The following is a 48,530-nucleotide window of genomic DNA, read 5'->3' as shown; positions in this document are numbered from 1 at the left end:
CTGCGYTCAGCCTGCACCCAAGTCGCGATTTGTGTCGTCTGAACTGACGTGCGCTTAGAAGCAAGATCAAAAGCCAACGCCAACGCCAACGCYAACGCYAACGCAGATCTTCAATTCTGAYGCGGTACCTGTGGGAGACGCCGGAGGTCACGACGGCAGCGAAGCAGTGGGTCAGCTATGAAGTTGTCTGCTGACCCACTGCTACCGCGGCTGTCGCACAGATCCAGCAGCTCACACAGGGTTCGGTGTGCAGCTGGAAATCTGGATACGCCACCTGATTGCGGCGCGGCTGATACGGCTCTGGCTAACGCCAGACCTGTTTCGCCTCCGGCGAGTTACTTGGAAAAGCACCCCAAGTAACCAAGGGTGCTTGCTCCTGGTTGGGNGGCTAACGCCAGACCTGTTTCGCCTCCGGCGAGTTACTTGGAAAAGCACCCCAAGTAACCAAGGGTGCTTGCTCCTGGTTGGGCCCTCGTTCCTCGGGTTCCYTCACTCCGGCGACGCTCCGTGGGCCCGCCGCCATCCGCCATCCATGGCGGGGGGCGGCTCTCGCGGCATCCATGCCGCTCGGCCCACTCCACGTCGCCTGCGTTCAGCCTGCACCCAAGTCGCGATTTGTGTCGTCTGAACTGACGTGCGCTTAGAAGCAAGATCAAAAGCCAACGCCAACGCCAACGCTAACGCNCTGCGTTCAGCCTGCACCCAAGTCGCGATTTGTGTCGTCTGAACTGACGTGCGCTTAGAAGCAAGATCAAAAGCCAACGCCAACGCCAACGCYAACGCAGATCTTCAATTCTGACGCGGTACCTGTGGGCGACGCCGGAGGTCACGACGGTACGGGCCGCGATTCGGACGAGGCGGCGGATCAGTTGCAGATGAGCCGCCTGATCCACCCCTATCGTCCGACCGCGGCCTGGGCTGTCGCACAGCTCCCACAGGGTTCCGTGTGCAGCTGGTGTGCGACAGCCCGTGCCCCTCTGCTCTCCAACCAAAAAAAAGGGGAAGCAGACTATTAATCCGCTTCCCCCCTTGCAGCCGTGACTCATCGCCGCCGTTTTAGATGACCGCGAGAATCGCCTGGGTCACCGCTTCGATGTTGCGCTTGTTCAGCGCGGCAACGCAGATACGACCGGTGTCCAGCGCGTAAATACCGAACTCGTTGCGCAGGCGATGGACCTGCTCGGTGGTCAGGCCCGAGTAGGAAAACATCCCGCGCTGGCGAGCGACGAAGCTGAAGTCCTGACCGGCTGCATTGTCAGCCAGGCGCTTGGTCATTTCTTCACGCATCCCACGAATCCGAAGGCGCATTTGCGCCAGTTCGTCTTCCCACTTCTGACGCAGCTCAGGGCTGTTCAGCACAGCGGCGACGATGGTCGCGCCATGGGTCGGCGGGTTGGAGTAGTTGGTGCGGATCACGCGCTTGACCTGGGACAGCACACGAGCGGTTTCTTCTTTCGAGTCGGTCACGATCGACAGCGCACCCACACGTTCGCCGTACAGCGAGAACGATTTGGAGAACGAACTGGACGCGAAGAAAGTCAGACCGGAGTCGGCGAACAGGCGTACCGCTGCGGCGTCCTCGTCGATGCCGTCGCCAAAGCCCTGATAGGCCATGTCGAGGAACGGTACGTGACCTTTCGCTTTCAATACCTCGAGGACTTTTTTCCAGTCTTCCAGGGTCAGGTCGACGCCGGTCGGGTTGTGGCAGCAAGCGTGCAGCACGACGATCGAGCCAGACGGCAGGTTCTGCAGGTCTTCGAGCATGCCGGCGCGGTTCACGTCATGCGTCGCGGCGTCGTAGTAGCGGTAGTTGTGCACCGGGAAACCGGCAGTTTCGAACAGCGCGCGGTGGTTTTCCCAGCTTGGATCGCTGATCGCCACGACGGCATTCGGCGACAGCTGCTTGAGGAAGTCAGCACCGATTTTCAGGGCGCCGGTACCGCCGACGGCCTGTACGGTCATCACGCGGCCCAAAGCCAGCAGTGGCGACTCGGCACCGAACAGCAGGGTTTGTACGGCTTTGTCGTAGGCGGCGATGCCATCGATCGGCAGGTAGCCACGTGGGACGTGTTGAGCGACGCGAATTTCCTCTGCTTCGGCAACGGCACGCAGCAGCGGAATTTTCCCTTCTTCGTTGCTGTAAACGCCTACACCCAGGTTGACCTTGGTGGTACGGGTATCGGCGTTGAATGCTTCGTTGAGGCCCAGGATAGGATCGCGTGGTGCCATTTCGACAGCGGAAAACAGGCTCATTTTTGCGGCGGCTCTGAATGGGGAGTGAATGGGTCGCATCGCTCCGGCCGAATGCACTAGAGCGGTGCACAAACGGGGAGTCAGTATAGAGAGCATCGTGGGCGGGGGCGACAGGTCTGGGGCGGTTTTTTAGCGGTTTTTCCGATTATTTTCGACCATTAGTCATGTCGCGCTGACTAATGTCCTGATGACGGCTTGAAAGCTGGCGTTGTGGACTCCATTTGTAGTCCCATCACTCTTTTTCTGGTACGTCTTTTCTCCCGGCGAGATCAGTCGTCCGCGCTCATTACGTCTTGCGCTGCAAGCTTCCTTCAGCCGCAGGCGAACACAGAGGTCAGTTATGTCCGAGTTTCAGCTCGTAACCCGTTTTGAGCCGGCCGGTGATCAACCGACGGCGATTCGTCAGTTGGTCGAGGGTATCGACGCTGGCCTCTCGCATCAGACCCTGCTCGGTGTGACGGGCTCGGGCAAAACCTTCAGCATCGCCAACGTCATCCAGCAAGTGCAGCGTCCGACCCTCGTGCTTGCGCCGAACAAGACGCTGGCAGCGCAGTTATATGGCGAGTTCAAGGCGTTCTTCCCCAATAACGCCGTCGAGTACTTCGTTTCCTACTACGACTATTACCAGCCCGAAGCTTATGTGCCTTCGTCGGACACCTTCATCGAGAAGGATGCGTCGATCAACGACCACATTGAGCAGATGCGGCTGTCCGCCACCAAAGCCCTGCTGGAGCGCAAGGACGCGATCATCGTCACCACCGTGTCGTGCATCTATGGTCTGGGCAGCCCGGAAACCTATCTGCGCATGGTTCTTCACGTCGACCGTGGCGACAAGCTCGACCAGCGTGCCTTGCTGCGCCGCCTGGCCGATCTGCAATACACCCGCAATGACATGGATTTCGCCCGAGCCACCTTCCGCGTGCGCGGCGATGTCATCGACATTTTCCCCGCGGAATCGGATCTGGAAGCCATCCGCATCGAGCTGTTCGACGATGAAGTCGAGAGCCTGTCGGCCTTCGACCCGTTGACCGGTGAGGTCATTCGCAAGCTCCCGCGCTTCACCTTTTACCCAAAGAGCCACTACGTGACGCCCCGTGAAACGCTGCTCGATGCAATGGAAGGGATCAAGGTCGAGTTGCAGGAACGTCTGGAATACCTGCGCGGCGCCAATAAGCTCGTGGAGGCGCAGCGTCTTGAACAGCGCACTCGGTTCGATCTGGAAATGATCCTCGAACTGGGCTACTGCAACGGCATCGAAAACTACTCGCGCTATCTGTCGGGCCGCCCAGCCGGTGCGCCACCGCCGACGCTCTACGACTACCTGCCGCCTGATGCGTTGCTTGTGATCGACGAATCCCACGTCAGCGTGCCCCAAGTGGGCGCCATGTACAAAGGCGACCGTTCGCGCAAAGAGACACTGGTGGAATACGGTTTCCGTCTGCCCTCGGCGCTGGACAACCGGCCGATGCGTTTCGACGAGTGGGAAAGCGTCAGCCCGCAGACCATTTTCGTTTCGGCGACGCCTGGGCCTTATGAAGGCGAACATGCCGGGCGTGTGGTCGAGCAGGTGGTGCGACCTACCGGCCTGGTCGATCCGCAGATCGAGATTCGTCCGGCGCTGACTCAGGTCGATGATCTACTCTCCGAAATCCACAAACGCGTGGCGCTGGAAGAACGGGTACTGGTCACGACGCTGACCAAGCGCATGTCCGAAGACCTCACTGATTATCTCGCCGACCACGGCGTGCGCGTGCGTTACCTGCACTCGGACATCGACACCGTCGAGCGGGTCGAGATCATCCGCGACCTGCGTCTGGGCACCTTCGATGTGCTGGTCGGGATCAACCTGCTGCGCGAAGGTCTAGACATGCCCGAAGTGTCGCTGGTCGCGATCCTCGATGCCGACAAGGAAGGCTTTCTGCGTTCCGAACGGTCATTGATCCAGACCATCGGCCGCGCCGCTCGTAACCTCAACGGCCGGGCGATTCTCTACGCCGACAACATGACCGGCTCCATGGAGCGCGCAATCGGAGAAACCGAGCGCCGCCGCGACAAGCAGATCGCCTTCAACCTGGAAAACGGCATTACGCCGAAAGGCGTGGTCAAGGACATCACCGACATCATGGAAGGCGCCACCGTCCCCGGCTCGCGCAGCAAGAAACGCAAAGGCATGGCCAAGGCCGCCGAGGAAAACGCCAAGTACGAAGCCGAATTGCGCTCGCCGAGTGAGATCACCAAACGCATTCGCCAACTGGAAGAGAAGATGTACCAACTGGCCCGGGATCTGGAGTTTGAAGCTGCAGCGCAGATGCGGGATGAGATTACCAAGTTGCGGGAGCGGTTGTTGGCGGTTTGATCGGGGTTGTGATTTGGGATGTGCTATTACGGTCAAAGCTTCTTAGCGCATCCCTCTCAGGCCTAAAAGTATTTATCTAGTCTCCAGGGTTCTCCCAAAAAACAAGGTGTTCCATCGCCCGTTCTATAAAGGTGATCAATCCTTGAAGAAAATATGTCCAACATCTTTGGAACCATCTCGCCACTTGTAATGTGGCAAGTCATTTCTGACACTCACCTCGCGCTCCTCCCACTGCTCTGAGTTTGAGCCGTGTTGAGATATGGACTTCATATCCCTTGGGATACTTGTTCTCCTTATACGAGTACGTGCGTCGAGCATTTATGTTGCCTCTACTGATTTGTATGTCCTTCCCCCGAGACGCAATGAAAACAGCGTTAATCCCCAGCTTTGGAATCAGTAGATTTCTCAGCAAGCAACGAATCGTGCCCTGTGCCAATCCACCGACAGACGCTAGAGTGCATGCTTTGAGCCTGTCCATTTTCAGGAGCAGTCATGGCGACGCCACGAACCACAGCGCGTCTGGTCTTAAGGGCGCCCAGCTTCGACGATGTGCAACGCCTGTTCGCCATCTATGGCGATCCAGCGACCCATCAGTTCAATCCGTCAGGCCCGTTGACGGACATCGATCAGGCGCACTCGCTGCTTGAGGGGTGGCTGACTCACTGGCAGCACAAAGGTTACGGACAGTGGGCGATCGCCACCCGCGAGGCGCCCGAGGAGATCATCGGCTTTGGCGGGATCGATGCGCGCAAATACCTGCACGTGGAGCGGCTGAACCTGGGCTACCGCTTTGGCGTGCAGGCCTGGGGGCAGGGTTACGCCACCGAGCTCAGCCAGGCGGCGCTGGACTACGGTTTCGCCGAGCTGCAGGTGCCGGAAATCTACGCCGTGGTCCGGCCCCTGCATTACGCGTCGATCCGGGTGCTGGAGAAGGTCGGCATGCAGCGCATCGGTACCCTGGATGATGTGCCGGGGCAGGCGGCGAGTCTGGTGTACAGATCGACGCGTTGCATTGACGGATCCTCTGAAGCGCTTGCCTGATTCGCTCGTTCGTCGCACAAAAGGTTAAACCGCCCGAACGGGTTGGTCATACTTGTTGAATCCGAAGATCAGGGGCCATCATGATTTTTGAACTCAACGAGGCGGATCGTCTGCGTCGCGATGAAACCGCGTCGATTCGAGCTGAACTGGCGCAACACGTTCAAGCGTTTTTAGGCGACGAAATCGAGCGCATGTCGTCGTTGCCGGGGCTCAGTTTCGCTCAGGTCTGCCAGCCGACCAAGCCTACGTCCTACCTCTACGAGCCCAGCCTGGGGATGATCATTCGCGGGCGCAAGCGCGTACAGCTCAGGGGGACGACGTACATCTACGACGAGTCGCGCTTCTTGCTGACGGCGGTCAATCTGCCGACGGTGACCGAAGTCCTGGAAGCGAGTCCCGAGGCCTCTTATCTCTCCCTCCTGATGCGTCTGGACCTGCAGATGGCCCGGCAAGTGATGGCCGACGTCGATTCCCAAAGTCCGGCGACCCCGGCCAAAGGTGCCGCGATGGCGACGGGGCCGGCGACGGTGGAATTGTTCGATGCGGTCGCGAGGCTGATCAGGCTGCTCGACAAACCTCAGGATCTGATACACGTCGGCCCGCTGATACAACGGGAAATCCTCTATCGCATCCTCACCAGTTCGGCCGGGCGGCGTTTTCGCGAGACGATCATGACCGGCACCCAAAGCCAGCGCACGGCCAGAGCCATCGCCTGGCTGCGGGAAAACTACACGCAACCGTTGCGCATCGACGAACTGGCGGCACTGGCCAATATGGGGGTCTCGACCCTGCATCATCATTTCAGGGCGATGACCGCGATGAGCCCGCTGCAGTATCAGAAACACTTGCGTCTGCACGAGGCGCGGCGAATTCTGCTGGGTGAGGAGGTCGATGCGGCGACCGCGGCACTGCGCGTCGGCTATGAAAGCGCCACGCAATTCAACCGTGAATACAAGCGCATCTTCGGGGCGCCCCCGATGCGCGATATCAACCAGCACCGGGTGGCCGAGTCTCGGTAGCCGCCGGGCAGTGCTCTTGAATACAAGAGAAACGGGCAATCAACCGACAGGTTCAGGGTCACTTCCTTTCAGTGCTCATGTCGACAATCTTCGGACATCGAACAGCGTCATCGCTGCTCGTTTCCAACCATTGTCAAAGAGCCCCTCGGGCGTCGGGAGTGAGTTCTCATGAGTAAACATCTTGAACACAGCGTGGCGATCATCACCGGCGCCTCCAGTGGCATCGGTCAGGCGACGGCCAAGCGTCTCGCTGCCTCCGGGGCGCGGGTGGTGCTGGTCGCGCGGCGCGCCAATCGACTGGAAGTTCTCGCCGAAGAAATCCGTGATGGAGGAGGCGCCGCGAAGGTCATCGCGGCGGATATTACGCGTGCCGCCGAGGCCAGCGGGGTGATTGCCCAGACCATCGCCGAATTTGGCAGGCTCGACACCCGTGTGCATTGTCATACCCGCCTGACTATCCTCTCGCACGTTCACTTCGAGGGCGCCGATGAATGGTTGCGCCTCGCCGAAATCCGCTTGAGGAGAGTCATGTCATGAACATCAACATCATCGGTACCGGCCACATCGGCAAATTGCTGGCTCGTGGCTGGGCCCGGCACGGACACACGGTTTACATCAGTAACTCGCGGGGCGCCCAGACGCTGGCCGAATTCGCCAGTGAGGTCGGCGCCCACGCCTGCAGCGCGGGCGAGCATCTGGCGGATGCCGATGTGATCGTGGTCAGCGTGCCTCAATGCAGGGTGCCGACCTTGCCTGAGGGGCTGCTGGAGAGTGCACGAGCCGATGCCATCGTCATCGACACTGGCAATTATTACCCGCGTCATCGCGACGGCAAGATCGCCCAGATCGAAGAGGGCATGCTGGAAAGTGTCTGGGTCGCACGGCATCTCAAGCGCCCGATCATCAAAGTGTTCAATAACATCTATGCCGCTCATCTGGATCAGATGGCGCGCCCTCAGGGGGCTGGTGACCGGGTGGCCTTGCCTGTTTCAGGTGACGATGCGCGGGCCAAGGCTGTTGTGTTCGGCCTCGTCGACCAGATGGGCTTCGACGCCGTGGATGCAGGGCCATTGAGCGAGTCGTGGCGGCAACAGCCCGGATCGCCAGTGTATGTCGCCGATTTCAATGAGGCGGCTGTTCAGCTTGCTCTCAAAAGCGCCAGACGCGAACGCTCACCTGACTGGAAAGCTACACCGAACAGCCCCGGAACCTTCGATCAGCCGGCCTGAAAAAGCACGGGCGGTTATCTGCGATCAGCCAGCGGGATCCTTCGGCAATTTTGCAATCACCTTGATCTCGAAATCGAAACCATAAAGCCAGGTGACCCCGACCGCAGTGATCGTCGGGTGTGGGGCTTCACCCCAGAACTCGGGCACGACCTCCCAGATACGTTCGAACGTCGCTTGCGGGTCGACCATGAACACGGTGACGTCAACCACGTCATCGAAGGTGCAGCCGGCGGCGTTCAGGATCGCATTCAGATTGTTGAACGCCAGCCGCACCTGAGCTTGCAGCTCCGGCTCGGGGGAACCGTCCTCGCGGCTGCCGACTTGCCCCGAAACGAACAGGAAACCGTCGGATTTGATGGCCGGTGAATAGCGATTGCGCTCATACAGCGCATGGCGTCCAGGTGGGAAAACAACATCGCGAACCGTCATGTGAACCTCCATCAGTGGGGTATCGCAGCCCCGTCATTAACGATGAAGTGACTGTACGGGGCTTGCGCCGCTGCGATAAACCAGCAACCTTGTTCAGGACTGTTTGTAAAACCCAAACAATCCCATGACTTTCTGGAGTGGCGATGGACCGTTTCGACGCGATGCAGGCATTCGTTCGTGTGGTGGAAAGCGGCAGTTTCACCAAGGCCGCCGAAACCCTGCACATGAGCAAGACCAGCGTGACCCAGCTTATTCAGCAGCTGGAAGCGCGCTTGCGGGTGAAGTTGCTCAATCGCACCACACGCAAGGTCAACGTCACCGCCGACGGCGCCGTTTACTACGAACGTGCGGTCCGCGTGCTGGCTGATGTGGATGATGCCGAGACCAGTCTTTCCAGCGCTTCCACCCTGCCCAGAGGTCGGTTGCGGGTTGACGTCCCAAGCCCGTTCGCACGCACGATACTGATCCCCGCATTGCCGGATTTTTACACCAGATACCCGGACATCCAGATCGACCTTGGGGTGAGCGACCGCATGGTCGACATGATCGGTGAGAACGTCGATTGCGTGGTGCGCGGCGGCGAGTTGACCGATCAATCGCTGATGGCACGTCACATTGGCGACCTGCGACTGGGGGTGTATGCCGCCCCGGACTATCTGAACAGAGTAGGGGTGCCTGCGCATCCTCGGGAGCTTGAAGACACTCATCACCGCATCGTCGGCTATCGCTGGGCGCGCACCGGCAAGCTGTTCCCCATGGTGATGCAGCGCGATGGCGAGACGGTTCAGACACAAGGCCGCTACGTATTGGCGGTGGATGACGGCAATGCCTATCTGGAGGCGGGGCTGGCGGGCCTTGGGATACTGTGGCTGCCGCACTACATGGCCAGCAAATCGCAGGCGAGCGGGGCGCTGGTGCCGTTGTTCGAAGATTGGTGCCTGGAATCGATGCCGATGTACGTGGCGTTTCCCCCCAACCGGCATATCAGCATCAAGTTGCGTGTGTTCATCGATTGGGTGGTCGAGTTGATGGCAAAGCACGCGCCGGTCGTCGCCTGACAGTCATTGCGAGCTGAAACCGCTGGCGAATGGCCGTATCTGGCCACAGGTTTTTCCAGCGTTAGGTTAAGATTCGCCAGCATACGTTGGCGGACACCCTGCTCACGATCCACCTATCTATCCATGGCGAGCGTGATGCCTGAAACCTCTATCTTTTCGAGTGATATCGCAGCGGTCGCCAGGATCGATGCGGTGCCGATCATTCTGAACATGGTCAAGCACGTGACCGGCATGCGCTTTGCGGCCGTTGCCCGGGTCACAGATGAGCACTGGGTGGCGCTGGCGGTCGATGACTCGCTCGATTTCGGCCTCAGGCCGGGGGGCGAACTGGTGCTGGAGTCGACGATCTGTCATGAGATCCGCCAGGACAGACAACCGGTGATCTTCACTCACGCCAGTGAACATCCGCTGTACGCCAATCATCACACGCCCAAAACCTATCAACTCGAAAGTTACGCCTCGATTCCTATCATCACTGGGAATGGCGAGTTTTTTGGCACCCTGTGCGCCATCGACACAGTGCCTGCGCATTTCGATGAGAACGCCGTACTCAAGACCCTCGGCCTGTTTGCCCAGTTGATCGCCATGCATCTGGATCTGCGTGGCGATCTGGAAAAATCCGAGAACGCGCTGGCCGACGCCACCGAAGCGGGTCGCCTGCGTGAGCAGTTCATCGCTGTGCTGGGCCATGACCTGCGTACGCCGCTGAGCGCAATACGGATGAGCGCGGATCTGCTTGAGTCCAAGCTCGGTGACAGGCGCGAGCGCGGGTTGGCCGGTGCCATTCGTAAAAGCTCGCAACGCATGGGCAGCCTGATCGAAGACGTTCTGGATTTTGCCCGTGGCAGGCTCGGAGGCGGCATTCCAGTAAGACGGTCGGTGGTCGACGATCTGCAAAGTGTTTTCGATTCGGTGGTGGCCGAAATTCAGGCCTCAGAGCCCGATATCCTGATTCATCAGAACATGGATATTCCCTCGGGCATTTATTGCGACCCGACGCGCATCGGCCAGTTGCTCTCGAATCTGTTGGGCAACGCGGTGAGGCACGGCGCGCGCGAGCATCCGATTGAGGTTGCCGCGAAACTCGACGGCAACGAATTCGTGCTGTCGGTCGCGAACCAGGGCGCATGCATTCCCGAGGCGCTGATGCCTTTGCTCTTCCAGCCGTTCAAACGCTCCGAAGGTGGCCAAAGAGGCGAGGGGCTGGGCCTGGGGCTGTACATTGCGTCGCAGATTCTGGAGGGTCACAAGGGTACGCTCTCGGCAAGTTCGTCGCCGGATCAAGGCACCTGCTTTGTCGCGCGTTTCCCGGCGAGGCTGGATAAGGTTTGATGGGGCTTGTGGGAGCGCCGCTGATGACAGAGCAGGCACCAGACGACGCCGATTACCAGCAGGGTGATTGCAGTCATCTCGATGGTCGTCGGCAATCGTCGCTCCCAGAGAAACCCCAATAACAACGCGGCCAGGGTTTCGATCACCAGCACCTGGCCGCTGAGTGCCAGGGGCAGCAGGCGGCTGGCGTGATTCCAGAACACCCCACCGATCACCGAGGCCAGCAGTGCCACGCCAGCAGCGATCAGCAAAAAGTGGGCAAGGGTCTGCGGGCTCAGCTGTTGGTAACCCGAGCTGATTAGCGGGATGGCCAGGAGCAACGATTGAGCGCCGGTCATGACGCCTGTCAGCAGCGACCAGTCGTGGGCCGAAACATCGGTAACAGCGAGCCGACGAGCGTTGTGCACCGCATACCAGCTCCAGCTCAACAGGGCGCCGAATGCGCAGAGCAGCCCCCATTTGCTGCTGATCCCAGCGGCAACTTCGTCCTGATCGAGCGCATGGAAGCTGATCAGCGCTACGCCTGCCACAGCGCAGCACAGCGATGGAGCCAGCCGCCTCATCGGCACTGCGTTGGCATCTCTGCGGCCGGCGAGCGCCACAAGCACCGGAATCAAACCGACGATGAGCGATGTGGTTGCCACGCCCGCCAGTTGAACGCCGGTGCCGACCAGCGAGTAATACAGCAGGTTGCCGATCAGGCTGAGCCAGAACAGCGATACCCAGTCCTCGCGACACAGCGACGAACGGACCCTGCGCCAGCGGGGCAGCAACAGCACCACGGAAAACAGCCCGTAACAGAGAAATCGCAGGACCGCGAAGGCCGTGCCCGACAGCCCCGGTGTCAGCGCCGGCCCGAGGAAAATCACGCCCCAGCACACGCCCGCCGCGATACCGCAGCCGATGCCTTTGATCAACGATTGATTGCTTGCCACATCGCCACCGCTTCAATTCATGTGGCGGCAGTGTGAGGGGTTAGGCCCGCTGCGGTATTGCTCCAGACCGGTGTTTTCTTTACCCGGACCGTCGAGCATTCCGGCGCCAGGCCGCGGGGGTGGTGTCGCACAGGCGGCGCATGGCGCGGGTCAGGGCGGCCTGATCGGAAAAGCCCAGCCGCAGGGCGATGTCGACAACGGGAAGATTGCTGTCGGCCAGCCAGCGACGGGCATGGCGCATGCGCAGGTTCGCCAGCCAGGCTTGCGGCGTTTGCTCAAAGCGTTCGAGGAAGCGTCGATGCAATTGACCCTCGCTCATGATCGCCACACGGGCCATGGCCTCGTTACTCCACGCCGCGCCGGGATCAGCTTCAAGCCGGGCCAGTAGCACATCCATGCCCCCAGCGGGTTGCAGCGCGTTTGTACTCAACGTGCTGAGCAGCAGCGGGATCAGATGGGTCGAGTGAGCGGTCAGCGCGTGTTGACCCGCGAGGTCGGCAAACTCGATCAGACGGCGAGCGGTTGGGTTGATCGGTACATAGGTTTGCTGCGCCAGCGTGGCCAGCGCGGCTTCTCCCAGCCAATGGCTCGGGCAGTCCAGAACCAGAAAACGACTCGCGTCTTCCGCGACCTGCGCGTGAGTTGCGTTTGGCGCCACCCAGGCGGCCAGCGACAGATCCAGACAGGCGCCACGTCCCTCGACTTCGATTTCCATCCGCCCGCCGACCGGCATCACCAGTTGCGCGAAGGCGTGATGGTGATGAGGGGACTCGCGTTGGTAAGTGCGAATTTCCAGTGCGGGACGCATTCAGGTGTCCGAAGGGGCAGAAGGGCGCAGCGGCCGTGGGCGGATCCTAGCACGTGGCGCGCAGTGGCAAAAACGAGGCGACGACGGCCGCAGACCAGCGGTATTCATGGGCTCGCGGGTTCCAGACTGGACAGGAAACTGAACAGATTGGCGGCTTCTGGCGACAGGCGAGCCCCCCGCGCAACACCGACGTACAGCGTGCGCGAGGCCCATGGATCTTGGAGGGGGACTGCGCTCAGGCTGGTTTCCAGCAAGCCCGGTTGCACCGAGCCCAGCGGCAGAATGCCGATGCCCAGGCCGGCATCGATCATGCGGCAGATGCCGTCGAAGCTGCTGACCTGAATCCGCACTTTGAGCAGTTTGCCTGCGTTGGACGCGGCATCGCTGATGCGCCTGAGCAATGAGCTTCCTTGATTCAGGGCGACGTAGTCGTAGTCCAGCGTGTCGACAAACGACACCGTCGATCGTTGGGCGAGAGGGTGGTTCTGTGGCACCAGTACCACCAGCCGGTCGCGCCTGTACGGCTGTTTTTCGATCGTCGGCGCGGGTACGTTATCGGCGAAAATGCCGATGTCGGCGCGCCCGTCTTCGATGGCCTGGATGGTCATGTCGCTGAGTGCTTCCTCCATGCCGATGCGCACGTGAGGGTTTGCAGCGAGGAAAGTGTTCAGGTCGCCAGGCAGGAACTGAATGACTGCCGAGGTGTTGGCGAACAGCCTGACATGGCCGCGCACGCCATTGGAAAAATCGCTGGCATCGTGGGCCATGCGCTGGGCGCTTTCCAGAATATGCCGGGCATGTTCGGCCAGCCCGCGACCGGCTGGCGTCAACTGCAGACCCCTTGGAAGCCTCACGAAAAGCGTGCAGTCGGTGATGCGTTCCAGCTCGGCCAGGCGCTTGCTCGCGGCAGACACGGTCATGTGCGCGCCGTCGGCGGCCTTGGTCAGGTTCTCACTTTCTGCGGCCAGCACCAGCAGGCGCAGCGACACCAGATCCAGCTGAAGCAGATTGATCATGACGGTCTCGAGGGTTTCCTTTTCGGAAAGAATATTGGAAATCTTTGAAATTCTCATCACCTCGTTTTGCGCCGATGATCCAGCCCATGACGCCAGCCCATGACGCCAGCCCATGACGCCAGCCCATGACGCCAGCTCATAAGGCCAACCAATAACGAGAGCAGAGAGGCAGCCGCAATGAAACGTCTGTTCATGCAGGAAGTCGCGACCCGTGATGGCTTCCAGAACGAAAAAACCTTCGTCGAGACCTGCGACAAGATCGCGCTGATCGACGCGTTGAGCCTGTGCGGCTACGCCAAGATCGAGATCACGTCCTTCACTTCACCCAAAGCCATCCCTGCACTGCGCGACGCCGAAGCGGTGATGGCCGGGATTCGACGCCAGCCGGGTGTCGAGTACACCGTACTGGTGCCTAATGTGCGGGGCGCCGAACGCGCGTTGGGCTGCGCAATCGATGAGGCGAACCTGGTGATGTCGGTCAGCGAGCCGCACAACCGCTCCAACCTGCGCATGACCCGCGAGCAATCCTTCGCTCAACTGGCAGACGTGATTGGTGTAATCGGGCAGGGGCCTGTCGCGATCAACGTGTCGTTGTCGACGGTATTCGGCTGCCCGATGCAGGGTGATGTCGCGGCCGATGAAGTGCTGGGCTGGGTCGATCGTTTCGCCACGCTGGGGGTGCGCGGTATCACCTTGTGCGACACCACTGGCATGGCGTTCCCATCTCAGGTTCAGGCGCTGTGCAGACAAGTGCGCGAGCGCTTCCCCCAGTTGCAACTGACCCTGCATTTTCACAACACCCGGGGCATGGCGCTGGCCAATACCCTCGGCGCCCTTGAAGCGGGTATCGAGCGCTTTGATGCGTCCCTGGGCGGTCTTGGCGGTTGTCCGTATGCACCGGGCGCCAGTGGCAATGTGTGCATGGAAGACCTGGTGCACATGCTCGACCTGATGGGCTATCAGACCGGCATGGACCTCGACCGCGTGCTGGCCGCGTCAGCGCGCTTGCCCGGCTTGATCGGCCATGACACCCCAAGCCAGATCCTCAAGGCGGGCCGCCGTCTGGACCTGCATCCCGTTCCCGAGCACGTCCAGACCCTGAGCAAACAGGTCGCCAACGCCGAGCGCGGGTGATCCGTACCCCCTTTCGAACAACAAGAGCCAATGCCATGCATATCGTATTTCTCGACGGCGCAAGCCTGCCGTCTCCGTTACCGCGCCCGCCTGAAGCCAGTCACTGGGTCGAGCGCGAACAGACGGCTTCCAATCAGCTGGTCGAAGCATTGGCAGAGGCCGACGTGGCGATCACCAATAAAGTGCGGATTGATCGTGCTGCGCTCGAACAACTGCCGCAGCTGAAACTCATCTGCGTCGCAGCCACCGGCTACGACTGCGTGGACATCGCCGCGTGCCGCGATCAGGGCGTGACGGTGTGCAATGTGCCGGCGTACAGCGCGGTGAGTGTGGCGGAGTCGGTAATCGCCTCGCTGTTCGCTTTACGCCGTCATCTATTGGCTTACCGGGCAGCTTCGAGCACCCATTGGCCGGTCTCGTCGCACTTTTGCGTGCATGGCGCGCCGATTCAGGATCTGCAGGGTTCGACGCTGGGCATTGTCGGTCGTGGCGATATCGGCAGTCGTGTGGCACGGCTTGCCCGAGCGCTGGACATCAACGTGCTGTTCGCCGAGCACCGTGGCGTCGCGCGAGTGCGTGAGGGTTACACCTCATTCGATGAGGTACTCGCCAAGGCCGATGCGCTGACTTTGCATTGTCCGTTGACACCGCAGACGCGCTACCTGATCGGCACAGCGGAAATCGCCCGCATGAAGCCCGCAGCGCTGCTGATCAACACCGCTCGCGGGCCGTTGGTGGACGAGAACGCGGTACTTGCGGGCCTTGCCAATGGCCAGTTGGGTGGCGCCGCGCTGGACGTGCTCTATGCAGAACCGCCGCAAGCCGACCACCCGCTGCTGCACTGCGCGCATCCCAATCTGATCATCACGCCCCATGTGGCCTGGGCCAGCCAGAGCAGCGTGGCGCGCCTTAAGGCGGTGCTCTCCGCGAACATCTCCGCATTCGCTGCAGGGGCGCCCATCAACGCGGTGACCTGATCCCCAGCCAATCTCACGAACCACACGCAGGCAGAGCCATGACAAAAACAATCAGCTCTTCAATCGACACCGCAGGACTCAGCTCCGCGCAGCGCAAGCCTTTTTATCAGCATCTGTACGTTCAGGTGCTGGCCGCGATTGTGCTGGGCATCGTTCTCGGGCATTTCAGCCCGGCGCTGGGCGAACAGATGAAACCCTTGGGTGACACCTTCATCAAGCTGATCAAGATGCTCATCGCGCCGATCATTTTCTGCACCGTGGTCAGCGGCATCGCCAGCATGCAGAGCCTCAAACGCATCGGCCGCATCGGTTTCAAGTCGCTGGTTTACTTCGAGGTGCTGACCACCATTGCACTGGTCATCGGATTGATCGGCGTCAACCTGCTCAAACCTGGGGCGGGGATGCACATCGACCCCGCGACACTGGACTCCTCGGCCATCGCCGGTTACGCCAAGGCCGCTCACGAACAGAGCGTGGTGGGGTTCCTGACCCACATCGTTCCGGGCACGGTGTTCGGGGCCTTTGCCGAGGGCGAGATTCTCCAGGTGCTGTTCATTTCCGTGCTGTTCGCCTTCGGTCTGCAGTTTCTGGGCGAGACGGGCAAGCCGCTGTTGGCGACCATCGACCTGATCGCCAAGGCGTTCTTTCGCATGCTGAAGATCGTCATGTACCTGGCGCCGTTGGGGGCTTTCGGCGGGATGGCGTTTACGGTGGGCAAGTACGGGGTTCAGTCGCTCGGCTCATACGCCAACCTGCTGGTGTGCTACTACCTCACAGGGTTGGTGTTCGTCTTTGTGGTGCTGAATATCGTCGCGCGCCTCGCCGGTTTCAGTCTGTGGAAGTTCCTCAAGTACATTCGCGAAGAGTTGATGTTGGTCTTGGGGACTTCCTCGTCGGAGTCGGCGCTGCCACGGCTGATGGACAAACTGGAGAAGCTGGGTTGCGAGAAATCCACGGTCGGGTTGGTGGTGCCGTCGGGCTACTGCTTCAACCTTGATGGCAGTTGCCTGAACATGACGGTGCTGGCGATCTTCATTGCCCAGGCGCTGGACATCGACCTGTCGCTGTACCACCAGGTCACGCTGTTGTTGATTCTGTTGCTGACCTCAAAAGGCGCGGCCAGCGTGACAGGCGGAGCGTTCATCACGCTGGCAGCGACCTTGGCTTCGGTCGATGTGATTCCGGCGGCCGGACTGGTTCTGGTGTTGGGCGTTTACCGCTTCATCTCTGAAGGCGGGGCGTTGATCAACGTGATCGGCAACGGCGTGGCCACGTTATTCGTCGCCCGCTGGGATGGCGCGCTGGACCGGGAACAACTCAAGCGCGAGCTTGGTTAAGGGTTTCGCTCTCAGCCCCTCGATTCACCGCCACGCACGGTGAGTCCAGGGGCTGAGGGCGTTTCTGCGCCGAGTCAACCGCCCATGGATTTCAATAAATCCCCAGCATCCCTTCGATACTGCGCACCATCGACACCAGCCGCGGACCGATGTCGTTCTTCAGTTGCCCCTCGTTCAGCAAATACGAGGACACGCCGCAGTTGAACACCAGCGTTTCGCCGTCTGCCATCGCGCGCATCGGCACCGCAACGGCGTGAATCTCCCGGCGCAGGTCGCCGTAGGACAGGCAGAAACCAAGCTCGTGGTACTCCTGAACGCTTTCCTCGATGCGGGTCTGAAAGGTCTTCCAGTCATCGGGGGTGCGGACCTTGATCTCGTTGAGCAGTGCGGTTCGATCTTCCCGTGAAGAGGCAGCAATCAGCGCGCGGCCCATGGCCGTTCTGACAATGGGGTAGCTCAGCCCGACATCTGGCGGATGGCTGATGGGCGCCGCGCTGCGACTGCTTTCCAGGTACACGACGCTCAAGCGGTCGCGCATGCCCAGCGACACAGAGCCGCGAATGTGGTCTGCCAGTTCCTTCATGAATGGGCGTGCGATCTGCCGGATGTTGAGGCTGGCAAGTAGCGGATAGCCCAGCGACAACACTGCCGAGCCCAGCTGGTATTTGTTGTTCAGGCGATTGATCCGCAGATAACCCAGGCGCACCAGGGTATAGGTGAAGCGCGAGATCGTCGCCTTGGCCATTCCGGTTCGTGACGACAGTTCAGCGTTGCCCAGTTGGGTATCGCGAGCAGTGAAGCAGTGAAGGATTTCCAGGCCGCGGGCCAGGGTCGCGGCAAACTGCCGGTCATCGGCAAACTCCTCCGGGAGGTAATGCCTGGAAGGCGAATGCCAGTCTTGCGGGGCGGGTGTCTTCCCGTGTTTGTGGTTGTCGTTCATGGCCTGGAGGCCTCCGGCATCTCGCTGTCAGGTCAGGCAGTAATACGCCGGCTGTTCCAACTATTCAAACAGTGTTCTGCATAGTGGAACACTGTTTGATTGTTCGTCGACTGTGATGCCATATGGTCGGCAACAAATATAACAATAGGTGGACACGACAATGATCAGAGATCAGCAGGCGTTCGACTCGTTTTTGCACGAGGTACGCCACTTCGTGCATGAAACGGCGATGGCCCGTGAGGACGACATCGAGCGCTGCGACGAAGTCCCAGCCGACCTGGTGCAGACGATGCGCGACAAGGGATTTTTCGGTTGGAGTATCCCTGAAAGCTACGGCGGCGCAGGGCTGACCACTGAAGAACTGGTGCTGGCGGCGTTCGAACTGTCGCAATGCTCAGTGGCTGTTCGCGCCCGTGTCGGCACCAACACGGGTATCGGCTCCGAAGGGATTGTGGTCGATGGCACCGAACAGCAAAAGCACCATTATCTGCCGCCTCTGGCCAGCGGCGAATGGACCGCTTGCCTGGCGGTCACCGAGCCCGACGCCGGCTCGGAAGCGACCAACGTCAAGACCACTGCTCGGCGCGATGGCGATCATTACGTTCTCAACGGCCAGAAGTGTTACATCACCAACGGCCCCATCGCCGATGTCTTCACCGTCACGGCGCGTACGGAACCGGGCAGCACTGGCGCGAAGGGCGTCTCGGCGTTCATCGTCGAACGCCACTTTCCCGGCCTGTCCACCAGTGCCCCTTATCGCAAAATGGGGCAGGCCGGTTCTCCGGTTGGCGATGTCTTCTTCAACGAGTGTCGAGTCCCGGTGGGCAACCTGATCGGCGGCGTCGAAGGCCAAGGGTTTCGCACGGTGATGAAAACCTTGAACAAGCAGCGTATCCATCTGGCGGCGCTGTCCACGGGCCCGGCCATGCGCATGCTGGCGATGGCCCTCGAACACACCACGGCCCGTGTGCAGTTCGGCCAGCCCGTGGCGAACCATCAACTGGTTCAGGGAATGATCGCTGACTGTCAGACCGACATTTTCGCCGCCCGCTCGATGATTCTCGAAACCGCTCGCAAGCGCGACCGGGGGGAAGACGTGGTCCTCGAAGCCTCGATGTGCAAGTACTTCGCGACCGAGATGTGTGGGCGTGTGGCAGACCGCTGCGTGCAGATGTTCGGCGGCGCCGGGTATGTTGCCGATCACGCTTCGATCGAGCGCTGGTATCGGGATGTCCGGCTGTTTCGACTCTACGAAGGCACCAGCCAGATTCATCAGCTCAACATCGCCAAACAGGTGTTTGCTGCCCATCGTCATAACGAGCGCGCGCCCATTGCTAGCGTTGCAGGTCACAGCCATGTCTGAATTCGATTTGTTCTTCAACCCACGCTCGATTGCCGTGATCGGCGCCTCGCAGGATCTGGCCTCGATCAGCGGGCAACCCATCGCGCACCTCAAGGCCAAAGGCTTTGCCGGGCAGGTATTTGCGGTCAACCCACGCTATGAAGAAGTGGCGGGCTATCGCTGCTACCCCGATGTCGTTTCGCTGCCGAGAGCGCCGGATGTGGCGGTGATTGCCGTTGGCGCCAAGCGCGTTCCCGACGTGCTCAGGGAGCTGGGCGCCAAGGGCTGCAGGTTCGCAGTCATTCTGTCTTCAGGGTTCGCCGAAGCCGGAGAGGAGGGCGCGCAGGCGCAACGCAACATCACCGCCATCGCCCGATCGTTCGGCATGCAGGTGATCGGCCCCAATTGCCAGGGTTACATGAACATCAGCGAAGGCATTCATGTCGGCTTCGGCGCGCCGTATGGCTTGACCTACCCCAAAGGCCATTTGAGCCTGACGTCGCAGAGCGGCGCGTTCGGTAATTCGATCGTGATGCTGGCGAGCCAGGAAGGCGTAGGCTTCAGGCATTACGTGTCCACTGGCAACGAGTCCGTGACCACGTCGCTGGATTTCATGGACGCCATGATCGACGACCCCGAAACCCGGGTGATCGCCGGTTACGTGGAAGGCTTTCAGGACGCGCATCGACTGCTGGGCATCGGACGACGGGCACTCAGTGCAGGCAAGCCTGTGTTGGTCTGGAAGGTCGGTACTTCCGAAGCGGGGGCCCGAGCGGCGGCGTCGCATACCGCCAATCTCGGGGGCTCGATGGCGCTGTATCGCGCGGCGTTCAGGCAGAGCGGCATCATCGAAGTCAAGGATGTCGGTGACCTCGCCGATTGCGCCAAAGCGCTGTTGCCTGGCCGACTGCCGAAAGGCAATCGCATGGCCATCGTCACCATTTCCGGAGGAGCGGGAATCGCGATGGCCGACGGGGCTGCCGAGGGCGGGCTGCAACTGCCGACACTGGCGCCTGCAACGGTGAACGCGCTGAAAGAGGTATTGCCATCCTTCGCCGCCATCGCCAATCCGCTGGACGTGACGGCGAGTCTGCTCAACGATGCCAACTTGCTGAGAGTGACACTGGAACAACTGGCAAACGATCCGAACGTCGACATGATCGGTCTGGCGTTGGCGGCGGCCAGTGGCAAACTCGCGACTGAACTGGCGAATGAGATTGTCAGGATCAGCGATCAGTACGGGATACCGGTGTTGGTCGCCTGGAACGCCGACCCGGCTTCGGTTCATGGCGCTTACGAGATTCTCGATGCGGCCCGCATTCCGCGTTATCAATCGCCGGTGCGTTGCGCAAGGGGCGCCAGTGCCCTGTGGTCGTTTGCCCAGGCGCGCAAGCAATTGGAGCAGGTGCAGGCTGAACAACCGTTGGTGCTGCATGCTGCGCAAATGCGTGAGTCGCTGATAAACCGAACCACCGACATGACCGAATTTGAAGGCAAGAAGCTGCTGCAGGCCTACGGCATCGGTGTGACCCACGAAGCGTTGGCAAGCAGCACCGAGCAGGCCGTGCAGATCGCCTGTGCGATGGATTTTCCGGTGGTGATGAAAATCCAGTCGCCGGACATTCCGCACAAGACCGAAGCCGGTGGAGTGCGGATCGGCGTGCAAGGTGAAGCGGCGATCAGCGCGGCGTTCGATGAGATCGTCAGCAATGCGCGTGCCTATAAACCGGATGCAGTCGTCGATGGCGTGCTGGTGCAGGAAATGGTCAGTGGCGGCACCGAGCTGATTCTGGGGATCAACAATGACCCGCTGTTTGGCCCGGCGGTGATGGTGGGGATCGGCGGAATCTTCGCCGAGGTGATCAAGGACGTGAGCTTCCGGCTGGCGCCGATCACCCGCTCGGAAGCAGAATCGATGCTCCGGGAGCTGCGGGCGTTCGCCCTGCTGGACGGCGCGCGTGGTCGACCGAAGGCTGACCTGGACGCGGTGATCGACACCTTGATGCGCCTGTCGGCACTGGCCGTCGATTTGCGCGATGTGGTGCAGGAGCTGGATATCAACCCGCTGTTCGTGTTGAGCGCCGGGAAGGGCGTAAAGGCCGGGGATGCATTGGTCAAGCCGCGGGTCGTTGCCGATTCGCTGCCGCAGCCGCGACCTGAAAGTGTCGAGGATTTTGCCGGTTCGTGACGTCTGACGCCCCAGCCGACGTTGGCGGTCGACAGTGCGACCGCCCCTTTGCATCGACTCCACCCTCCAGTCTTCGAGGCTCACATGGATATTTCTCAACAAGCTTCAGCGTTTCTGGAACGTTATACCTCTGACGAAATCGAGCGCACTTATCGCAAGCTGACACTGCGCCTGATGCCGTTTCTGATTGTCTGCTACATCGTTTCCTATCTCGACCGGGCCAACATCAGTTTCGCCAAACTGCAGTTCATGAACGACCTGGGTTTTTCCGAAGCGGCTTATGGGCTGGGGGCGGGATTGTTCTTTGTCGGGTACGTGCTGTTCGAAGTACCGAGCAACGTCTGGATGCAGCGCATCGGCGCCCGTCGAACGCTGCTGCGGATCATGATCCTGTGGGGGCTGATCTCCAGCGCCATGATGTTCGTCAACACGCCAACGCAGTTCTATGTCATGCGCTTCTTGCTGGGGGCGGCCGAGGCGGGGTTTTTCCCCGGCGTCATCCTGTACCTCACCTACTGGTTTCCCGCTGCGCGCCGGGGCCGGGTCACCGGGTTCTTCATGATGGGCGCGGCCACGGCCGGGATCATCGGCGGGCCGGTGTCAACCTGGATCATGGTCCATATGGCGGACCTGCATGGCCTGCACGGCTGGCAGTGGCTGTTCGTTCTGGAAGGTGTGCCGGCGATCATCCTCGGGATCATCGCGTTCTACTTTCTCTGCGATCAGCCGGCGGACGCCAAGTGGCTCAGCGAGCGTGAGAAGGCCATCGTATCGAGTGATCTTGCGCTGGAAGAAAAGGGCCAGATGAAGGGCCGAGGACACGGGTTGGTCGAGGCGTTGCGCAATCCCAGGCTGTACGTCGGCGTCGTCGGTTATTTCTGTGTGCTGGTGTCGTTCAACGCCATCGGCTTCTGGGCCCCGACGATCATTCGCGACTTTGGCGTGAAAGACCTGGTGGACGTGGGGCTGCTTTCCAGCGTGGTGTTCCTGTCGGGGGCGGTCGGCACCTACCTCGTTGGCTACAGCTCGGATATGCGCATGGAACGGCGCTGGCACCTGGTTGCCTGCGGCGCGGTCATCGCGGTGTGTTTCGCCTTGCTGACGACCGTCGCGCACAGCATCCCGCTCGCCATCACTTTACTGTCGATTGCCGCAGCGGCGTCCTATGGCGGATTCGTGGTGTTCTGGACCATCCCGCAGACCTTCCTGACCGCCCACACCAAAGCAGGCGGGATTGCGTTCATCACCAGCCTGGGCGGCATCGGCGCGTTCGTCAGTCCGACGCTGGTCGGTTGGTTGAAGTCCAGCACCGGCAGTATCTACCTGGGCCTGACGATTCTGGGTGTCATCACTCTAATAGGTGCGGTGGTCATTCTGGTTGCCATTCCGGCGCACAAGGCTGCGGCGAAAGCTTGAGCCCCGGAGGTGTCCGGCCAGACTCGGCTTGTAACCTCCGAATCTGGCTGGATGGGCGGCGGACTTATGAACCGCTGCCACTGGTAGAGCTTGAGCCCGCGCCCGACGGCGACTTGTTGCCCGGGCTCGAATTGCCGCCGCTGCCGGCCTCGCCGCCGGAACCCGGGAGGGCGGTGCCTTTGGTGTTGGCGCCGTTGGTGCCGCTGGGCCTGGAGGATTCGTCAGACTTGGTCGAAGTGCCTGAGGACGACGATGACGGCCCGCTCATGCTACTGCCGTTCGAGGTGCTGCTTTCGGTGCTGGTCGCGGCCATCAGGGGTTGTGACAGGGCGCAGGCAAGTCCGGCAATGGTCAGCGCATAACTCAGTTTCTTATTCATGTGATAAAGCCTCTTCGTATTTACGGAGCAGAGGTGCAGGGGCTGGCGCTTTTGCCAGCCGGTCTTGCTTTGTGACTCATCGTGGGGCGGGAAAAGTTGGGAAAAATCGGGAATGTGCGATGAACGGTCGAGCGTCGCTGGCGTTGAAGGTCTGCTTATTGCGCATGAACGCGATAGATTCAGTGACGGACTGACACAAAACTGGCCGAAGGGTCAGTTTTTGGCCATAGTAGCCGGCCATTACAAATGGCTTCACGAGGCATTGGACATGCAAGGCGTCAAACGCAAACTGGTTTTCGTCACCTCTTTCGAGTTGATCGCGGTTGCATTCAATACCCTCATTCTCACCGCACTGGGCCACGACACCGTGCATTCCGGCGGTTTGGCGATTGCCAGTTCGACCGTCGCAATGCTCTGGAATCTTTGCTGGAACAGCCTGTTCGAGTACTGGGAAGCCCGCCGCGCAGACCGTACCCGCACGCTATTTCGCCGGGCATTGCATGCCATCGGTTTCGAAGCCGGATTGCTCGGCATGCTGGTGCCGTTGTTCGCCTGGTCCCTGCAGATCGCTCTGCTGGACGCACTGGCCTTGAACGTCGGGTTGGTGGTGTTCTTCTTGGTCTACACCTTCACGTTCAACCTGCTTTTCGACAAAATCTTCGGTTTGCCATTGTCGGCTCAGCCGATTGAGGCCTCATGATATTTGAGAAGATGCCGTCTGCTTTCGGCTTTAACCACAGGGGATGTGATCGATGACGCCGTTCAACGTGCGTGAACTCAAAAGTACCGATACCGAGGCGTTGCTGGCATTCGAAGTCGTCAATCGGGAGTGGTTCGAATCCCATATCGATGGGCGAGACCCTGGTTTCTATTCGCCGGAAGGTGTGGGCGAGCACATCGACAGCTATCTGTCCGACTTCGCCAAGGGCGTCTGGCATCCGTTCGTGATCGAGGACGCCAGCAAGACAATCGTCGGGCGGGCCAATCTGAAAGACATTGATGCCGCGAAGGGTTCGGCGGAGGTCGGCTATCGGGTGGCGCAATCGGCGTGCGGCCAGGGCCTGGCCACGTTGGCGCTGAATCATCTGATCCAGCAGGCACGGATCCGTTGGCAGCTGACGCAACTGGTCGCTTACGTTTACCCGGAAAATGTCGGCTCGCGAAAAGTCCTGGAGCGATGCGGGTTCAGTCCCGAAGAGTTCGCCGCAGATGAGCAGGCAGGAGCGGAGCGCCGATTCGTTCTTTCGATTGCGGCTGCTCAGTCCGCCCGGTAGTTCCAGACCATCTCGACCACTCGCTCCGAAACGAGTACGTAGATGACGACAATCAGGATCTGCAAAATGGTGTGATAGCGCAGGCGTGACAGCCGACGGATGCCGTCGCTCATGTTCAGCAGCATCAGCACCACGGAAATCGTGATCAAACCCCATCCGGTGCTACCGGAAGCGAGCGGGCTCATGAACATATGAGTGCCGCTGCGCAGCGCGTCGGTGCCCGCTGCCAGCAGCAGGGCGCACAGCACCATGTTCTTGAAGTTGTCGAAGACCTTGGTGCTGAGGTCCTTGTCGAGCCATTCCAGATAGCGTTTCCACAGTCTCTGCATTTGAATTACCCGAAAGGCAGTTTCGTGCCTGTTCAGGTTAGACCGCTGTCAGCACATTGCCGGGCGGGCCTGAAAACAATACCGCCGTCAGTGCTGACGGCGGTACGGGTGAGGGCGAGGGCTTACCAGCGACCGCGGTCATCGCGGTGGTCGTAACGATGGTCGTAGCGGTGATCGTAACCGCGGTCATGGCCGCCGTTGTAATAACCGTGAGGCGGTGGCGGGGCGAAGCGGCGATACTCGACCCGTGGTGCCACCGGCACATAGGCCACAGGCTGATACACCGGCTGATAACGCGGCTGTGGGCGGTATTCTCGATATTGAGGGCGGTAACGATCATGGCCCGAATCGGCGATTACAGTGGCCAACACCGCACCGACGGCGGCCCCGGCGATGACTGGCACGACCACATTGCGGTCACTTGCGGTGGCGACGCCCGCAGCGAGCAGGCAACCGGACAGAATCAAGGCTTGGGTCATCTTCGAAAACATGGTGTCTCCTCTGGCGATATGTTTGGGTTCGCCATGGATGTATGAAACACCCGTTTCGTGTAAACGAACGTCCAGACTCCGTAAAAGTTGAGTAAAGGGTCAACAAAATCTAAAGGGCCTTGTGCATGAAAACCCGTGCAAAGCCGTGCTCTGTAGCGCGGTGGGTCTCCACGTAACCCAGCCTCTTGTAGATGTCCTGGTTCTCGCTCATCAGCTCATGGGTATACAGGCGAATGGCAACGCAGCCAATGCCCCGCGCGTAATCCTCACAGAACGTCATCAGCCGTTTGCCCATTCCCCGACCTTTGCAGCGGGGCAACACCGCGACGTTGAGCAACAGCATCTCGTCGCCTTCCCGAAGCATCACCAGAACCCCGACGATGTCCTCTTCCTCGAGGCACACGTATACGACGGAATCGGCCACTACCTGCGCGTAGTCCTCCAGCATCGGCCCCGGTTTGCGACCGATCCTCCGGATATAGGGTGTGTAGGCTTCTGCGACCAACGCGGCGATGGCGCTGGCGTCTTCCGGTTTTGCGGGGCGGATGGTAATGGGCGTGCTCACGCGAAGTCTCCGAGATGAGAGCGCATCCTGTCAGCTGGGCGGTGAGTGGTCCAGTGACGAGAAGGGAGGTTAGCCTTGGCAGTGACCGGACACGCCCGGGAGTAAGGCTCAAATCCACGGCATTGGGCAGAACCGCGGGCGATTCAGCCGGGATCGCGATATATTCACGCCCCTCTATCAGCGCTTCACGCATGGCGAATACCCGGACTCTCTCTCATGAAAAAAATCCTGATCATCGGCATCGGCGCCGGAAACCCCGAATACATCACGATTCAGGCGGTGAACGCGCTCAATCAGGCGGATGTTTTTTTCTTGATGGACAAGGGCCTGAGCAAGGAAAAGCTCAACCACCTGCGCAAGGAGATCTGCGAGCGCTACATCGTTGACCGTGATTATCGGGTGGTCGAAGCGCTCAACCCCGAGCGGCAGCGAGAGGGTGTCGGTTATCTGCAGGCGGTGGACAACCTCAACTCCGAAAAGCAGCACACCTTCGAGCGTCTGATCGCCGAAGAACTCGAGGACGGCGAATGCGGCGCCTTTCTGGTGTGGGGCGATCCGTCGCTCTACGACAGCACCATCCGCATTCTTGACGCGATCATCGAAACGGGCCGCCACGATCTGCAGTACGACGTCATCCCCGGCATCACCAGCGTCCAGGCCCTGACCGCGCAGCACAAGGTGCCGCTCAATCACATCGGTCGTTCGGTGGAAATCACCACCGGCCGGCGCCTGGCGCAAGGCTTTCCGGACAACGTCGACAGCGTGGTAGTGATGCTGGATGCCGAGAACACCTACAAGACACTGGCCGATCAGGACCTGGATATCTACTGGGGCGCCTACCTGGGCACGCCGGATGAGATTCTGATTTCTGGAAAACTGGGGGAGGTCGCCGAAGAAATCGAGCGGGTTCGCAAGGCTGCCCGCGAGGCAAACGGCTGGATCATGGACACTTACCTTTTGAAGCGTGGGGTTGAGGAAAAATCCGAGTAAGGGCATTGAGCGGGTTTCGGATTCAAGCCATTCTGTCCGCAAAGTTCGGATACCCGGACCGTTTTTCCCCAAGGCCGCCCTCCCTAGACTCTGAAGGACATCCCCTGTCTTTTTTCGGAGTCTTTCATGAGTACCGTAACCTCTATCCGCGTTGGTCTGGTCGGCATTGGCAACTGGGCCTTGCACGGTCATGTCCGGGTCTTCTCTTTGCTGTCCCAATACGAAATCAGCGCCATTTACAGTCAGCGCCAGGACAGCGCCAGAGCCGCGGCCGATCAGTTCGGCATTCCCAATGTGGCCGAATCCCTTGATGAGTTGGTAAACCACCCTGACGTCGATCTGGTGGTAGTGCTCACGACCGCGCCGCAGCACGAAGAGGCTGTGCGTGCAGCCATCGCGGCCAGGAAGAATGTCTATTGCGAATGGCCGTTGACCACCAGCACGGCCATTTCCGAAGAGTTGAGCTGCCTGACAAAACACGCTGGCGTTCGCAACATCGTTGGCCTGCAACGGCGTCACGCGCCGCACAATCGTTATTTGCAGGACCTGTTGCAGCAGGGTTACGTCGGCAAAGTGCGCTCGGTTCGCATCCACGTCAGCATGAATTATTTCCAGGCACTGCGCCCGAACGCTCTACGCTGGACCGTTCCGGTGGAGAATTTCTCCAGTGTGATCGCGATTTATGCCGGTCATTTTCTCGACATGCTGTTCACTGCGACCGGTTGGCCGGTCAACCTGGCCGGGCTGGTGGTCAATCAGTTCGATACCGTCACCATCAAGGAAACCGACGAGCAATTCAGCACGACCGCGCCAGACCAGATGGTCCTCGCGGGGCAACTCGAAAACGGTGCCGTGGTCTCGGTGCACATCGAGGGCGGCAAACGTAATGGTTCTGGCGTACAGATCGAGATCACCGGCCACGAAGGCGATCTGCGCATCACCAATAGGTCGGCGTTCGGCGATGTGGGCGATGACTATGTGATTGAAGGCGCCCACGGCGACAATCTGCCAATGCAGGTGCTGCCTGTCCCTGAGTGCTATTTGCGCCTGCCTGCTTCGAATCTGCCATCTGCCGTGCTGGAACTGGCCGAGCTGTATCACGCTTATGCCCAGGACGTCGCAGAGGGCACGCATGCGGCGGCCTCTTTCGAAGACGCGGTGCGGATGCACAAACTGCTGGACGCCGCCCTGGAGACCTCGCACACCGGACGTCGTGCGCTGCTCGCAAGCTGACGTCGCTGTCTTGACTCAGGCAGCGGTCGTCCGCGCTGCCTGAGCCCTGCAAGGTCTGAGCAGATAAATGGATGGGCAACAAAAAGCCGGCAGCGATCACTCGCTGCCGGCTGTGTCTTGCGTTGTCGCGTTATGCGACAGCAGTTTGCTCATAGAACGCATAGTCGGTGTAGCCAACCTCGGTACCGCCGAAGAAAGTCGGACGGTCATACGGGTTCAGCGGCAGGTTTTCACGCAGACGTTTTGGCAGGTCGGGATTGGCGATGAAGTGCCGACCAAAGGCAACCAGATCTGCGTCACCGGCCTGAACGATGGCTTCTGCGGTTTCGCCGTTGAAGCCACCTGCTGCGATGATCACACCCTTGTAATGCTTGCGCATCAGCTGTGCTGCCAGTGGCGCGGGGTCTGCGTTTTCGTCTTCGATGTTGCCCAGAATGCGCGGCTCGATCAGGTGCAGATAGGCAAGGTTCAGTGGCGCCAATTGCTGGGCGACGTAGGTGAACAGGCCTTCTGGATCACTGTCGCCCATGTCACCCCAGGTGCCGCTTGGCCCAAGGCGTACGGCAACGCGGTCGCTGCCCCAGACCGAAATCAGCGCGTGGGTGACCTCCAGCAGGAAGCGGGCACGATTTTCGAACGAGCCGCCGTAGATGTCGTTGCGTTTGTTGCTGTTGTCCTGCAGGAACTGGTCGACCAGATAACCGTTGGCGCCATGCAATTCCACCCCGTCGAATCCCGCCTTGATGCCACGTTCAGCGGCGGTGCGGAAGGTTTCGACCAGTTCGGCGATTTCATCGACGGTCAGCGCGCGGTTCGGCGTGTTCGGTACCCAGCCGTCGGCGGTGTAGGCAACGCCACCGTGGAGGACTTCCGAGGGACCGACCGGAATGCTGCCTTCAGGCTGCACGTCAACGTTGGACTGGCGACCGGCATGGTAGAGCTGCAGGAAAATCTTGCCGCCTTTGGCGTGCACGGCATCGGTGACGCCTTTCCAGCCTGCAATCTGGGTGTCATCGAACAGGCCAGGTGCCCCCAGATAACCGTTGCCGTTTGGCGCGGCGATGGTGGCCTCGCCAATCAGAAAACCGCCTTCGGAGGTGCGCTGAGCGTAATACTCGGCCATCAGGGGCCCCGGCAGTGCGCCGTGTTCGGCACGCATGCGGGTCAGCGGTGCAAGTACAACGCGATGAGTGAAGGTGTAAGGGCCGACCTTAACCGGGGAGTGAAGTCTGGACATGATTGCCTCGTTGCGAAGTGCAAAGTAAAAGTGCCGTTTGCCCCGATTCAAGCCGCCTGGCTTGGGTGTCTGGGGCGCTTGGGACCAGTACATGCGATTTTCGAGGCGGGATAAACGGGGCAAGGGTCACAACACTTCGGACTATTGGGCTGCAATCAGTTGAGCAAAGGGTCACACCTGCACTTGAGGTTGCGGGACGCTGGCAATGTGCTCTTTGAAATAGTCGATCAATACCCGCAGTTTCGGCGTGGCATTGCGACTGGATGGCCAGAGCATCCACAACGAGCCGCGGTGGTCGGTGAATTCAGGCAAGACTTTTTCGAGTTTGCCGTGCCGCAGTGCATCGATGGTCGAAAAATCCGCCAGACAGGCAATGCCCAGACCTTCCAGGGCCAGGTGCGTCAGGGCGTCGGTCGTGGTGCAGGTGATGACCTTGCCTAACTCGGGGTCGCTGTCGGCGTTCTTCGCGCGCACCGGCCAGCGTTCAAGAGAGCCGCTGGCGGGGAACTTGTGCAGGAGACAGGCGTGGTCGCGCAGTTGATCAGGGTGGGTCGGACGGCCGTGTTTTTCGAGATAGCTCGGTGAAGCCACCAACTCCAGTTTGTATTCCCCCAATTTACGCGACATCAAACGAGAGTCTGACGGCTGACCCGTACGAATGACCGCGTCAAAACCTTCCTCGATCACGTCGACCATCCGGTCGGACAAATCGACGTCCAGTTCGATTTGCGGGTAGGCCTGCATGAACCCGGCCAGCAACGGAAAAATCAGGGTGTTCTGTAACGGCACGCTGATCCGCAACTTGCCTCTGGGCGTCTGGGCCAGTTGTGACAGCTCGATTTCTGCCTGCTCTGCCTCCTGAATGATTCGTTTGCAGCGCTCCAGGAAGAGCTCACCTTCGGCGGTCAGCGTGACGCTGCGCGTACTGCGATGAAACAGCCGCACGCCCAGGCGTTCCTCCATGCGCGACACACTCTTGCCAACCGCAGAGGACGAAATCTCCAGCAGACGTCCCGCCTCGGTAAAGCTCCGCGTCTCGGCAACCTGCACGAAAGCGGTGATTCCACTGAGGCTGTCCAGCATGGGAGTCTTCTCCGGCGCGTCTTGGGTGGTGATGCAGCTTGGTCAATTGTGAGCGGGCTTGCAACCAACGGCTCTGCGCTCAGTCGCATCCATGGAGAAAACTGAGTACATAGCTGAGCAGCGACATCGAGCCTGGCATCCGGCTGGCTCACGATATGGACTAACCTTGCGGGGGTGGTGGTGGACTGACATTTACCCATTCAGAAACCCGAGACCCACCCTGGCCGCCTTCATCGAGCAAACCGAGGATTTCCATGGAGCGATACACCGGCGTCGCTCAGGCTTTGCACTGGCTGACCGTCGCAGCACTGTGCCTGTTGCTGCCTTTTGTCTGGGTGGCGGAAAATTTCCCGCCGGGCCCGGTGCGCGTCTTCTGGTACATGGCCCATGAGTCCATGGGCATCAGCGTTTTCTTGTTGGTGTTGCTGCGCCTGACCTGGCGCTGGCGCCATCGTGCGCCCGCCTACCCACCGGGAACCAGCCGGGTGATTGCGCTGCTGGCCAGCCTCAATCATGGGCTGCTTTACGCGGTGCTGCTGGTGATGCCGGTCACGGGGTACCTGATGGCAGGCAATGGCCAGGACGTGCCGTTTTTCAGGGTGATCGAATTGCCCGGGTTTGCCCACAACGAAGGCCTGGGCAAGCTGGCCGACACTGTTCATGTGTGGTGTCAGTTCGCCGTCTACGGGCTGATCGTGATGCACGTGGCGGCAACGGTCTGGCATGTTGCGATACGCCGTGATGGGATGCTGGAGCGGATGCTGCCGCCTCAGCACAGGTCTTGAGGCTCGCTATTCAGACGGACGGAACCTGGGTCTGGCAGGCCCGTGTCAGGCGTGCCCACAGCCAGACTCTGCCCGCAGAGGGTATCTGGCCAATCGAATGACAAATGAAGCTCGCGCCTTACGCGGAACCAATGCCATTTGCCGTCGCCTGATTCAATAACCAAGAGGAGACAGGTATGTGGCGCAGCTACCAGGAAAAGATTCCCCTGACACCGTTCCCGGATGAACATCGACCGCTGCGCATCGGCATGCTCACGCACATCAGATTTCCCGTGTGTCAGCCCTTCGCCGGAGGCCTTGAGGCTTTCACCCATGACGTTACGCTCGGCCTGCGCGCCCGTGGTCACGAGGTAACCCTGTTTGCCCGCAGTGGCAGCGCGGCGGAGCTTGAGGCGGTCGCCATGCCGGACGAGGATCTGTGCCGCAACGCCAGCCTGAGCAGCGCCTACATCGCCGAGCATCACGCCTACCTGAAACTCATGCAGGGTATTGATGAGCACGACTTCGATGTGATCTTCAACAACAGCTTGCACTACGTACCGGTGACCATGGCCTCGTTGATCCGCACGCCGATGTTGACCGTGCTGCACACGCCGCCGTTCTTCGAAATGGTCAATGCGTTGCGCGGTGATCGCCAGACCGGCCGATTCAGCACGCTGTCGCCTGCGAACGCAGGCAAATGGAGTGAGGTGGTGCGAGAGTGCGCAGTCATCCCCAACGGCATCGATCTGCACAGTTGGCGTCCCGCCGGGATCGTGGGCAAGCATGCGCTGTGGCTGGGTCGGCTGGTGCCGGAAAAGGGCGCGCATCTGGCCATCGACGCCGCTCGCCAGGCCGGCATTAACCTGCGATTGGCCGGGCAAGTGGTGGACCAACGCTATTTCAGGGAGCAGATCGAGCCTCGCCTCGGTGCGGGAGTCGAGCATCTGGGCCACCTGCAGCGGCCCGAGCTGGCCGCCGAACTGGCTGCTGCTGCTGTAGCCCTGGTGACCCCTTGCTGGGACGAACCCTTTGGTCTGGTGGTCGCCGAGGCGCTGGCCTGCGGCACACCGGTAGCGGCTTTTGATCGCGGGGCGATGCGCGACCTGATCAGTGATGAGGTGGGGTGTCTGGTGCCGCCCAATGACGTGGCAGCGCTGGCCGCCGCCATCGAGGTCGCCCGTGGAAAATCGCGGCAAGCCTGCCGGGCGCGGGCTGAAGCCTTGTGGAGCCAAAGCCTGATGCTGGACCGTTACGAAGCCTTGCTTGCCGAGGTGGCGGCCCATCATGCCTGAGCCGCAGGTCGGGTACTACGTTCATCACCATGGCGCCGGTCATGGCGTACGTGCCGCGCAAATTGCCCAGGCATTGCGCGTGCCGGTGACGCTGATGGGCTCGCAGTTGCCGGACGAATTGCCCGCAGGCGTTCACCGCCTGCAACTGCCGGGTGACACCGCCCCAGGCATGCGGGTTGAACGCTTCGACGTGTTGCACTACGCCCCTTTGGCCGTGGAAGGCCTGCGCGAACGGATGGCGACACTCGCTCAATGGTTCGCCGCGCACTGGCCGTGTTTGCTGGTGGTCGACGTATCGGTGGAAGTCGCATTGTTCGCGCGGCTGTGTGGTGTGCCGACGGTGTATGTACGCCAGCATGGCTTGCGCGACGATGCTGCCCATCGTCTGGCCTATGAAAGCGCCAGCGCATTGCTGGCGCCGTATCCGGCGGACATGGAGGCGCACGACACGCCGCAGTGGCTGCGCGACAAGACTGCCTACAGCGGTTGGCTCTCGCGTTATGCAGGTGCACCTTGCGCCGCGCCGCAGAAAGGGCGTGTGCTGATTATCACCGGGCGCGGGGGGACCGATCTGTCGACCGCGCTGATCGAAGCCGTCGCTCGCCAATGCCCTGAACGGCACTTTCGCGTCGCCGGTGCTCTTGGGCCGGGCATGGTATTGCCCAATCTCCACTGGCTCGGGCACTTGAGCAATCCGCAGGAAGAAATGCGCAGCGCCGAAATCGTGGTCGGCAGCGCCAGCGACAGTCTCGTGAGCGAGGCTGCTGCCCTGGGTTGTCGCTACATTGCCGTGGGCGAGGAGCGGCCATTTGAAGAACAGAGGCTGCAGGCCAGGCGCTTGGGTGAGTTGAACGTCGCGATAGGGCTGGAGCATGGCTGGCCCCCCGCATCCCACTGGCCGGCCTTGTTCGAGGCAGCCCTTGGGCTCGAACCCGCTCGTTGGCGCGGCTGGGCCGACGTTGCCGCCGCTGCTCGGGCGGCGCGGCATATAGAAGCCACCCTGGCGAGTACACAGACCCAGCCGATCAGAACCCCAGGCGGTTAGTCGTCAGCGTCCGGGCTACAAGCTCGGCAGACGGTACCTCGATGATTTCGAGGCGTTGATCGGTCCAGTGCAGCAGACCCAGATGGCGGAACGCAGCTAGCCAACCTTCCATCGGCCATACACCCCAGCGGCTGTGGAAGCGTTGCGCGTTGGCAACGATATCAGCGAAGTGGTTCAACGGAGGGTCGTAAGTGGCGTGATACTGATGAAACGCCAGTGCCGGGTTATCCAGCACGGCCACGCCCTGGTCTCTCGCCCGAAAAGCGAAGTCGGTATCCTCACCGCCGTACCCCCGATAGCCCTCGTCGAACCCGCCGATGCGAGCGAAAGTGCTGCCGCGACAGGCAAAGTTCAGTGACCAGAACAGGTGATGGGGGAGGGCGTTGCCGGCGCCGGTACGAAACCGCGTCAGCGGGTGCTCAACACCCTGCGCATTCAGCGCCGCCTCGTCCCAGCCTGGACGATTGGCGCCTTCCGGGAGGTAGCGAACCTGGCCCATGTGCAGCGCATCGGGTTGCGCGGCAAGGCCGTCGCGGTAGTGCGCCAGCAGATCGTGCGCGGGAATGCAGTCCACATCGAGAAACACCCACGGCCCTTCGGGGTCGATCGCGGTCACGCTGTTGCGTGCTCTCGCCAATGGCAGTCCCCCCAGTTCATCGACCTGCAGCGTGTTGATCTGAAACACACGGCTGGTGAAATCGCCGGGCGCCTCATTCATGTGCACGATCCACAAACCCTGCGGGATCAGGCTGGAAGATTCCAGGCCGCGAATCAGGTTCGCCAGATGCGCGCCACGACCGTGCACCAGGGTGATGACCTTCATGGATGGCCTTTCATGGGTGATCCTCTTGATCAGTAATAGCGCTGCGCGCAGTCCGCCGGGACATGGCAGGAGTCTATATTTCCCGGCCATGTCGCCACGTCAGTGATTGACCGGACACCGGTATAAGCAGTTTCGCGTTTCCGACGGGCTGTACAGGCGCTCCGCGTTGACGACTTCGGCGTTCTGCGGCAGTGCGGACTCGTAATCAGAGACCGCCTGCTGTGTGCGCCCTGCTTTACCCCGCGTTGGCAGGTACTGGCGTGTTGAGCAACTGCTGTTCCCACAGATACGCGATGCCGCTGCCGGCGGCATGCTGCTGGAGCACCTCAGTCAGTGCGGCGGCGGTATCCACGCGCGCCCAGTCGCGCTGCCATTCCGCCGCCAGCGCCAACCACGTCATCATGTTTGCGCCGGCCGCGATCATGCGCTGGATGGCCACCTGATGGGCCTCCACGGACACCGCGCCTGATGCATCTGTAATGACCGTGACGTCCCAGCCTTCACCGAGGGCCTGTATCACGGGCATGGCAACGCAGATTTCGGTCCAGAGTCCGGCGATGACCAGTTGCTTGCGGCCCGTCGCTCTTACCGCGTCCACGACTTTCGGATCTTCCCAGGTGTTGATGAAGGTTCGATCAATGACTTCCTGCCCCGCAAACACGTCGGTGATCTGCGGGAAGATGAAACCGCCGCGTTCGGCGATGACGCTGGTCAGGATGGTCGGCACGTTGAAGGCTTTGGCCGCTTTAGCAAGAGCAGTGGCGTTGTTGACGACCATCTGCGGTTCGTGGCTGTTCAGGTTCGTGAGCTGATACGGCTGGTGGTCGATCAGAACCAGTACCGAATCTTCTGGACGCAGAAGCGAAGCGAGTCCGTTACGAAAAGTCATCAATACATCCTTTGTCGTTATGAGTGGGATAGGTGCTCATTCAGCGCGCCATTGGCTACGCTGTCCGAGGACCGTACTGTGCTGTTCCCGTAATCGTTGCGGTAGTAGCATTCGGCGAAGAGCTGTGTCGCACAAAGAGGAACGCTGATTTGGATATCGAAGAGCTTCAGACGTTTGTGGAAGTCGCCGACGCAGGAGGTGTTTCGTCTGCTGCGGCGCGGCTTGGTGTGTCCAAGTCCATCGTCAGCCGAAGGCTTGCACGCCTGGAAATGGAGCTTGGCGTTCAGTTGCTTGCACGATCCACGCGTGGGGCGGCGCTTACCGAAGCCGGGGCCACGTTCCGCGACTACGCGGCCAGGGTGTGTGCCGAGATCGACGTTGCCAGGGAAGCGATCCTCCCCGCCGGGGCGTTGCGAGGTCGTTTGCGGGTCGCGGCGCCGCTGTCATTCGGCCCGACGCATTTCGCCCCGATCCTGGCGGAAATGGCCCGACGGCATCCCGAGCTTCACGTTCAGACCTGCTACAGCGATCGCTTCGTGGACCTCATCGCGGAGGGCTACGACTGTGCGATCCGGGTTGGCTACCTTCAGGATTCCAACCTGATCGCGCGGTGCATCGGTCCGATCAATGGGAAGCTCGTTGCCAGCCCCGGCTATATCGAGGCCCATGGAGCGCCTGAGGTGCCGGAGCAGATCACGGGTCATCAGGCCCTGATGAAGGGAACCGAAGCCTGGCAGTTCATGGATGAAGACAGGATCGTCTCGGTTCGTCCGCAAGGGCGCTTCAAGGCCGACAACGGCATTGCGCTCGTCGCTGCTGCAGTGGCAGGGCTGGGAATTGCTTACCTGCCCGATTGCCTCACCTACGATAGCGTAGTGACCGGGGCGCTCGTGCCGATCATGACGAGCTATCCACCACCGCCAGCGGGTGCGTATGTGGTGCGCCCGCAGGGTCAGCATCCCGCGCAGAAGATTCGGGTCCTCACCGAGCTGCTGATCGAGTATTTCGGCCAGTCTCCTCACTTTGCCGGGGCTGTCACTGCCTGATCGGGCCATGCCTGTCGCTCTGTTGCCGCAAAGTTTCAACGAGCCGCCGGTGCATCCATTTTGCTTGCGGGAACGTATATAGTTTCTGTCCCAGGCGGGCGACCAATAGAACACTTTCCGGCAAACGTGAGAGAGCATGTATGTGGATGCGAAAGCGGCGCGATTCTCTGGTGCAAGACCTTTATGAAACCGTTGAAGATCTGCGCTCTCTGGGCGATCACCTCATGGAATTGTCCCTTGAGATGGCGCAGAACAATCTGCCCCGGGCTGCCCAGTCGACAGCCAGGATGGTGTTGACCGTGCAGGAAAGGGAAATCCTGCTGCGCAAACATGCCGATCGGCTGAGCAAGACTGGCAACCTGGGGCGAAGGGTGACCGATCATCTGGCTGATCGCGCGGCTGGCACATCGAGCGATTCACGCCCAGACAACTGAGGCACCCCGGCCTTCTCCCGCGTCGTGCGCGCGTTGGGTTCATCAGTCGTGCAAAGGTAAAAAAACGCTGTGCCGGTTCGGAAACTTTCTCTTCGGATGACAGCCTGAGGGTGATACGGATTGCAATCTGCCAGCAGTACATTCCAGAGTGTTGCCGGCAGTGGGCACGCCATCTTGAAGCGCTATGCGTACGGCCTTGGGCTACAACGTCATGTCTAGGTGAAATATTGAAGCATCTGACCCGAGAGGAACTTGAGGCTGAGGTCGTGCGCCTGCGGGCGGCCCTGGAAAACAGTCCTGATCGAGCGATAGAGGATGCGCACACCCGTTATCGGCTGGCGGTGAAGGCGACCAATGATGCGATCTGGGATTGGGACGTGAAAGAAAATCACGTGCTGTGGAATGATGCGCTGGAGCGTGCCTATGGGCATGCCCTCGACAGCGTCGAGACGACCGGTGAATGGTGGCTGGCGCAGATGCACCCGGAGGACAGGAATCGCGTTTACCAGTCGATCCATGGCGTCATAGACGGCACCCAAACCGCCTGGAGCGAAGAGTATCGATTTCGCCGCAGCAACGGCACTTATGCGCAAGTCCTCGATCGTGGGCACGTCATCCGGGACGCCGATGGCCAGGCGGAGCGGATGATCGGCGCCATGCTCGATCTGACCCAGATGCGTAACACCGAAGCTGCCTTGCGCGAGAGCGAGGAACGTTTCAGAACCATTCTGGAAACGGTGGAAGCGGCATTCGCCATCGTGCAGGTCAAGTTCGATTCGGACGACGAACCCGTCGACTACCGCTTTCTCGAAGCCAATCCTGCCTTCGAGCGTGAGGCGGGGGTCAACCTGCGGGGGAAGTGGGTCACGGAATTTGCACCGGATCTGGAACGCTTCTGGTTCGAGACCTATGGGCGGGTGGCGAAGACCCGGGTACCGATCAATTTCGAGAGCTATGCCAAGGCGTTTGAACGCTGGTTCGACGTGCGCGCGGTGCCGGTCGGCGATCCCTCCGAGCGCCAGATCGCGATCATCTTCAATGACGTGACCGGGCGGCGGGATGCCGAGGAGCGTCTTCGCAAAAGCGAAGCAGTTGCCCGGGCCAACGTGCAGCGGGTTCAACTCGCCCTTGAGGCCGGTGCCATCTTCGGCACCTGGCACTGGGATCTGCCCAACGACAGTTTCACGGTGGACGAAGCCTTCGCTCGCGCGTTCGGGCTGGACCCGGTCCTCGGCCACGAAGGGCTGAGCCTGGAACAAGTGATTGCGACGGTCCACCCGGACGACAGGGCGGGATTGATCACGGCGATCAATGAAGTCATTGGTCGTGGGGGGGCATACGCCCACCAATATCGGGTGCGCCGCGCTGACGGCAAATACTATTGGATCGAGGCAAACGGTCGCGTCGAATTCGGCGAGGATGGCACCCCCCTGAACTTTCCGGGTGTGTTGATTGATGTCGAAGAGCGGCGTTCGGTAGAAGCACAGCGCGATCTGGCCACTGCGGCATTGCGTTCCCTGAACGAGACCCTCGAACAACGGGTGGCCGCGCGCACTGCTGAGTTGATGCAGGCCGAGGAAAAACTGCGCCAGTCGCAGAAGATGGAAGCGGTAGGGCAACTCACGGGTGGCCTCGCCCATGACTTCAACAACTTGCTCGCAGGTATTTCCGGATCGCTGGAGTTGCTGGGCTCCAGAATCACTCAGGGCCGTCTGGCGGATGTGGACAGGTATCTGGTGACGGCACAAGGCGCGACCAAACGTGCCGCCGCGCTGACACACCGCCTTTTGGCATTCTCCCGGCGTCAGACGCTTGATCCACGCCCGACCGACGTCAACCTGCTGGTGGAAGGCATGACCGAGTTGATCCAGCGGACCGTGGGGCCGAGCATCGTAGTGAGGACCCAGGGTGCAGGTGATCTCTGGCCGGCCTTGGTGGACGGCAGCCAGCTTGAGAATGCGCTGCTGAACCTTTGCATCAACTCTCGTGATGCCATGCAGGACGGCGGGCGAATCACCATCGGCACCAGCAATCACTTCGTGGGCGAAGCGCAGGCCGACGCGCTGGACATACCCGAAGGTGAATACCTGACCCTCTGCGTCACCGATACCGGCAGCGGAATGCCTGCTGATGTCGTCGCCAAGGCGTTCGATCCGTTCTTCACCACCAAGCCCATCGGTCAAGGCACCGGCCTGGGGCTTTCGATGATTTATGGGTTCGCCAAACAGTCCGGAGGCCAGGTGCGTATTGCTTCTACGAGCATCCAGGGCACCACCATCTGCATCTATCTGCCCCGTTACCGCGGCGACGCAGCGGTTCATGAAAGAAATGAAGGCACATCGGCGGCCATGGCTATGGCGGTGGGCGAGACGATTCTTGTGGTCGACGACGAGCCCACGGTGCGCATGCTGGTGACAGAAGTGTTGAGTGATCTGGGTTATACGCTGGTGGAAGCTGCCGACAGCATCGGGGGATTGAACCTGCTGCGCTCGGACGTTCGCATCGACCTGCTCATCACCGATGTGGGATTGCCGGGAGGGATGAACGGCCGTCAGATGGCCGATGCCGCGCGAGAGGTTCGTCCCGGCCTGAAAACGCTATTCATCACGGGCTACGCCGAGAGTGCGGCGATCGGCCCGGGGCAACTGGAACCTGGCATGCATGTGCTGACCAAACCGTTCGCCATCGACACACTCGCCGCTCGAGTTCGTGAACTGATGAGCAGTCCTGTCTGAACAGGATGTCGGTGGGCTCAAGCGCGGCACGGTTGTCGGGTGCAAGACATCGCCGTCTCGGTGCTCACCATGGTCATCGCCGGCTCTTCTGCAGATGACACATCGCTGTCGCTGCCGTCGTGACCTCCGGCGTCTCCCACAGGTCCGGCGAACGGCGGAGGATTGGCGGTGCATCGATAGCGCCGTTCGCGGGGCTGCCGCAGACTTACGCCCTGACACAAAACCTGTGGAAGACGCCGGAGGTCACGACGGCAGCGATGGCGGTGTGCGGGGCTGCCACAGACTCACGCCCTGACACAAAACCTGTGGGAGACGCCGGAGGTCACGACGGCAGCGATGGCGGCGGGTCAGACGAATGTGATCCGCCGCTACCCACAGCTACATCGCGGCGTACTGTCTTTTCAACTGACGGAGACGCCCGGGGGGGGGCGGCCAAAATCACCACTATCAAAAGGATTTCCCATCCAGCCAGATTGCATCCCACAGCGAATAATCCTGTACCCGCTTTACCAGCCCGGCTCGTATCGGGTTGGCGATGATGTAGCGTGCGGCGGGTCGCAGGTCCTGCTCATGGCGGATCGCACGGTCGTGGAAGCTTCTCTGCCAGAACTGGCCAGACCTGCCCAGGTACGCATTCACTTTCCCCGCAGTCTGGCACTTGACCCGATGTACCACTGCCGAGAGGTCCCGACTGTTGAGTTGCATGAGCCAGTGAAAGTGGTCGGGCATCACCACCCAGGCCAGGGAGTCTGCAAGGTCAGCTCGTTGTGCTTTGCTGAACTGATGGACCAACAGCCGACCTGCCCGCAGGTCACTGAAGAATGGTTGTCGGTCGTGGGTGATGGCCGTGATCATGTAGATCTGATCTGTTTGAGAATGACGTCCGAGGCGCAGATTTCTGGATCGAGGGCTGGGGCACATGCCTTGTGTTCCTGATTTCGGTCTGGAAGGCAAAGGCTAGTTGGTTGACCGGGCGTGGCAGGTGCGCGTGTGCTTCAGGATGTGATTGAGGCCAGTCGCTTGTTTATCGATTGCCTGACCCATCGCCTCGCTGCCGTCGTGACCTCCGGCGTCTCCCACAGGTTCAGCGACTGACGGAGGATCGGCGATGCATCGAAAGCGCCGTTCGCGGGTCTGCCGCAGACTCACGCCCCGACACAAAACCTGTGGGAGACGCCGGAAGTCACGACGGCAGCGATGGCGGTGTGCGGCTCTGCCGCAGACTCACGCCCCTATACAAAACCTGTGGGAGACGCCGGAGGTCACGACGGCAGCGATGGCGGTGTGCGGGGCTGCCGCAGACTCACGCCCCGACAAAAAACCTGTGGGAGACGCCGGAGGTCACGACGGCAGCGATGGCGGTGTGCGGGGCTGCCGCAGACTCACGCCCTGATACAAAACCTGTGGGAGACGCCGGAGGTCACGACGGCAGCGATGGCGGCGGGTCAGACGAACATGATCCGCCGCCACCCACAGCTACACCCCGGCGTACTGCCCTTTCAACTGACGGGCCGCGATGTCGAACGCCGCTTTCATCTCCTCGATCACCTCGTCACTGTGCTCGAACGAGATGTAGATACGCCCGTACGGCGACGGCATCATCAGCACGCCCGCTTCGCGCAGCGCCAGATGCAGGGCTTTGGTGAAGCCAGGGTTGGCGATTCTCGATGCTTCTTCATAGGTGACGGGAGCGGATGCCGCCAGCCAGATGCCGAAGACGTTGCCGTACCCGCTGGTGGCGATGGTGATGCCGTGGGATTTGAACGTGGTCTCGATGGCCGAACGCAGATCGTCGCCGCGCTGAATCAGCAGGGCATAGTCGCTCTGGTCCAGCAGCGCCAGGGTGCTGCTGACCGCGGCGCAAGCCAGCGGGTTGCCACTGAATGTACCGCCGCGCGCCACTCGGCCTTCCTCGAAACCCTCCAGAATGTGCGGTTTGCCAACCACGGCAGACACCGGCACACCATTGCCGATCGCCTTGCCGACGCTGGCAAGGTCCGGGTCCAGGCCTTCGCGCAATCCGGCCAGCCCGGCGTACAAACGGAAACCCATCAGCACCTCGTCGCAGATCACCAACGCGCCGTGTTTGTGGGCGACGTCCTGCACATGCTTGAGGTAGCCGGGCATCGGCATGATGCAGCCGGCATTGGCCAGCATGGGTTCGAGAATCACCGCCGCGATGTCGCTGTCTTCGGCGAACAGCCGCTCGATGTCGGCGAAATCGTTGAAGCGGATCAGGGTGGTGCGCTCCGTTGACGGACGTTTGCCATCGGCGAAGCAGGCTTCGTCGGACGTCACGTTGCCGAAGCTGACGTCGTCGAACCAGCCGTCGAAACCGGCCGCCATCTTGGCGATCTTGCCGCGACCGGTGTAGGCCCGTGCGGCTCGGCAGGCCAGGTGGACGGCTTCACTGCCCGAGTTGGTGAACATGACTTTGGTCAGTTCCCCAGTGTGCCGGGCCAGCGCGGTCGCGGCACCGTGTTCGCGCACGTGAGCCCAGGAGGGCGCCGCGCTGTCATCGAGGGCGTCGGTTACGGCGGCATTTACCGACTGGTTGGCGTGTCCCAACAGCACCGCGCCGAATCCCAGTGCGGTGTCAATGTAGCTTTGGCCCTTGTCGTCCCACAGGCGGGCGCCTTTGCCTTTGCGGATGAACAACTTCTCGCCGTTCAGCTCCGGCAGGATACGCGCGGCACTGGATACATCGCCCACTAAGTTAGCCATTCTCAACCTCTGAATCTGGACAGTAGTTTGCCGTCCCGGGCCTGACCCGGAAGGGCATCACATGGTTTTCAATGCGTCCGAAAGGGACGGTGCCAGTTGGCTTATTCTTTTTTTACCTTCAGTTTTTCGTTGCGCCGCCGCAGCACTTCCAGGGTCAGCAGCATCAGTACCGACAGCACGACCATGATGGTGGCGACCGCAGCAATGTTCGGGCTGATGTTTTCGCGAATGCCGGCGAACATCTGCAGCGGCAATGTGCGCTGCGAAGGGCTGGCGAGGAACAGCGTCACCACCACTTCATCGAACGAGGTGGCGAAGGCGAACAGACCGCCGGAGATGACACCGGGTGCGATCAGCGGCAGCACGACCCTGAAGAAAACGGTCAGGGGCGGGGCGCCGAGGCTGGCGGCGGCGCGGCTCAGGTTGGTGTTGAACCCCTGCAGCGTCGCGTTGACGGTGATGACCACGAAGGGCACGCCGAGCATCGCGTGGGCCAGGACCAGACCGAGGTAGCTGTTGAGCAATTGCAGCTTGGCGAAGAAGAAGTACAGGCCGACCGCGACAATGATCAACGGCACGATCATCGGCGAGATGAGGAACGCCATGACCACGCTCTTGAACCGGAAATCGCCCCGGCACAACCCGACCGACGCCATGGTGCCGAAGATCATTGCCAGCAACGTCGCACCCGGCGCGATGATGAAACTGTTCTTGAACGCTTGCTGCCACTCCTGGGAGGACATCAATTCTTCGTACCAACGCAAGGAGAACCCGTCCATCGGGTACGTCAGGAAGGACGACGAATTGAACGACAGGGGAATGATCACCAGAATCGGCACGATCAGAAACAGCAGGATCAGAATGGACGCCCAGACCAATCCGAAACGGGCGAGCTTTTCAGCAGAGGACGCATAAGGCTGCAACATGTCGATTACCTCGCTTGAGTCATATTAGTGAGCTTGCCGTACACGACGTAGAGCAGCAGGGTCGCGATCAACAGCAGGCTGCCGAGCGCCGACGCCATGCCCCAGTTCACGGTCTTGTTGGTGTAGAAGGCAACGAAGTAGCTGACCATCTGATCTGCTGCGCCGCCGACCAGGGCCGGAGTCACGTAGTAGCCGATGGCGAGAATGAACGTCAGCAGACCGCCCGCCGCCAGCCCCGCGAAGGTCTGCGGAACGTACACGCGCCAGAAGGCCACGAACGGATGCGCACCCAGGGAAATGGCGGCTCGCACGTAGTTCGAAGGAATGCTCTTCATCACGCTGTACAGCGGCAGGATCATGAAGGGCAGCAGCACGTGGGTCATGGCGATGATCACCCCGGTGCGGTTGAACACCAGCTGGATCGGCGCGTCGACGATGCCGAACAACATCAGCGTCCGGTTGATCAGACCATCCGACTGCAGCAGTACGATCCACGCCGCCGTGCGCACGATCAACGAGGTCCAGAAGGGCAGCAGCACGCAAATCATCAGCAGGTTGCTTTTACCCTCTGGAAGGATCGCCAGCCAGTACGCGACGGGAAACCCGAGCAGCAGGCAAAGCACTGTGACGATGGCACCGATGTAAAAGGTGCGGGCGAAAATATCGACGTAGATGGATTGGTTTGGATCGGCCTTGACGATGCTGCCGGTCGCCGAATCAAAGCGATGATCCAGCGAAGCCAGGAGATAGTAGGGCGTGAGTTTTGAAGACGCTTGCTTCAGCGCTTTCCAGTAGCCGACATCGCCCCAGGCCTTGTCCACCTCGATCAACGCGTCGCGTTTCGAGGCCGCGCTGTCATCCGGCAGCTTGCGCAGGGTCTTGGTGATGACGGTGCGGTAGTCGGGGATCTCGTAGCTCAGGCGTTTGCTCAGGGCAAGGATCTGGCCGTTTTCCTTGGCAGCGGCCAGGTCTTTGATCAGCGCAGCGTAAGTGCCTTCGTCGGGTAGGTCGTCAGCGTGCCAGGTACTCAACGCGGCTGTCGTGGCGGGCATGGCCGTGTTGACTTCCGGGTTGTCGACACTGCGGCTGAGCATGGTGCCGATCGGGAATGCAAAGCACACCAGCACGAACAGGAACAGCGGCGCGATCAGCGCGAGAGATTTCAGTTTATAGGCGCGCTGGGACTTTCTGAGCTTGGCCCTCAGGTCCACGGTGTCTTCATCGCGCTGCTGTAAAACGGCGGTCTGACTCATGATTGGGGCCTCAGTGCCGGGTGACGTCGAGCGCACGGATGTGCTCGGGCGCCCAGGACAGGGAAATGGAGCTGCCGACGGTCCAGCTGCTGTCCATTTTCGTGGCCGGCAGCTTGATCATGAAGTCGGGCTGGCCGGCGATTTCGGTGATCATTCGCACGTGATCGCCCAGATAGATGTATTCGCGAATGCGAGCGGTCAACGGCGTGGTGCCGGCAGCGCTGACAATCACCCGCTCGGGACGGATGCACAGCGCAACGGGCTCCCCCGGCAGCGCGCCGGTCACGGTAATGGCTTGTACGTGGCTGCCGTCCTTGAGGCGAACGGTGGAGTGGGCGGCGTCCTGGGACAGCACGGTGCCGAGCAATGTGTTGTTCTCGCCGATGAACTGGGCGACGAAGCTTTTGGTCGGGGTTTCGTAAATGGCCGCCGGGGTGTCGATCTGCTGGATCACGCCGTCGTTGAACACCGCGACACGGTCCGACATGGTCAGCGCCTCGCTCTGGTCGTGGGTCACGTAGACCACGGTCAGCCCCAGTTGCTTGTGCAGGTGTTTGATCTCCAGCTGCATGTGCTCGCGCAGCTGTTTGTCGAGGGCGCCCAACGGTTCGTCCATCAACACCAGCTTGGGTTCGAACACCAGGGCGCGGGCCAGGGCCACGCGTTGCTGCTGGCCGCCGGACATCTGCGCCGGGTAGCGCTTGGCGAAGTCATTGAGGCGCACCATGTCCAGCGCACGGCGGACTTTCTCGGCGCGCTCGACGCGGTTCATCTTGCGCACCGACAGAGGGAACGCGAGGTTTTCCTCGATGGTCATGTGCGGGAACAGCGCGTAATTCTGAAACACCATGCCGATATCGCGTTTGTGCGGCGGCAGGTTGTGCAGCGGTTTGTCCTTGAGGAAAATCTCGCCCTGGGTCGGCGTTTCGAAGCCGGCGAGCATCATCAGGCTGGTGGTCTTGCCCGATCCGGACGGGCCGAGAAGGGTGACGAATTCGCCTTCCTTGATGTCCAGGTTCAGGTCTTTCACGACCGGGCGAAAGCCATCGTAGGTTTTCTGGATGTTCTTGAAACTGACCAGGTGTTTCATGTCGCAGCCCTCATCAGGGAGTAGGCAGGGTCCGTCTTCGCTACTCATCTGCCTATACACGCAAAATGAAGAAGCAATCATCGACCGTCACGTCGCGGCGGGCGCGACATGGCAGTCGTTCAGGTTTGAAGCTGCCACCCGCGCAGGGGTGGCAGAGGGATGGTCCAGTCGCTGACGCGGGGTTACTTCTGGGCGATCCAGGCGTTGAAACGCTCGGTGAGCGATTCGGTGTTGTCGACCCAGAACTCGACGTCCAGCGGCAGGGCCGCCGCGAGGTTGTCGGGCGTGGTCGGCAGGTCGGCCTTGAGGTCCTCTGGCACCAGGTCGTTGGCCTTTTTGTTAGGCAGGCCGTAGGCGATGAATTTCGGCAGTTTTGACAGATTTTCCGGCTTGCTGGCGAAGGCGATGAAGTCCATGGCCGCGGCCTTGTTTTCGCTGCCCTTGAGTACGGTCCAGGAGTCGATGGCCGACACGCTGCCATTCCACAGGAACTTGAAGTGCTTGCCTTCGTTGCGGTTGAAACCGGTGATGCGGCCGTTGTAGGCCGAGCTCATGACCACATCGCCCGCGGACAGCATTTGCAGTGGCTGAGCCCCGGCTTCCCACCAGACGATGCTGGATTTGATGCTGTTCAGCTTATTGAATGCGCGGTCCACGCCTTCGGGGGTGCGCAGCACCTTGTAGACGTCGGCCGGTTTCACACCGTCGGCGATGAGCGCGAATTCCAGCGAGTATTTCGGGCCTTTGCGCAGGCCGCGCTTGCCAGGAAACTTTGTGGTGTCGAAGAAGTCGGCCCAGGATGTCGGGGATGTCTTCAGTTTGTCGGCGTCCCATGCCACGCCGGTGTTCCACACGATGGCGCCGACACCGCAGTCGTTGACCGCTTCAGGGATGAAATCGGCCTTGTTGCCGACCTTGGCCCAGTCGATTTTTTCGTAGAGGCCGGAGTCGCAACCTAGCGCGAGGTCCTCGGCTTCCACCTCGACCACGTCCCAGTTCGGGTTGCCGACTTTCACCTTGGCGTCGAGTACGCCTACGCCGCCATCCCAGCTCTGGTCGAGGACTTTCTTGCCCGTCTGCTGGCCGAACGGTGCGAAGAAAATCTCACGTTGTGCGTCCTGAAAGTTTCCTCCCCAGGAAACGATCGTCAGATCACGGGCGCTCGCGGACTGTGCGGCTGCCAGCCCGGCAACGGCAAACGCGAGAGCGGCTAAAGCGTGGCACGGCTTGTGCTTCTTGTGCATTTGGAACCTCGACGCAGATGTTGTGTGGTGGTGGTAAAAATTTTTACCACTGCGAAATCTGCGACGCAAGTTTTATTTTCCTGCGCGTCATAAATCTGAAATCGCCCGGATAACCGGTAAGCGATTGATTTTTGGTGCCTGAAATTTGATATTTGGCACCCCCGGGCAGCACGCCTGCGGGATCCAGCGTGTAGGGCCCCAGACTCATCACAGGTGCGAGCGAAGACAACACCGTTACTTTTGCGCTTGTCAGGCGGGGCGTGTTGGTGCGAAATACCCAACATGGTGCGCTACGCCCCAACCGGGTGTTCAGATCACAGGCAACAGATCCGTGATGCGCCGAGTTTATTCGAGGAAAAAACCGTGACAGATACGCCGGCGATCAGCCGCAACCCCCACGCGCCGGAAGAGCCGCCCGAAGACGAAATTCCGGGCGAGGACAGCGCATCGGTCGGTGAGCGTCTCAAGGCCCTGCGCCAGAGCCGGGGACTGTCGATCCGCGGCCTCGCGGAACTCGCAGGCGTCCCCCACGCCACGCTGTCGATCATCGAACGCGACAAATCCAGCCCCTCGGTGAGTATTCTCAAACGCCTGCTCAAACCCTTGAACGTCACGCTGAGCGTGTTCTTTTCGGACTCGGCAGTGGTCGATCGCGCCGTGTTCTACAAGGCCAGCGAACTGGTGGAACTGGCCGACGGCAAAATGCTGTCTTACCGGCAAGTCGGTGCGAACCTGACCAACAGCTCTATGATGATTCTCCACGAGCGCTACGAGCCGGGTGCCGATACCGGTCAGGAAGGCGAGGAGCTATACTCCCACGAAGCCGAGGAGGGCGGCATCATCATCGAAGGCCGGCTGGAAATGACCGTGGGCGATGAGGTGCGCATCCTCTCTCCGGGCGACGCCTACTATTTCGACAGCCGTCTGCCGCACCGGATGCGTAACCCGTTCGACGAAGTCTGCGTGGTGGTCAGCGCGGTGTCGCCTCCGACGTTCTGATGGACGTTCTGGTGAATGCGGCGGCTAGCCTTATGCCCATGGGTTTTCCTTCAGTCGTTTTTCCAGAAAGTCACGGAATACCCGGATTCTCGGGCTCAGGTGCTTCCTGTTCGAATAGATCAGATAGATCGGCTCGCTTCCCTCGAGGCTGAACTCAGCCAGCAGCGGTATCAGCCGACCTTGCCGTATGTCCTCACCGATGTGGAACTGCGCCAGCTTGACGATCCCTGCGCCACTCAATGCCATTTCCCGCAGCAGATCGCCCTGGGCGAACACGGCCTTCGGTGCGATCGGGACAGTGATGATCCCGCCCTCGCCATCGCGAAACTGCCACGTGTTCCAGGCGCTGTGAAAGCCGAAGTTGAAACAGTCGTGATCGAGCAGATCGTTCGGTTGGGCGGGTGTGCCCCTGCGCGCCAGGTACTCCGGGGATGCGCAGGTGACCCAGGCGCTTTCGCCGATCTTGCGCGCGATCCTCGATGAGTCGGGTAGGCCGCCGCTGTGAATCGCCACGTCCAGCCCCTGATCGAACAGGTCCACATACTGCGGCCCGACCTGCACATCGACGGTGAGACCGGGATACGCCGCGAGAAAGTCCGGTAACCAGGGCAGGATCTGATGCTTGGCGAACGTGGTCATCGTGTGGATACGCAGCGAACCGCTGACCCGATCGGGAAACGCCTCAGCCAGCGAATCGGCCTCGGCCATCGCGTTGATCACCGCCCTTGCGCTCACCAGATAGGCCGAGCCTTCTTCGGTCAGTGTCAGGGTTCGCGTGCCCCGCTGAAACAGCCGCACCTGCAGCCGGTCTTCAAGCCGGGTAATCAGCTTGCTGATCGCCGAGGGGGTCAGGCCGTTGGCCCGCGCCGCCG

The 48,530-nt window shown here is 60.7% G+C and carries 45 protein-coding genes (1 of these 45 running past the window's edge); 24 read left to right on the top strand and 21 right to left on the bottom strand.

Going from position 1 to position 48,530, the window contains the following annotated elements:
- Positions 1–1,056: 1,056 nt before the first annotated feature.
- Complete coding sequence (locus tag BWR59_RS15200) at positions 1,057–2,253, bottom strand: amino acid aminotransferase (protein ID WP_081566442.1); 1,197 nt, start codon at positions 2,251–2,253, stop codon at positions 1,057–1,059.
- Between the two features lie 340 nt (positions 2,254–2,593).
- Between BWR59_RS15200 and uvrB the strand changes: the two genes are divergently transcribed.
- The 5 genes from uvrB to BWR59_RS15175 all read left to right on the top strand — a co-directional run bounded on the left by uvrB (position 2,594) and on the right by BWR59_RS15175 (position 7,898).
- Complete coding sequence (gene uvrB / locus BWR59_RS15195; RefSeq protein ID WP_081566441.1) at positions 2,594–4,609, top strand: excinuclease ABC subunit UvrB; 2,016 nt, start codon at positions 2,594–2,596, stop codon at positions 4,607–4,609.
- Between the two features lie 492 nt (positions 4,610–5,101).
- Positions 5,102–5,650 carry a GNAT family N-acetyltransferase gene (locus BWR59_RS15190; protein ID WP_081566440.1) on the top strand — a complete coding sequence of 183 codons (549 nt, stop codon included), beginning with the start codon at positions 5,102–5,104 and terminating at the stop codon, positions 5,648–5,650.
- 80 nt (positions 5,651–5,730) lie between these two features.
- Positions 5,731–6,669, top strand: a complete 939-nt coding sequence (locus tag BWR59_RS15185; RefSeq protein WP_081566439.1) for an AraC family transcriptional regulator — start codon at positions 5,731–5,733, stop codon at positions 6,667–6,669.
- A 168-nt stretch (positions 6,670–6,837) separates the two neighbouring features.
- On the top strand, positions 6,838–7,206 hold the full coding sequence (locus BWR59_RS15180) for an SDR family NAD(P)-dependent oxidoreductase (RefSeq protein ID WP_081566438.1): 369 nt from the start codon (positions 6,838–6,840) through the stop codon (positions 7,204–7,206).
- Positions 7,203–7,898, top strand: coding sequence for an NAD(P)-binding domain-containing protein (locus BWR59_RS15175; protein ID WP_218191205.1), 696 nt, complete (start codon positions 7,203–7,205; stop codon positions 7,896–7,898). The genes BWR59_RS15180 and BWR59_RS15175 overlap by 4 nt, the downstream gene beginning before the upstream one ends.
- Positions 7,899–7,922: 24 nt before the next feature.
- Here BWR59_RS15175 and BWR59_RS15170 read toward each other — a convergent pair whose 3' ends face one another.
- On the bottom strand, positions 7,923–8,327 hold the full coding sequence (locus tag BWR59_RS15170; RefSeq protein WP_081566436.1) for a RidA family protein: 405 nt from the start codon (positions 8,325–8,327) through the stop codon (positions 7,923–7,925).
- A gap of 143 nt (positions 8,328–8,470) precedes the next feature.
- Here BWR59_RS15170 and BWR59_RS15165 point away from each other — a divergent pair, with 143 nt between their 5' ends.
- Both BWR59_RS15165 and BWR59_RS15160 read left to right on the top strand, forming a co-directional pair.
- Complete coding sequence (locus BWR59_RS15165; RefSeq protein ID WP_081566435.1) at positions 8,471–9,385, top strand: LysR family transcriptional regulator; 915 nt, start codon at positions 8,471–8,473, stop codon at positions 9,383–9,385.
- A gap of 135 nt (positions 9,386–9,520) precedes the next feature.
- Positions 9,521–10,717 (top strand): GAF domain-containing sensor histidine kinase, encoded by a 1,197-nt coding sequence (locus BWR59_RS15160; RefSeq protein ID WP_081566434.1) that lies wholly within the window; start codon positions 9,521–9,523, stop codon positions 10,715–10,717.
- Here BWR59_RS15160 and BWR59_RS15155 read toward each other — a convergent pair.
- From BWR59_RS15155 to BWR59_RS15145, 3 genes are all read right to left on the bottom strand, one after another.
- Entirely contained in the window at positions 10,666–11,652 is a 987-nt protein-coding gene (locus tag BWR59_RS15155) for a DMT family transporter (protein WP_081566433.1), read from the bottom strand. The two genes, BWR59_RS15160 and BWR59_RS15155, sit on opposite strands and share 52 nt — an antisense overlap.
- A 79-nt stretch (positions 11,653–11,731) precedes the next feature.
- Entirely contained in the window at positions 11,732–12,460 is a 729-nt protein-coding gene (locus tag BWR59_RS15150; protein WP_081566432.1) for an AraC family transcriptional regulator, read from the bottom strand.
- Positions 12,461–12,564: 104 nt separating this feature from the next.
- Positions 12,565–13,476, bottom strand: coding sequence for a LysR family transcriptional regulator (locus BWR59_RS15145; protein ID WP_081566473.1), 912 nt, complete (start codon positions 13,474–13,476; stop codon positions 12,565–12,567).
- A 177-nt stretch (positions 13,477–13,653) separates the two neighbouring features.
- Here BWR59_RS15145 and BWR59_RS15140 point away from each other — a divergent pair, with 177 nt between their 5' ends.
- Genes BWR59_RS15140 through BWR59_RS15130 form a run of 3 tightly spaced genes read left to right on the top strand, consistent with a single transcriptional unit; the run spans position 13,654 to position 16,924 of the window.
- A complete protein-coding gene (locus BWR59_RS15140) occupies positions 13,654–14,610 on the top strand; it encodes a hydroxymethylglutaryl-CoA lyase (RefSeq protein WP_081566431.1) in 957 nt (318 codons plus the stop codon).
- Positions 14,611–14,645: 35 nt separating this feature from the next.
- Positions 14,646–15,587 carry a D-2-hydroxyacid dehydrogenase gene (locus BWR59_RS15135; RefSeq protein ID WP_081566430.1) on the top strand — a complete coding sequence of 314 codons (942 nt, stop codon included), beginning with the start codon at positions 14,646–14,648 and terminating at the stop codon, positions 15,585–15,587.
- Between the two features lie 38 nt (positions 15,588–15,625).
- Positions 15,626–16,924, top strand: coding sequence for a dicarboxylate/amino acid:cation symporter (locus BWR59_RS15130; RefSeq protein WP_081566429.1), 1,299 nt, complete (start codon positions 15,626–15,628; stop codon positions 16,922–16,924).
- 91 nt (positions 16,925–17,015) lie between these two features.
- Here the strand turns inward: BWR59_RS15130 and BWR59_RS15125 are convergent, their stop codons facing one another.
- On the bottom strand, positions 17,016–17,864 hold the full coding sequence (locus BWR59_RS15125) for an IclR family transcriptional regulator (protein ID WP_230982016.1): 849 nt from the start codon (positions 17,862–17,864) through the stop codon (positions 17,016–17,018).
- Positions 17,865–18,024: 160 nt separating this feature from the next.
- Here BWR59_RS15125 and BWR59_RS15120 point away from each other — a divergent pair, with 160 nt between their 5' ends.
- The 3 genes from BWR59_RS15120 (at position 18,025) to BWR59_RS15110 (ending at position 22,810) form a co-directional block, all read left to right on the top strand.
- Entirely contained in the window at positions 18,025–19,227 is a 1,203-nt protein-coding gene (locus BWR59_RS15120; protein ID WP_081566428.1) for an acyl-CoA dehydrogenase family protein, read from the top strand.
- The gene (locus BWR59_RS15115; RefSeq protein ID WP_168184486.1) at positions 19,220–21,394 is read left to right on the top strand and encodes an acetate--CoA ligase family protein; all 2,175 of its coding nucleotides are present in this window, start codon (positions 19,220–19,222) and stop codon (positions 21,392–21,394) included. Before BWR59_RS15120 ends, BWR59_RS15115 begins: the two co-directional genes overlap by 8 nt.
- Positions 21,395–21,478: 84 nt before the next feature.
- Positions 21,479–22,810: an MFS transporter gene (locus tag BWR59_RS15110; RefSeq protein ID WP_081566426.1), complete on the top strand. Its 1,332-nt coding sequence runs from the start codon at positions 21,479–21,481 to the stop codon at positions 22,808–22,810.
- A gap of 64 nt (positions 22,811–22,874) precedes the next feature.
- On the opposite strand, the gene BWR59_RS15105 is transcribed toward BWR59_RS15110, so the two are convergent.
- Positions 22,875–23,189: a hypothetical protein gene (locus BWR59_RS15105; RefSeq protein WP_081566425.1), complete on the bottom strand. Its 315-nt coding sequence runs from the start codon at positions 23,187–23,189 to the stop codon at positions 22,875–22,877.
- A 268-nt stretch (positions 23,190–23,457) separates the two neighbouring features.
- On the opposite strand from BWR59_RS15105, the gene BWR59_RS15100 reads away from it, so the two are divergent.
- Both BWR59_RS15100 and BWR59_RS15095 read left to right on the top strand, forming a co-directional pair.
- Positions 23,458–23,889: a PACE efflux transporter gene (locus BWR59_RS15100; protein WP_081566471.1), complete on the top strand. Its 432-nt coding sequence runs from the start codon at positions 23,458–23,460 to the stop codon at positions 23,887–23,889.
- 52 nt (positions 23,890–23,941) lie between these two features.
- The gene (locus tag BWR59_RS15095) at positions 23,942–24,463 is read left to right on the top strand and encodes a GNAT family N-acetyltransferase (RefSeq protein WP_081566424.1); all 522 of its coding nucleotides are present in this window, start codon (positions 23,942–23,944) and stop codon (positions 24,461–24,463) included.
- On the opposite strand, the gene BWR59_RS15090 is transcribed toward BWR59_RS15095, so the two are convergent.
- The 3 genes from BWR59_RS15090 to BWR59_RS15080 all read right to left on the bottom strand — a co-directional run bounded on the left by BWR59_RS15090 (position 24,448) and on the right by BWR59_RS15080 (position 25,848).
- Positions 24,448–24,792 carry a hypothetical protein gene (locus BWR59_RS15090; protein WP_081566423.1) on the bottom strand — a complete coding sequence of 115 codons (345 nt, stop codon included), beginning with the start codon at positions 24,790–24,792 and terminating at the stop codon, positions 24,448–24,450. The two genes, BWR59_RS15095 and BWR59_RS15090, sit on opposite strands and share 16 nt — an antisense overlap.
- Before the next feature lie 122 nt (positions 24,793–24,914).
- The gene (locus BWR59_RS15085; protein WP_081566422.1) at positions 24,915–25,283 is read right to left on the bottom strand and encodes a hypothetical protein; all 369 of its coding nucleotides are present in this window, start codon (positions 25,281–25,283) and stop codon (positions 24,915–24,917) included.
- Between the two features lie 109 nt (positions 25,284–25,392).
- Positions 25,393–25,848, bottom strand: a complete 456-nt coding sequence (locus tag BWR59_RS15080) for a GNAT family N-acetyltransferase (protein ID WP_081566421.1) — start codon at positions 25,846–25,848, stop codon at positions 25,393–25,395.
- 216 nt (positions 25,849–26,064) lie between these two features.
- Between BWR59_RS15080 and cobF the strand changes: the two genes are divergently transcribed.
- Positions 26,065–26,838 (top strand): precorrin-6A synthase (deacetylating), encoded by a 774-nt coding sequence (gene cobF, locus BWR59_RS15075; RefSeq protein WP_081566420.1) that lies wholly within the window; start codon positions 26,065–26,067, stop codon positions 26,836–26,838.
- A gap of 126 nt (positions 26,839–26,964) precedes the next feature.
- The gene (locus BWR59_RS15070; protein ID WP_081566419.1) at positions 26,965–28,071 is read left to right on the top strand and encodes a Gfo/Idh/MocA family oxidoreductase; all 1,107 of its coding nucleotides are present in this window, start codon (positions 26,965–26,967) and stop codon (positions 28,069–28,071) included.
- 130 nt (positions 28,072–28,201) lie between these two features.
- On the opposite strand, the gene BWR59_RS15065 is transcribed toward BWR59_RS15070, so the two are convergent.
- The gene (locus BWR59_RS15065) at positions 28,202–29,308 is read right to left on the bottom strand and encodes an alkene reductase (protein ID WP_081566418.1); all 1,107 of its coding nucleotides are present in this window, start codon (positions 29,306–29,308) and stop codon (positions 28,202–28,204) included.
- 171 nt (positions 29,309–29,479) lie between these two features.
- Entirely contained in the window at positions 29,480–30,388 is a 909-nt protein-coding gene (locus tag BWR59_RS15060) for a LysR family transcriptional regulator (protein ID WP_081566470.1), read from the bottom strand.
- Between the two features lie 257 nt (positions 30,389–30,645).
- On the opposite strand from BWR59_RS15060, the gene BWR59_RS15055 reads away from it, so the two are divergent.
- The 3 genes from BWR59_RS15055 (at position 30,646) to BWR59_RS15045 (ending at position 33,495) form a co-directional block, all read left to right on the top strand.
- Positions 30,646–31,176, top strand: coding sequence for a cytochrome b (locus tag BWR59_RS15055; protein ID WP_178111230.1), 531 nt, complete (start codon positions 30,646–30,648; stop codon positions 31,174–31,176).
- 176 nt (positions 31,177–31,352) lie between these two features.
- Positions 31,353–32,450: a glycosyltransferase gene (locus BWR59_RS15050; protein WP_230982015.1), complete on the top strand. Its 1,098-nt coding sequence runs from the start codon at positions 31,353–31,355 to the stop codon at positions 32,448–32,450.
- On the top strand, positions 32,443–33,495 hold the full coding sequence (locus BWR59_RS15045) for a hypothetical protein (protein WP_143490834.1): 1,053 nt from the start codon (positions 32,443–32,445) through the stop codon (positions 33,493–33,495). The genes BWR59_RS15050 and BWR59_RS15045 overlap by 8 nt, the downstream gene beginning before the upstream one ends.
- Here BWR59_RS15045 and BWR59_RS15040 read toward each other — a convergent pair.
- Both BWR59_RS15040 and BWR59_RS15035 read right to left on the bottom strand, forming a co-directional pair.
- Positions 33,476–34,318 (bottom strand): galactosyltransferase-related protein, encoded by an 843-nt coding sequence (locus BWR59_RS15040; RefSeq protein WP_081566416.1) that lies wholly within the window; start codon positions 34,316–34,318, stop codon positions 33,476–33,478. The genes BWR59_RS15045 and BWR59_RS15040 overlap by 20 nt on opposite strands.
- A 235-nt stretch (positions 34,319–34,553) precedes the next feature.
- Positions 34,554–35,207 carry an isochorismatase family protein gene (locus tag BWR59_RS15035; protein ID WP_081566415.1) on the bottom strand — a complete coding sequence of 218 codons (654 nt, stop codon included), beginning with the start codon at positions 35,205–35,207 and terminating at the stop codon, positions 34,554–34,556.
- 149 nt (positions 35,208–35,356) lie between these two features.
- Between BWR59_RS15035 and BWR59_RS15030 the strand changes: the two genes are divergently transcribed.
- The 3 genes from BWR59_RS15030 to BWR59_RS15020 all read left to right on the top strand — a co-directional run bounded on the left by BWR59_RS15030 (position 35,357) and on the right by BWR59_RS15020 (position 39,422).
- Positions 35,357–36,253 carry a LysR family transcriptional regulator gene (locus BWR59_RS15030; RefSeq protein ID WP_081566414.1) on the top strand — a complete coding sequence of 299 codons (897 nt, stop codon included), beginning with the start codon at positions 35,357–35,359 and terminating at the stop codon, positions 36,251–36,253.
- A 140-nt stretch (positions 36,254–36,393) separates the two neighbouring features.
- Positions 36,394–36,687: a hypothetical protein gene (locus BWR59_RS15025; protein WP_081566413.1), complete on the top strand. Its 294-nt coding sequence runs from the start codon at positions 36,394–36,396 to the stop codon at positions 36,685–36,687.
- A gap of 266 nt (positions 36,688–36,953) precedes the next feature.
- Positions 36,954–39,422 (top strand): PAS domain-containing protein, encoded by a 2,469-nt coding sequence (locus BWR59_RS15020; RefSeq protein WP_081566468.1) that lies wholly within the window; start codon positions 36,954–36,956, stop codon positions 39,420–39,422.
- 447 nt (positions 39,423–39,869) lie between these two features.
- Here BWR59_RS15020 and BWR59_RS15015 read toward each other — a convergent pair whose 3' ends face one another.
- The 6 genes from BWR59_RS15015 to BWR59_RS14990 form a co-directional block, all read right to left on the bottom strand.
- Entirely contained in the window at positions 39,870–40,343 is a 474-nt protein-coding gene (locus tag BWR59_RS15015; RefSeq protein WP_081566412.1) for a transposase, read from the bottom strand.
- A 555-nt stretch (positions 40,344–40,898) separates the two neighbouring features.
- The gene (locus BWR59_RS15010; RefSeq protein WP_081566411.1) at positions 40,899–42,146 is read right to left on the bottom strand and encodes an aminotransferase class III-fold pyridoxal phosphate-dependent enzyme; all 1,248 of its coding nucleotides are present in this window, start codon (positions 42,144–42,146) and stop codon (positions 40,899–40,901) included.
- Positions 42,147–42,247: 101 nt separating this feature from the next.
- Entirely contained in the window at positions 42,248–43,072 is an 825-nt protein-coding gene (locus BWR59_RS15005) for an ABC transporter permease (RefSeq protein WP_081566410.1), read from the bottom strand.
- Positions 43,073–43,077: 5 nt separating this feature from the next.
- Positions 43,078–44,325 carry an ABC transporter permease gene (locus tag BWR59_RS15000; protein ID WP_081566409.1) on the bottom strand — a complete coding sequence of 416 codons (1,248 nt, stop codon included), beginning with the start codon at positions 44,323–44,325 and terminating at the stop codon, positions 43,078–43,080.
- A 10-nt stretch (positions 44,326–44,335) separates the two neighbouring features.
- A complete protein-coding gene (locus BWR59_RS14995) occupies positions 44,336–45,415 on the bottom strand; it encodes an ABC transporter ATP-binding protein (protein ID WP_081566408.1) in 1,080 nt (359 codons plus the stop codon).
- Between the two features lie 182 nt (positions 45,416–45,597).
- A complete protein-coding gene (locus BWR59_RS14990) occupies positions 45,598–46,659 on the bottom strand; it encodes an ABC transporter substrate-binding protein (RefSeq protein ID WP_081566407.1) in 1,062 nt (353 codons plus the stop codon).
- A 363-nt stretch (positions 46,660–47,022) separates the two neighbouring features.
- On the opposite strand from BWR59_RS14990, the gene BWR59_RS14985 reads away from it, so the two are divergent.
- Positions 47,023–47,658, top strand: coding sequence for a cupin domain-containing protein (locus tag BWR59_RS14985; protein WP_081566406.1), 636 nt, complete (start codon positions 47,023–47,025; stop codon positions 47,656–47,658).
- A gap of 30 nt (positions 47,659–47,688) precedes the next feature.
- On the opposite strand, the gene BWR59_RS14980 is transcribed toward BWR59_RS14985, so the two are convergent.
- Positions 47,689–48,530 carry the 3' portion of a LysR family transcriptional regulator gene (locus tag BWR59_RS14980; RefSeq protein WP_081566405.1) on the bottom strand. It continues 61 nt past the right edge of the window, so 842 of the gene's 903 nt are visible here — the last part of the coding sequence; the start codon falls outside the window, past its right edge; it ends in the stop codon at positions 47,689–47,691.

This window comes from Pseudomonas sp. Bc-h (assembly GCF_002080045.1).
In the GTDB taxonomy this organism is placed as follows: Bacteria; Pseudomonadota; Gammaproteobacteria; order Pseudomonadales; family Pseudomonadaceae; genus Aquipseudomonas.
The sequence above is the reverse complement of the archived record's forward strand: the minus strand, read 5'-3'. Positions and strand labels throughout refer to the sequence as shown.

Bases quoted from the DNA above. Each gene is read 5' to 3' on its own strand.
- BWR59_RS15140 (WP_081566431.1), top strand. From the start codon at position 13,654: ATGAAACGTCTGTTCATGCAGGAAGTCGCGACCCGTGATGGCTTCCAG.
- BWR59_RS15005 (WP_081566410.1), bottom strand. From the start codon at position 43,072: ATGTTGCAGCCTTATGCGTCCTCTGCTGAAAAGCTCGCCCGTTTCGGA.
- BWR59_RS15150 (WP_081566432.1), bottom strand. From the start codon at position 12,460: ATGCGTCCCGCACTGGAAATTCGCACTTACCAACGCGAGTCCCCTCAT.
- BWR59_RS15105 (WP_081566425.1), bottom strand. From the start codon at position 23,189: ATGAATAAGAAACTGAGTTATGCGCTGACCATTGCCGGACTTGCCTGC.
- BWR59_RS15115 (WP_168184486.1), top strand. From the start codon at position 19,220: ATGTCTGAATTCGATTTGTTCTTCAACCCACGCTCGATTGCCGTGATC.
- BWR59_RS15010 (WP_081566411.1), bottom strand. From the start codon at position 42,146: ATGGCTAACTTAGTGGGCGATGTATCCAGTGCCGCGCGTATCCTGCCG.
- BWR59_RS15190 (WP_081566440.1), top strand. From the start codon at position 5,102: ATGGCGACGCCACGAACCACAGCGCGTCTGGTCTTAAGGGCGCCCAGC.
- BWR59_RS15175 (WP_218191205.1), top strand. From the start codon at position 7,203: ATGAACATCAACATCATCGGTACCGGCCACATCGGCAAATTGCTGGCT.
- BWR59_RS15025 (WP_081566413.1), top strand. From the start codon at position 36,394: ATGTGGATGCGAAAGCGGCGCGATTCTCTGGTGCAAGACCTTTATGAA.
- BWR59_RS15145 (WP_081566473.1), bottom strand. From the start codon at position 13,476: ATGATCAATCTGCTTCAGCTGGATCTGGTGTCGCTGCGCCTGCTGGTG.
- BWR59_RS15095 (WP_081566424.1), top strand. From the start codon at position 23,942: ATGACGCCGTTCAACGTGCGTGAACTCAAAAGTACCGATACCGAGGCG.
- BWR59_RS15100 (WP_081566471.1), top strand. From the start codon at position 23,458: ATGCAAGGCGTCAAACGCAAACTGGTTTTCGTCACCTCTTTCGAGTTG.
- BWR59_RS15185 (WP_081566439.1), top strand. From the start codon at position 5,731: ATGATTTTTGAACTCAACGAGGCGGATCGTCTGCGTCGCGATGAAACC.
- BWR59_RS15090 (WP_081566423.1), bottom strand. From the start codon at position 24,792: ATGCAGAGACTGTGGAAACGCTATCTGGAATGGCTCGACAAGGACCTC.
- BWR59_RS15070 (WP_081566419.1), top strand. From the start codon at position 26,965: ATGAGTACCGTAACCTCTATCCGCGTTGGTCTGGTCGGCATTGGCAAC.
- BWR59_RS15130 (WP_081566429.1), top strand. From the start codon at position 15,626: ATGACAAAAACAATCAGCTCTTCAATCGACACCGCAGGACTCAGCTCC.
- BWR59_RS15045 (WP_143490834.1), top strand. From the start codon at position 32,443: ATGCCTGAGCCGCAGGTCGGGTACTACGTTCATCACCATGGCGCCGGT.
- uvrB (WP_081566441.1), top strand. From the start codon at position 2,594: ATGTCCGAGTTTCAGCTCGTAACCCGTTTTGAGCCGGCCGGTGATCAA.
- BWR59_RS14995 (WP_081566408.1), bottom strand. From the start codon at position 45,415: ATGAAACACCTGGTCAGTTTCAAGAACATCCAGAAAACCTACGATGGC.
- BWR59_RS15015 (WP_081566412.1), bottom strand. From the start codon at position 40,343: ATGTGCCCCAGCCCTCGATCCAGAAATCTGCGCCTCGGACGTCATTCT.
- BWR59_RS15050 (WP_230982015.1), top strand. From the start codon at position 31,353: ATGTGGCGCAGCTACCAGGAAAAGATTCCCCTGACACCGTTCCCGGAT.
- cobF (WP_081566420.1), top strand. From the start codon at position 26,065: ATGAAAAAAATCCTGATCATCGGCATCGGCGCCGGAAACCCCGAATAC.
- BWR59_RS15120 (WP_081566428.1), top strand. From the start codon at position 18,025: ATGATCAGAGATCAGCAGGCGTTCGACTCGTTTTTGCACGAGGTACGC.
- BWR59_RS15165 (WP_081566435.1), top strand. From the start codon at position 8,471: ATGGACCGTTTCGACGCGATGCAGGCATTCGTTCGTGTGGTGGAAAGC.
- BWR59_RS15085 (WP_081566422.1), bottom strand. From the start codon at position 25,283: ATGTTTTCGAAGATGACCCAAGCCTTGATTCTGTCCGGTTGCCTGCTC.
- BWR59_RS14990 (WP_081566407.1), bottom strand. From the start codon at position 46,659: ATGCACAAGAAGCACAAGCCGTGCCACGCTTTAGCCGCTCTCGCGTTT.
- BWR59_RS15160 (WP_081566434.1), top strand. From the start codon at position 9,521: ATGCCTGAAACCTCTATCTTTTCGAGTGATATCGCAGCGGTCGCCAGG.
- BWR59_RS15110 (WP_081566426.1), top strand. From the start codon at position 21,479: ATGGATATTTCTCAACAAGCTTCAGCGTTTCTGGAACGTTATACCTCT.
- BWR59_RS15000 (WP_081566409.1), bottom strand. From the start codon at position 44,325: ATGAGTCAGACCGCCGTTTTACAGCAGCGCGATGAAGACACCGTGGAC.
- BWR59_RS15035 (WP_081566415.1), bottom strand. From the start codon at position 35,207: ATGACTTTTCGTAACGGACTCGCTTCGCTTCTGCGTCCAGAAGATTCG.
- BWR59_RS15180 (WP_081566438.1), top strand. From the start codon at position 6,838: ATGAGTAAACATCTTGAACACAGCGTGGCGATCATCACCGGCGCCTCC.
- BWR59_RS15065 (WP_081566418.1), bottom strand. From the start codon at position 29,308: ATGTCCAGACTTCACTCCCCGGTTAAGGTCGGCCCTTACACCTTCACT.
- BWR59_RS15170 (WP_081566436.1), bottom strand. From the start codon at position 8,327: ATGACGGTTCGCGATGTTGTTTTCCCACCTGGACGCCATGCGCTGTAT.
- BWR59_RS15040 (WP_081566416.1), bottom strand. From the start codon at position 34,318: ATGAAGGTCATCACCCTGGTGCACGGTCGTGGCGCGCATCTGGCGAAC.
- BWR59_RS15135 (WP_081566430.1), top strand. From the start codon at position 14,646: ATGCATATCGTATTTCTCGACGGCGCAAGCCTGCCGTCTCCGTTACCG.
- BWR59_RS15200 (WP_081566442.1), bottom strand. From the start codon at position 2,253: ATGAGCCTGTTTTCCGCTGTCGAAATGGCACCACGCGATCCTATCCTG.
- BWR59_RS15125 (WP_230982016.1), bottom strand. From the start codon at position 17,864: ATGAACGACAACCACAAACACGGGAAGACACCCGCCCCGCAAGACTGG.
- BWR59_RS15055 (WP_178111230.1), top strand. From the start codon at position 30,646: ATGGAGCGATACACCGGCGTCGCTCAGGCTTTGCACTGGCTGACCGTC.